Here is a 57671-nt window from a genome sequence, read left to right as displayed (position 1 = left end):
TCTACCGGCATAACTGAAACAGCGGCTTCTCTTTTTGATATGAATGTGAAAAGTATCACAATATCAGAAAATAACCGACCAGAATTCATGCCAACGTACGAAAATATTACGTTAAAAGTAGTATATGAAGAAGAAACGAGACGAATTGTAGGTGCACAGGTTATTTCTAAAATTGATGCTACTCAAGCAATTAATACATTGTCTGTATGCGTACAGCAGGAAATGACGATCGATGAGCTTGGCTTTATGGACTTTTTCTTTCAACCCCACTTTAATAAGCCTTGGCATTTCTTAAACCAAGCAGGGCTTCAAGCGCTTCAAGCATAAAAAAAGAGGCTGGGACAAAAGTAGTTGAGTCCAAGTAAAAAACGAACCATTCATCAACCTGTTCGATGAGTGGTTCGCTTTTTTTATGTGGATTTTATTATCTTTTTTATTTTAGCTGGTTTAAAACGGATCCACCCTATGATAAGAAGAATAAAAGGATATAAAGCTCCTAGCAAAAAACTATAGGGAATCCACGTTTCGGCTAACCATGTTTTTTGATAGGTAATGGTTGGGTACACAATAATGGAAAAAGTCGTAACAATTAATCCCATCGGTAACGTTAGAAATCGAGTTTCATTGATGTTAAAAATATGACAAAGTCCAGCGATGGAAGCATGAAAATAAAGAGAAACCTTAAAGAAAAGAGTAAGAAACCATATAATAGCAATAATTACCTCGATTCCTTGCAAAAAATTTCCCACCTCAATTCGCTTAGCCATTTCATATACAGGAAACATGGTAGTTGAAGAATGATACGAACCAATAACGATTATACAAGAAAAAATAACAATTACCATAATAAATCCACCTAGCAGGCTGCCGCTCATTAAAGCTTTAGCTCCTTTTTCAGGTTTTCTTAAATGAAGGGGGAAAATCATCATCAAAGGAGCAAAAGTAAAATAAGTAATGCTAAGAAAGATAAGAACCGAATGAGTCAGCGGCTTTAAGTGAATGTCCATTAAAGGCATAAGATTTTCAAGTTTCATTTGAGGAGTTAGTGAAAAAATAAAAATCCCGAGAAGGCCAACAAACCACGGGAAAAAGATTTCACAGCAGCGTGCAATTGTTTCTAGCCCGAGTCTTGCCCCGAAAACAACCACAAGCATAAAAATAATGTGAATAGCAAGCAGCGGCGTTTCCATCATAATATGGGTATTTAAAAAACTCCCGACGTAGTATACAATACGGCTGCACGTTATGACAGTAGATATGACAAATAAACAAGATACACCTTTTCCTAGATATTTTCCAAATACTACATCATTGATTTCTACCAGATTTTTATCTTCAAATAAAAGTCCGAGAGCAATATATACTTTCACTAATACAAATCCGCATGCTACTCCGAGGATAGAGGGAATCCAAGCAGTTTGCTTAGAATCAATAGTCATAGACGCTGGAGCAATAACAATTGTGCTTCCAATTGTATAAAGCATGACGAGCATGCGAAATTGAATCGTTGAAATTTTAACTACAGGTTTCACGGTGTTCACTTCCTCGTCTTACGTATTAAGATAATAAATGAAGTAAAAATATGCTGATTGGCCTGAAGATAGCAGCTGATAAATCAGAAGGATTTGGAACATATAAACCCAGTGCTTTACAGATGCTTACGGACATTCCAATTACAAGAACTGTGTAGAATAGCCATAATTCTTTCTTCGCTTTTTTTTGCCGTAAGTTAGGTACTTCAAACCAAATGACGAGCGTGCAAACAATAAGTAACCCCAATACCCCTAGCATAGACTAGCTCCTATACGTGAATAATTAATGTTATATTTTCCAGAAAAATAACTACTTATACTGAAGGTGCATTCTCTATTAAAGGTTTTTGATTTTTTAGTCGCTGTTAGAAGAATGCTGCTTTTTGTTTTGAATAAATCCTGCAATTAAAAGGAAAAGCGGATATAAGATGCCTACAACTAAGCTGTAGGGAATCCACGTTTTTGTATCCCAATCTTTTTGATAAGAAACGCTTGGATACACAATAAGGGAAAGTGTAATCATGATGAGTGCGACTGGAAAAGAAAATAGCTTGTAGTCCTTTATATGAAATACATTGGCAAACCCCAAAAGAGTAGCGTAAAAGTAAATGCAAAGCTTAAAAAAGAGAGTAATAAACCACAAAATAGCAATGACTACTTCAATTCCTTGAAGAAAGTTTCCTACATCAATTCTTCTTCCTAATTCATAGCTTGGAAACATGGTGATTTGGGAGTAATAAGGACTAAGTACTAAAATTCCGAGTAAGATTAACGTCACCATCACTAGCCCACCGGCTATATTCCCTATATAAAAAGATTGAGTGGACTTTTTTGTGTCTGGTGTATGAGAAGGAAAAATCATAAGAAGAATGGTATAAGTCAAAGAACTCATGCTTAAAAACGTTAAAACAGCACGAATAAAAGCTTTTGGATGTATTTCAAGCACAGGCTGAATATGCTCTATTTTAATTTGCGGAATCATAGACAAAATCAGAAGTCCGAATAATCCGACAAACCAAGGAAATAAAATCTCGGCACTTCGTGCAATAACTTCTATTCCTAGGCGTACTCCTACGATAACCACACCCATAAATGCAATGTGGATGGCTGTAAGCGGCGTGTAGGGAAGAATTTGTGTAGTGAGAAAATTCCCTACATAGTAAAGAACTTGACTGCTGATAAATAAATTGGATAATACAAAAACAGCAGAAACAATCTTTCCAAACAGTTTTCCTAAAATTTTTTCGTTCATTTCCATCAGCGTAAGCGTTGGAAACATTTTTCCTAGTGAGGTAAAAAGCAAAACTAAGCCAATTCCTGATGCTACACCGAAAAGTGCTGCAATCCAGGCGTCTTGATGAGCATCAGCTGTAATAGCGGCAGGCACAACAATAATTGTGCTCCCGATGCTATATAAAGTTACTAGCTTGCGAAATTGAGTAGCCGAAATATTGATTTCATTAAGCAAAATGAGCACATCCTTTTGCCATATACACGAATTAAGTGATCCAACGGAATAATAAGTGACTTAAAGGCTGAAACATTGCTTCTACCCAATCAGAAGGGTTCGGTAGAGGCAGTCGAAAGATTTTTGCAAGAGCGATCATCATACTGATTGTCATGAATAAAATAAAAATTTTCCGTTCCTTTTTATAAGAGGGTTGAGGTAATCTTTTTATTTCCATCCATATAATCCCTGCACAAATGATCAAAAAGGAAAGAAACAAGTGCATGCAGTCAACCCCAATATATTTTGACGTTCAAATAAGCTATTCGTATGATGTCCGCTAAAGAAAGTGATTATACATTTATGTAAAATATAGAAAGTATTTCAAGGGATAAAAGATATCATTGGATGCTCTTAAATAATAAAGGAATTCGTTATGCAAAATATTTACGCAGCTTCAAGCTATTGAAACGTCGTATGAATAAGTGGAAAAATGCCACACTATAGAGTGAACAAATAGAAAGGAGCACTATGATGAAAAAATTCCCATATAACAAAGATAAACAACAATCATTTCAAGCAGCACAGCAGGGGCATAAAGAAGCAGTAGATGCATATGAACAGGCAAATGAAGCTAAAAATGATGCATCGTATGGACATGAAGCGAAGCAAGCGATAGGTGAAGTGAACGAAGCCTCTCAGCAAATTGAGAATGCGCTTGAAAATGCTTCTGAAACACAGCGTCAGCGTTTAACTGAGTTTCAGCAAGACATAAAAGATATGGAAAACGACCTTAATCAATAAAAGAGTAGCTGTTTTACTTAGACTTACAGCAGGTTCATAATAGAGTATAAATTGCAAAAGCAGAAGATAATGAACTTCTGCTTTTTTTATTGGCAGAGTGAATGTAGGTTTCGTGTATATAATGGCTTCTAGCGGTTGTTTGGAGGGCAAGGCGAAGACTCCTATAGGGAAAACAGAATAGGTGAGACCCGGCAGGAGCGGAAGCGAAGGCTTGCACGGAAGTCAACAGTAGTGTAACAAATAATCCATCGTTCCATTCTTATTTTAAAAGGTATAGAAGTTAAAAAAGTAAGAATCCTAATAAAAACAGAACGATGAGAATGGAAAGGGATTGTGACAGGAAACATGCTAATAAATATACTAATAATGATTGTCGTATTGTACTTCATATATGTATTCGTAACTGCAGTGGTACTGTTTTATGTCCCTTTGCACAAGGGAAAAGACTTAAAAGTAATGAATACTGAGAATTTTTACGGAAAGAAAGAATCCACAGACCGCGTTATGCTTTTGGAAAACGGTTATTTTTCAGGGCTTGTTCGGATGCAGATGATTCAAGAAGCGAGGCATACAATCGATATTGCGTACTTTTCCATCGGCAAAGGTCGTTCGTCGGATTTACTTATGGGTGCTTTATTCGAAGCTGCGGACCGAGGTATACGTATTCGAGTGCTGTTAGACGGGATCTCTCATGGGCTAAAAGGCAAGAGAAAAAATGTTCTTTATGCTCTAGCTTTCCACAATAATATTGAATTAAAGTACTATGAGCCCTTTACTATTCTTAAACCTTGGACATGGCATAACCGTCTTCACGACAAAATAATAGTAGTCGATGGCCAATTAGGTATTAGTGGAGGACGAAATATTGGAGATAAATACTTGGCCAGTCAACCGGATAAAAATTTTGTCTATGACCGTGATGTGCTGATTTATAATACAAAGCAAGAAAGTAATAGTGTCATTCTTTCAATGGAGAAGTATGTAGAGAAATTATGGAACCACCCGTATACGGGCAAAGCTTTTCCAAAGCTCAAGAAAACTAAACAATTTCGTGGCCTTTCAGGAAAGAAATTGTTAATAGATCAATACGAAGAGGCCAAAAAAGCAAACGAACCCTTTGTCCATCCTTATATTGTATGGAGAGAATCAACGATGCCTACAAGAAAGGTTTCTTTTATTACAAACCCTATTCAAAGAATGAATAAAAGCCCTTTTATATGGAAAACGTTTATTAAGCTTTCCGAGCAAGCTGAAAAATCCATTGTCGTTCAAAGTCCTTATATTGTACCAACAAAAGAGATGGAACAGTATATAGATAAGTCAGTAAAATCTAAAGTGCGAAGAATTATTTTAACGAATTCTATTACGTCCACTCCGAATGCTATGGCTTTTTCTGCATACTTAGGAGTGAAAAATCGCGTCATGAAAGCGGCTTCAAAGCTTTATGAATATCAACAGCCTTATTCCATTCACGGGAAATCCGTTGTTTACGACCAGCGTTTGAGTGCAGTTGGTTCTTTTAACTTAGATTCACGTTCTGTATTTTTAAATACTGAATCGATGGTTATGATAGATAGTGAAGAATTTGCAGCCGAGCTAACAGGGGCTATTGAAACTAAAATTTCTCACAGTACGCTTGTGGGAAATGAGGGGGAACCTGTGGATTTTAATACGGATTCTCAAAAAAACGTGCCTCCTGTAAAATCTGCACTCCTCCATATTCTTTCAGTCTTCACGCGATTTTGGAGACATTTTGTATAGTTCTGCACTTTGCCTAAAAAAGGGCTTTTACAGAAAGCTTCTAAAAATAAATGGTAGAGGGTAAAAGGTGCTGCAACTGGCGGTGGAAAGTGTGAAAAGCTGTGATATGCCTCACAGTTTTTTTTGAAGTCGCCAGTACTAGTCATGATTCATAAAAAGGCCTATTGACGAAATTCCATATATGTTTTATTATAATATAGCGTCGTCAATAAACGAGGTTCTTTTGAAGAAGTCATTTCTAGGGGCATAGTTTAAAGGTAGAACTACGGTCTCCAAAACCGTCAGTGTGGGTTCGATTCCTACTGCCCCTGCCATTTTGGAGTTATTTTTCGATTCACACGCGGGTGTGGCGGAATTGGCAGACGCGCTAGACTTAGGATCTAGTGTCTTATGACGTGGGGGTTCAAGTCCCTTCACCCGCATCTTTACTTTTATATATTGCGCGGAAGTAGTTCAGTGGTAGAACACCACCTTGCCAAGGTGGGGGTCGCGAGTTCGAACCTCGTCTTCCGCTTCTTTTCAAAAGCAGTTTGCATGTGCAAACTGCTTTTTTTGTTGTAGAAATAAAGATTTTTACTATGCTGTTTTTAATTAGAAATAGTTTATTCAATCAGTGCTGCTTATACGTATCGTTTTCGTGAATATACACATATTATTGGGGTTACATTAAAAGCTAATGAACGATACGTGAAGACGTCTAATATGGTTTTTAAGATAGGGGAGAGTCCTATGGAATCTAGTTGGTTTTCAATTATACCGTTTTTAATTGTTATTCCAATAGCTATTTTCACCAAACAAGTGCTGCCAGGTTTGTTTTTAGGCTTATTAGTAGGCGCTTATTTGATTGATCATTCGATTGTCGGAGGTGTTGAAAAGTTACTTCACTACGTTGTACAAGCTCTTAGAAATAAAAGTAATATAGAAATCGTTGTCTTTTTATACGCGTTTTCAGGGCTTATCGGAATGATTAAGATGGCTGGAGGAGTTAAAGGTTTTGTGGAAACAGCTGCAGAAAGAATTGATACAAGAAAAAAAGCTCTTATTTTAACCTATGTTTCAACCATTGGAACATTCAGTGCTCCCACCTTTCGTTTTGTGACGATCGCGCCCATTATGAGAGCGCTGCTGAAAAAAGTGAAAATGACGACAGCAGAGCTAGGGTTTGTTATTGAAACAACTGCTACTCCCGTTATCGTCTTAATTCCCGTGGCAACGGCATTTGTAGGATATATGGTCTCAATCATTCAAATGGCAATTGATCATCAAGGCATAAAACAAGACGCTTATTCTTTGTTTATTCAAAGCATTCCTTATAATTTCTTTTCGATTGTGATTATTTTAGTAGGGATTTATTTCAGCTTTTTTCATCATTCAACGTCTACAGCTCCTATGAAGCTCGAGGAAGAAGACGAAAAAGATTGGCATGATTGTCATCCTTGCGTCTCGAAGGATTTGCCTTCTAAGCCTTGGAATTTGTTAGTACCTTTACTTGTTGTGATTTCACTTACCTTACTTTTAACATGGTGGAGTGGACATCGTAAGAGTCACACCTTTTTTGAAGCATTTATTAAAGCAGACGTGTTAGAAGCGATGGTAGTAGCTTTAATTATGACTACGTTAATTACGCTCATTTTTTTCTTGTTTCAGCGCTTTACATTACAGAATTTGCTTAATGGTTTTATCACAGGAGGCAATGACTTGATGTCCGTTATTTTGTTGTTATCGGTAGTATGGGGATTATCCGCTGTTACAGAAGACTTAGGTTTTTCAAATTTCGTGACGGCACATTCTAAGTGGATTCCTCAAATGTTTGTCACTCCGTTCATGTTTATCTTTGGAGCCGCTATTTCTTACTTTATCGGATCTGCTTGGGGCACGTGGGGGATTTTAATGCCGCTTGGCGTATCGCTTGCAAGTTCTGCAGATCTTTCTTTGCCGTTAATTATCGGTGCGGTGTTTGCGAGCGGTTCCTTTGGAGCGTTTTCTTCACCTTTAAGCGACGATACGAATACCATCGCCAAAATATTAGATTTATCTGTTATTGAATATGCCAAGTATAAATTAAAGCCAGCTTTAATTGCAGCGGGAATAACAGTTGCTTTCTATCTTGTTGTATCTTTCTTATTTTGAATGAGAAAAATAGCCGTCTAGTATCAATTTTTCATTTTTTTTAATTTAAAGTATGCATACAGTCCTAATGACAGGCACACTAGCATGATACAAGTAAGCGGAAATAAGATGGTATTAACAAAATGATCATAAAACCATATATACACGCACATCACCTCAATAATTTTAACGTCATTTTTTCTATTTAGTAGAGATACACTATCTGTGCTGCTTCTTCCTATTCTTCAAAAAGGCGATAATCAGAAGCAGTAGGGGTATGATAGAAAATAGCGGCATATGCAAAAGAAATCTCGCTACGTGTAATCCTTCATAAAGGTGTTCTTGAAAATTACTAGCGATTGTAATCGACAAAAACAACACAATGATGCCTAAAGGATACGCTAGACGTGAAGGAGATTTAATTTTAAATAAAGTAGCTGTACCTATTATAGAAGCATAAAACAAGATGCTAACTTTGAAATAAATCCCAATCACCATAGCGAACATAAAAAATACATCTAGACGCTCTAAAAAATCAGCTACTTGGATCGTTTGGACAGTACTAAGAAGAGGAAACTGTGACCTTGTCGTCAGATCAACTCCAAGCACGCTAATGTTAATAATCATCGTAATAATTAGATTAATTCCGCTTAATCCCGTTGCGCATAGCATGGTCACACTTGCTTTTTTGGGGTTGCTTAAGTAAGGAAGAAGCATAGTAAATACAATAGCTTCTGTGAAAGGAAAATATAGCGTTTCGGTCAAAGCAACTTTGGCAACAGGAAGTATTCCTTCTTTTAATACCGGCTGCAAGTTCTTAAAATCAACTAATCCTGAGCTAATAATTAAGATGAAGCCTGCAATAGCTAGAAAATACATAAAAATAAACAGAAGCTCTCCTGATCTCGCTATCGCTTCAATTCCTTTTCGGGTTATATAGATAATGACCAGCATCAATAAGGCATTGGCAATAAATAAAGGCGTATCCGGATAAGCAAAAGTAAGAAGCATTTCTCCGAAATCTCTTAGAACTCGTGATGCATCGTATAAAAAATAGACAATATATACGAATGCAAGAAGTGTTCCCAGTGCCTTACCTAAAATTTTCTGCATGTATTCTGTAGGGAGGAGGTCCGGATAGTAGGAATAGAGCTTATGATAGACTAAGAAGAAAAAAAAACTGCACAGCATTCCAATTAAAATAGCTAGCCATGCATCTTGCTTCGCTCTCATTGCAAGAGGAACTAATAAAGCGCTTCCCAGTTCGAATAATACCATGAGAATGAATAATTGAGTGGCGCTGATTTTTGCTTTTTCCATATAGCCAGAACCTCCTTACCTCATTGTTGTTTTTCTTTTACGCTAGAGAGAAACGATTTATTGCGCAGACCCGTTCGGCGAATGTAAGCTTCTACTGTAACGTCTACATCTAATTTTGGAAAATAAACGTCATCCCATTCTGATTTGAATTTTTCCCACTGATTGGGGCGCGTGCGTTCCAGTGCTTCTCCAAACCCAAAGATGTCAACTTTGTCTGTCTGAGCTTGTTTAATAGCTGTTTGTAATTCTTTTTTTATTTCTTTACCTGCAGCTTTTTCCATTTTTTTGATTACGGCAGGTTGACGTGTATCAACAGGGACCTCCACTTCTCCAAGATCGCCTTCTACGCGAGTGTGAACGGACACGTAAGGTTTTCCTTTTTTCATTTTTACAGATACATCCGTTTTTTGACGAACTGTTTGATAGGCAAGCGCTTCTTTTTTTCCTTTCCAATCTATATTAATATCCGTTCCTTGTATTTTATCAAGAATCCAAACGCTGCCTCTGGCTGGACTATTGTACAACCAGTCGATTAACTTTCCATTTTTAAAAACAGCAATGCCAGAAGCACGAAGGGTAGCTTCTGGTGCGCTTTGCTGGAGGTTATCTAATTTTTCTGCTTGTTGAGGATTTCCAACTAAACGAAAACCCGAGACTAGTGCTTCTCCTCCGGGAGATTCGAGAGACCTCATCACTTCTTGAAAGGAAACCTTTAGATTTTCTCCCCATTTTCTTTGAGTGAACTCCAGCGTTTTCATAATTTTGTTTGCTGGAATTTTATCGACAGGCGTTAGTGCTTTTACCAAATCAGCAGCACTTGACTGGTTTGCGATGACTAGGGAAGTCGTAATTCGAAACTCAGGATCGCGATCAATAGAATCAATAAGAATGTTAATTCCTTCTTCACGCGCTAGTTTTTCTCCGATCACGACTAAGTTGGTATGGGCATAATAAAGTCTTCGGGAAATTCTAGCTGAAGCGCGTCTGCTTGCTTCAACTAAATTATCGCCAGAAGCAGAATAGATCGTAACAGGCGGACTTTGGGTACCGCCGCCCCCTTGTAAGCCAGCTACGTTTCCCGGGTTAATAATTTGAAAGGTAAGCTCATACCGTCCGTTTTTCGTTTTATCAATGCCCATTGCCGATACAAATGCAAGGTCTGTTAATTCTTTTTTACTCCAGCAGCCAGTAAGCAATACCATCATTATGGTCATTACCAGTAAAAATAAACTTTTACGTTTCATTTTGATCACCTTTTTCAAGTTCCTGGTTAATCATACCTCTTGAAGAAGGAGGCTCAGGCTTTTGATGTTTGCTTTGACGAACTTTGTTATCACTAATTAATTTAGGTCTTCTTCTCATCGTCCACCAAGGTAACCGCAGCAATGTATCTTCATTGCTTGCAGGAATAAAGGGTGCTAATGGCGTCATGTAAGGAACACCAAACGAACGTAAGCTGCACAGGTGTCCAACTCCCATTAAAAGAATGAGGATAATGCCATAGAAACCGAATGTAGCCGCTCCTAGTATAAATAAAAAACGAATTAAACGCGCTGAAATAGCCATATCGAAAGACGGTGTAGCAAAGCTAGCAATGGCTGTAATCGATACAATAATAACCATAGCTGGTGAGACGATCCCCGCTTGAACCGCTGCTTGCCCAATAACAAGAGCCCCGACGATTGATACAGCAGATCCGATAGCTTTTGGTAAACGAATCCCCGCTTCACGCAAAATTTCAAAGGTGACTTCCATAAAAAAAGCTTCCACAAACGCGGGAAATGGAACGGATTCTCGCTGTGCTGCAAGAGCTACGATAAGCGTTGTAGGTACCATTTCTTGATGAAATGTCGTAACCGCCACGTACGTAGCAGGAGCGATAAGTGAAATCATAAACATAAACACCCGCAAAAGACGAATGGATGTGGCAATGTCAAAGCGTGCGTAGTAATCTTCGGCCGATTGGAAAAATTGAATGAACAACGCGGGAGCAATAAGGACAAAAGGAGTTCCGTCCACAAAAATAGCAATTCTTCCTTCCAAAAGGTTACCTGCCACCACGTCGGGTCTTTCTGTGTTATAAATAGTGGGAAAAGGAGTGATTGTTTGATCTTCAATCAGCTGCTCAACATAACCTGATTCCAAAATACTATCAATATCAATGTTTTTTAATCGCTTTCGAATTTCTTTTACAACTTTATCGTTTGCGATGCCATGAATATACATAACAGTGACATCCGTTTTAGTTACCCGGCCAATCTTCATCGACTCTAGCCATAAGTCAGGTGTTTTAATAATTCGGCGCACCATAGCTAAGTTTGTGCCAATAGACTCAGTAAAGGCGCCTTTTGGTCCCCGAACTACCATTTCTGTAGTAGATTCTGCAATGGCACGCTTTTCACCGCCTTGTGTACTCACGCTGAGTACGCGGTTTATGCCATCGACAATAAGAAGGCTGTCTCCTGACATCAAAGAAGACAGTAAATCATCCCAGTTGTCTGCAAACGATACATTGCCGATTGTGACAATGTCTTCGGAGATTAACTCTAATGCATTTTGATCGTTTAGGTCATTTTTTTGATTATCTTTCATCAGAGACTGCAGTAAGTAATCTTGAATAGCCTGATTATCTACAATCCCTTCTATATAGACGATAGCAGCAGCCAAGCTGTTATTGACACCTAGTTTAAAATGACGAATCACAATATCTGAGCTGTTTCCAGTTTTCTCTTTAATGAGGGTAAGGTTCTCAGACAGCAAATTCTTAAGAGAAGAAGCTGCTTGTTCGCTGCTTGTTTGATTTGCCTGAGGTTGAAGCTTATTTTTAGATTTTTGATTTTTAAAGAACGAAGGCATAAATGAAAGCACCCTTACTGTAGTTTTTATTAATTTGACCAAAAACCGTATAATTATGTAATTTTTAACAAAATATCTTTTGCATGATGGTAAATGAAAATGACTAACCTATGAGGTAAGTAATGATTAGGTGAGGAGTAGACATATGAAAATTATTGGAGTTAGCCTGCTGCTATTTGGATCTGTGGTCGCTCTTTCTATAGGAATTGATCTTTTTCAAGGAACGAACATACTGCAGGCACTATACAATGCGTTAAGCCCGTTCCGTGTAATGGAAGTAGCCGAATTATTTGTCCTTTTTTCTCTTTTATTTTTCTTTTTTGCAGAGTCGCTTTATCTTTTTTTAAAGAAGCGGCAACAAAAACAACAGTAATTTGTTGCAAAGAGGTTTTTATCTCTTCGCTATCGAAACAAGCGTATAGAAGGTAGCTTTGAGATAGGGGAGATATGGATATTGAGACTAACAGATTACTAATACGCAAATTTAACTATGAAGATTGGCAAGATGTCTACGCATATACATCTGATGCTGATGTCATGAAATACATACCAGAAGGTGTTTTTAGTAAGGATGATGCGAAGAAATTTGTAAATGAAAATATGGAAGAAAACGTTAAAAATTTTCCAGTTTTATTAAAAAACGAAAAAACCCTAATTGGTCATATCGTCTTTTTCAACTATTTTGGATACCATACTTATGAAATTGGCTGGGTATTTAATTCTTTCTATCATCAGAAAGGATATGCGTCAGAAGCGGCAAAAGCAATCGTGGACTACGCCTTTAATACAATGAACCTGCATCGGATTATTGCTACTTGTCAACCTGAGAATACGTCTTCTTATCGTGTTATGGAGAAAATCGGGATGAGAAGAGAAGGGTATTTCAAAAAATGTATTCCAACTGAAAAAGGATGGTGGGATGAATATTATTACGCGATTTTAAAGGAAGAGTGGAAATGAGCTTTACTCTTACGGAATTACATTTTCCGAGTTATAAAGACGAAAACAAGCCCAATTTTTAAAAAATGAGCAGAACAGCAAACCAAAACGTCTAGGCAGACATACAATAAGCTATCCATGAGAAACACCCCATGTTTGAACCTTCTTTGTTTTAGCAACAGAAAATCACATTGAAAGGGAGTGCTTGTATGTCTAATGCTGGATGTGGATTTGGTTCTGGTTTCGCTTTATTAGTTGTATTATTTATCCTATTAGTAATTATCGGATGTAGTTGTTATAGCGGTGGTTACGGTGGCTACTACGGCTGCTAAGTAGATCACTGAATAGCCTAAAGGATACCCTTTAGGCTTTTTTATGCTCATTATAAAATGCTGGAAAAGATGATTAATCGGTAGGCCCAGTATCAACATGTGATTCAGCTTTTTTTTCTTTCAACAATAGGTTATTAGAAGCCCAAGGCACGCGGCGAGGCTTATATTCAATCGCATCGGTAGAATAAACGGCTACGCTTACGACTCCGCCTTGAACCTGTGCTCGAATCAACAAAGGATCACTATACGTATTTTTAAAATGAAAGTCAGGTCCATACCAGCTGACGGTAGCGTCTCGCCCAGGAGGTACGTAGGAAACACTGCGGCTGTGTGAGTAGCGCTGCGTAATCGTGACGCCAGCGTTATCGACGGCGTTAAATAAAGTAGAAGAAACTTGGCAAATTCCTCCTCCAACTCCTTCAGAATACTCTCCTTTTACAATGATTGGGGCACGCATATACCCTTTTGCTGCCGTTCTTTTTCCAACGGTTTGATTAAAAGAGAAAACTTCCCCAGGAAATATGACGCTGCTGTCTAGTGATTCAGCTGCAAGAGAAATATTGTGAGAACGATTTTTATTATGGGGGTTAAATACCGTATGATAATGACCGATTTGCTTAATACGAATCGTTGCAAGCAGCTCCTTATCCACGCGAGGCGGAACAGGAAGCGTCGGGATTTCTAAGATTGACGTACCGCCGTTAAAAAAATAAGTATAAAATTTCTCGGCAAAATCTTTATGATATAGTTTGACACCCGCTTGCTCAGGAACAATTTGTCCGTTTTTATCAATGCGGGCATTTATGGGCTCTCTATATGTTTTTTTATCCAATTCTTTTAGAAGAAGATTGTATCGATCATGATCCACCATGGGTACAGGAAGAAGAGGTACTGCCACTTTGTCCCGTTCAATCCGTTCAATTGGTTTACCGTCATGAGTAATAGATAGGTGGTCTTGTGTAGAAAGAGGTTGAATAAGCATTAAAAGTCCAATCATCCAAGTGAAATTCATATCATATACCTCGCTTTCACCTGTTAGTATGAATAAAATGAACCGTTTAATGTATAGGATTCACAAGCTCTTTTTTGTATTATTTTCCATGAGACGAGCGTGTAAAAATTTCTATTTATAATTGTATGTGTACTTTCGCATATTACATAGAGAAACTACAAGGTAATGAGGGTAGACAATGATAAAATTAATGATTTTAGTCTTTATGCTTATTAGTTTTTTTGTGCATCCCCAAAAGATGAAAGCAGAAGAAAACCTTACGTACTTTCCGGTAAGCGACACAGGAAAAGTATTAAAGTGGAAACGTGTAGAAACCTTACTGCCAAAGGGAAAAAAATTTAAAGTAATCGATGTAGAAACCGGTTTTTACTTTTATGTGCAGCGAAGAGCAGGCTCACACCACGCAGATGTTCAGCCGCTTACACGTCAAGATACGAAAGTAATGAAGCACTTATATAATGGAAAATGGAGCTGGAACCGAAGAGCTGTTCTTATTCCATTTAAAGGCCAAATGCTTGCAGCTTCCATGAATGGAATGCCTCATGGAGCCGGTGCGCTTGACAATGGGTTCCCCGGTCATTTTTGCATTCATTTTGCAGGAAGTACGACTCACAAGTCTCAAAATGTAGATCCAGGTCATCAGTTAATGGTATTAAAAGCAGGAGGAAAGCTTGATGAATATGCATTAAAAGCTGAGCCGGCAGAAGTCGTCAATATGTTTTTAACCGGATTAAAGCAAGATGACGATGCCTTAATGCAGCCGGTTTTGCGCGTAAAGCAAGAGCATAAGCTATGGGCAAAGCTGCATAGTATCTCCACCATTTATTATAAAACGGACTTATTTCATGCAAAAAAGTATAAAACAAAAGAGAAAATCTCCGTAGATTGCCTTATTTATTACGAAAATAAAGGGGCTCACAAGACAACGATGGTTTTTACTTTAAAAAGAAATCCGTTAACAAACGGGTGGGAAATTTCTTCTCTTACACTGTAATGAACCATTATTTTTAAAAAACACATCTGACAGAAAACAGATGTGTTTTTAATCATTTGTTTAGCTCTTTAGCCGTTTGCAATGTTATAGTGAAAACATACTTACATACGATAGAAAAGAATTAAAAAGGGTATAAGTAATAATATTACTCTTTCTACAAAGAACTTTACAGCACGAAAGGAGAGGGTGTTTATTTTTTCATATTGGTTTAGCCGCTTAGTCGCTGCAGATCCTGGACGAAAAAGGCTCAAAACAGCTTCTAAAGCTACAATCAGTGTCATTACAGCGGTCGTTATTATGCTGATTGTATTAAAAGCAGCGGGAAGCTCTCAAATTACCGCTGCTATTTTATCCGGCGTAATCGGCCTGATGGGTATATTGGTTGTAAATGATGAAACAACAAAAGCAAAAAAAGTGACAACCGTCTTAGTAGCACTTTCTAGCGCCGTTTCTCTTGGAATTGGCTCGTTTTTATCACGATATGGACAAGCAGAAAATGTTTTTCTCGTTCTATTGGTGTTTTTGTCTTTTTATTTACAGAAATTTGGTATTCGCTACTTCTCTCTGTCGATGGTAGCATTTATGTCGTTTTATTTTGCTTCTATTTTACACGTTACATTTTCTCAGCTGCCGTGGCTGTTAGCTGGCGTTATAGTAGGAGCCTGCTGTGCATTTATCTATAATTTTGTTATTTTTAAAGACCGGCCTTCCAACGTGCTAAGGTCTTCAATGAAATCCTTTCATATTCAAGTAAATTTGGTGCTTGATTTAATTATTGAGTTAATTCAAAAGAAACAAATTGAACCAGCTCAAATCAAACAGTATAACCGCAATATTAAAAAACTAGCGGAGTATGCCCGTGTAGCATCAGAAGAGCTTGGAAATACAGATCCTCACGACATATGGCCTGGCGTAACAGCTGAGCAAATGCGCCTTTATGTATTTGATACAGTGATGCTGCTGCAGACATATTCTCCGGCGATCCGAAAACTCAGTGAATTAAAGGCATTTAATCATTTTGATATTCAGCAGGTGCTGTTAAAGCTAGTGGAATCGATTCGCGAAGCAGAGGTATTAAATGAAAATCCTACTCATTCCTTAACGGATGCAGCTCAGCATTTGCAAGAGCTGCGCCAAAAATTAAGCGAACTCGAACCTCAAGACAAAAGGTATAAAGACTGGCTTTACTTAATACGCCGTATCGAAACGATATCAAATCACGTCATTGATGAAGCGTATGAGCTGCAGCAAGCAATTGTGAAACAAGAAAAGCAGCCTCAAAAAGAAGCGGAAGAACAAGAAGACGAAGAGGATAATGATGAAGAAAAAGGATTAAAACCGTCTACGAAAAAGTCTATTCAAGCGGTCATCACTGCTGTTGCGACATTAATATTTGGCTCGTTTTTATCTCCATCGCATCAATATTGGGCGCTCTTAGCAGGCTATTTAGTGCTTCTCGGTACAGAAACGATAGGAAGTACGTTTGTAAAAGCCGTGCAGCGAAGCGTAGGCACGCTTTTAGGAGCAGCTGTCGGCTTTGTTGTTGCAAGCTACGTTTCCCCTGGAATACTTGAAGTAACGCTGCTTTTTATCTGTGTGTTTATGGCTTTTTATTTCTTTCCCATTACGTATTCGTTTATGAGTTTTTGGATTACGATGATGCTGGCCTTTATGTATGACATGCTTCTTGGCGGAATTTCAGAGAGCTTATTACTGGCTCGCGTGTTAGATACGGTCGTAGGAGTTGGAATTGGTTTAGCCGTATCTGCTCTTGTGTTTCCTAAAAGAACAAGAGATAAAGTAACCGACACTTCAGTAGAATACGTAGCGGCTTTAAAAGAATTTGTTCACACCTATTTACATCGTTTTACGAAGCAGTACGCATTTGCCAATTTAGCTGATAAAGGAATGGAATTAGAAAAAAAGCTAAAACAGCTTCATGTCGATTCCGATCCTATTATCAAAGGTTTCGTTGGCCGTTCACGTCTTCAGCAATTTTTGACCGTTTTTACCGCCATTAATTATTACGCCAAGCATTTGGTGGCATCTTCTACTAGAAACGAAGCTTTTTATAAGGAAGCAGAATTTCATGGCGTAGTAAAGGAAGTGGAAGAGAAAGTGGCAAGCAACTTCACTCAGCTTGAAAAAGCATTACGAGGAGAAAGAGGAACGTATGTATACACGCTTGAAGATGTAAGACAAAAGATTGAACAATCTTTAGATTATTTTGATACGTCCGTTCAATCAAGAAACTTACAGCATCTGCAGCTGCTGCATAACATTTATTACGTATGGAAAATCAATCAATCGGTTGTTCACTTAGCCAAAGAGCTAGGAGCAGAAGAAATAAGTAATGAAGACTAAAAAACCAGCGAATACTTCGCTGGTTTTTTAGTCTGATGAATAAGGAGACGTATCTTTTCTAATCGTTCTCCACGTTGTTTTAAGACCTGCATAGCTTCCAATTGCGGCGTATCCATAAAAATATCCCATAAACAACCCGGCAATAATATGATGAGGGTGACTGATCAATACTGAAAAAAGCACGCCGACAGCTAAAGCGATAGTCGGAACAAATTGCTTTTTAGGATGAAAAAGCCATTTGATCAGCTGCGTCACGATTAATACGACAGGAACACCAATGACTGCGTCCCAAAAATTTGTATGAATTGTAGGGAAATCCATGTTCAAGCACCTCGTTAAATGTGTTGGATGTAAGATTATCTATGCTGTTTTACCTAAGAACACTTCAATTAGAGTTATGAGGGGCTCCAGGTGGATAATAATAAGGCGGAATTTTGAGCCATCCTTTTTGCTGCATTAGAATTTTTATTTTTGATCCTAATATGACCTTTTCAGTGTGGAATTTCAACCACATTAATCCAATATCGGTTCTAATAGATTGTCCCATATTCGTGCTGCACATGACGATATTAGAGGCAATTTTTATAGATATTAAGTTAGCGATTTCAGAATCCGTGGCTTTTGCTCCTAATGGAATACTGTTAGGGTCGGATTTCGGTTTGGTAGCCGGTATTTCAGGAAGGGGAATTCCTTCTTTAATCATTAATTTTTTTAGTGTATCAATCTGAGATTCAGCCAGGTTTTTTGAGTCTTGAGCAAGCTTAAGCAGTTCACTGTTGGTTGTTGTATTAAGACAAGTTTCTAAGGCAGGTATTTCTTCCGCTAAAGCAGTAAAATACAGCCAGCATCCCATAGTCTCACCGATATGTGGGCGAGGGGGCGGATCATCTGTAGAAGAGTTCTTTATATAATCAAGTAGTGTCTCAATGACGTTAATCATAACTTTTCACCCTTTATATAGTTTATGCATCTTCATTATTACCTTCAGCAGAAAAGGATAAACACAGCTAAGAAATGTTACATATAAAATTGATTATGATGAGTGGAAGAAAAAGCATCCCATTCAGCAATTTATAATAGTGATGGTACAAACATCTAAAGGTATAAAAATTGTTGAAATGCTTAATAAATAGGTTGGTGCTAGAAGATAAAGTCAATAGAAAAAAATCTCCTTGCTCATCAAGGAGATTTTTTATCTTGAGTATTATACAGTTTTTCTCCGATACTCTCTCCATAAAGAAGTTAGCTCTTCTGACCAATATTTATAATCAAATACCGTTATATTTTTACTGGGCATAAAAACGTTTAACAGCCAATTAACCCTTAATTTGTCTCTGACGCCTATCGTTTTATCATTTTTACAGCAGCCTTCATCACAAGGTTTATCGTGTATCTTGTAAGGAATATTTTTAACGACTAATCCATTTTTCACACGCTTTGTGTACTCAATTCCTATAATCAAATATATCACTCCTCACAGTAACTCTTATCTTCATAATAATATGTAGGGATGACTTCTTTAATGAAAGGGGAAAAAGGGTAGAAGACAAAAATAAAAAAGCCCTGCTGTAGGGCTTTTAGATTAAGCAACTTTTGATGCAACCACGATTACTTTGCCGTGATCTAATTCTTCTTCATAGCGTTCAGCTTCCGGCTGTGATAGGCCTAATGAACGCATTTTGGCACGAAGCTCGTCTCCTCGAGAACGAAATACATTCGCAATCGCATCAAAAACACCTTGTTCAGAAAGGCCGATATTGTTTGTATTTGTTGCAGCTGTTAAATCCTCGGAGCGATCTTGATGGTGTGCAAGTAAATAAACTTCGTCTTTTGTAAATCCTTCACGCAAAAATTGTTCGATTGTATCTTTTGCCTGTACGCCATTTTCAACTACTTTTACATTTACCATTTCAAAAAACCTCCTTGTATGATAGACAATTTTCTAGAATATGTTTAGTAATGAAGAGAAGTTTAAGTAACTTATCCTCTTGCTTTGTGTATACACGTTATTGGAAGAGATAAAACCTATTTCATAAAATTGAGTTAAAAAGTCTAACATAGGAGAAGAGGAAACAGCGCGGTTATCTTTGAGGAGAATCTGGCGGACAATAAGCAGAAGAAGGCTTTAGCCAGCCTTTTTCCTGCATCTTTTTTTTGACCTTTTAAGGTACAGTACAAACTGCAAAAAGCCTAGATCTTAAACAGCTAAGATCCAGGCTTTTTGCATACATAAAAATAGAGAAATTTAAGATGAAAGACGTTCTTTTTGTTTTTCATAAACAGAAGTAGACTCGTTCCATGTATATCGACCATCTTGTAATTGAATGGTTGCGCTGAATGGACAGTCTATTGACGTTTCTGCGTCATCTAAACTACTTTCAAGTAAACGTTTTTTAAATCGAAGCAAATCTTCTTTTGAAGCAACTCGAAAAACCATTTCTAACGTAAGATCATCGTCCATCGCATTGTGTAATTGACTAATACTTTTGCGGAATTCTTTATTATATTGAAGCATAATTTTAATATCTGCTACGCAAGCAACACCAAACACATCTTTCACAACAGACTCAACCGTTAACTGAGTTGTGGAAGCATATGTTGAGATATTACGCTGTGGATTTTCTAAATAATAAATCGTTTCTACAGGATGTCTCGTGATAAGCACCTCTTTCCTATTCTTAAGTATACAGGAAAAAAGAATGGAATGGGGAAAGATTTTTAGGAAAGGAGTCCTGACATACATAAAAAGATTGTTTGTGATAGGAAAGAGAGTTATAAATTGATGGCTTTTCGCTTATCATTTTTGCTATATCCTTAAATCAACGAATTCTGTGCAACTTCCTCTAAGATTTGATAAAATAAAATCCTACGTCTCAATTCCTTCTAATGAATCCCTCAACTACTATTTCTACTTATTTTAAAGGAGGACGAAATTTTGCAATTTGAACAAGCTTTAACACATTTACAGTCCTATTTTGGCTATGATTCATTTCGAAAAGGACAGGAAGAGTCGATTCGTTATGTTTTAGAAGGGCACAATACCGCTTGTATTATGCCAACAGGGGGAGGGAAATCACTTTGTTATCAGATTCCTTCCTTGCTATTAGAAGGAACGACACTGGTTATTTCTCCGTTGATTTCTTTGATGAAAGACCAAGTGGATACGCTGAACGCAGCGGGTATTCCGGCCACATATATTAACAGCTCGCTGACGCACACGGAAGTGCAGCAGCGCTTAGAAGAAGTAGCACTGGGAGAATATAAGTTGCTTTATGTAGCACCGGAGCGACTGGAGTCTCCGCAGTTTTTAGAACAGCTTCAAATGCTTCCTATTCCGCTTGTAGCGGTAGATGAAGCGCACTGTATTTCACAGTGGGGGCATGATTTCAGACCGAGTTACTTACGCATCAATGAACTAATCAGCAAGTTGTCTAACGCGCCGATTGTGATGGGGCTGACGGCTACTGCGACGCCTCAAGTGCGTGAAGATATTTGCCGAGCTCTTCATATTAACGAAGAGTATACAGTGATGACTGGTTTTGAACGTGAAAATTTATCGTTTGCGGTTGTGAAAGGTCAGGATCGAATCAGCTATATTGATCAGTATATCCGTAAAAATGATCAAGAAGCAGGTATCATTTATGCCGCTACGCGTAAAGATGTTGAAGAACTTCACGCTAGATTGCAAAAATCAGGAGTTAACGTATCAAAATACCATGCTGGTATGAACGCAAACAGCCGTGATGAAGAGCAAAATCGCTTTCTTCAAGATGATGTTCAGGTAATGATAGCCACTTCTGCGTTTGGGATGGGAATTGATAAATCGAATATTCGCTTTGTTCTTCACTATCAGCTTCCAAAAAATATGGAAAGCTATTATCAAGAAGCAGGACGTGCTGGTCGTGACGGACTGCCAAGTGAGTGTATCGTGCTTTATTCACCTCAAGATATTCGCGTGCAGCGCTTTTTGATTGAACAGTCAACGTCGAATCCTAAAAAGCAAATTCAAGAACTTGAAAAACTGCAAAGTATGGTGAACTACTGTCATACAGAAGGCTGTTTGCAGGCGTATATTCTTCATTATTTTGGAGAAAGTGAAGCGCATGAGTGCGGCCGCTGCAGCAACTGTACGGATGATCGTGTAGAAATAGACGTAACGGTCGATACGCAAAAAGTGTTATCTTGTATGATTCGTATGGGCGAACGTTTCGGTAAAATGATGATTGCTCAAGTGTTAACGGGTTCTCGAAATAAAAAAGTAGTTGATTTTGGTTTCGATAAACTGAAAACGTACGGCGTCATGAGCGACCGGTCGGCTAAAGAAGTGAGCGATTTTATCGAGTATTTGATTTCAGAGCAGTTTATTTTAGTAGGACAAGGGTCATTTCCTACTTTATCCGTAGCGGCCAAAGGAAAAGGTGTGCTTCTTGGTACGGAAAAAGTGATGAGAAAAGAACAAATGGAAGTGAAGCAAATTGTCCAAGACGACGAGCTGTTTGCTCATTTGCGCTCCGTTCGAAAGCAGCTAGCAGACGAAGCCGGCGTGCCTCCTTTTGTCATTTTCTCAGACGACACTCTTCATGATATGTGTACAAAACTTCCGGTAACGCTTGAACAGTTTGCCACTGTAAAAGGAGTCGGAGAGCAAAAACAAGAGCGATACGGAGAACGATTCACGACTGAAATCAAACAGTTTTGCGAAGACCATCCAGACCGAAAGCGAGAAGTGTCAGCTCCTGCTCCGAAAAAAGCAAGAGCATCATCAAAAGAAGGCTCTCACTTAATGACGTATGAGCTATTTCAGCAAGGAAAATCGTTAGATGAAATTGCTGAAGAACGTGAACTGAGCCGTATTACCATTGAAAACCATTTGTTTAAATGCGCGGAAGAAGAAAAAGAAATCGACTGGTCACCTTTTCTTTCGGATGAAGACGAACAGCTTATTTTACAAGCCGCTTCGTCAGTAGGCGATGAAAAGTTAAAGCCAATCAAAGAAGAATTACCTGAAAACATCACTTATTTTATGATTAAAGTAGCTCTATTTAAACAAAAAATGAAGCAGCTATCGTAAACAAAAAGCTCCTATTAAAGGAGCTTTTTGTGTTGAGTAAGCGAGTTTACTGATAAAATAATATGTGTAAATGTTAGAAAAATCAGATTACATAAAAAGGAGGACTGAATGGAGATGATTGAACGAGAGCTTGAAGCTATTTTGCATGCTTCTCACGACAATATCGTGATCACTGATGAAAAAGGGTGTATTTTACGAGCAAGTCAAAACTGCCGTGATATATACGGGTATGACGTGTCAGAGTTAGTGGGACGAACGGTATACGAATTGCAAGACCGTGGGATCTTTTCACCTTCCGTTACGATTGAAGTGTTAAAGAAAAAGAAAGAAGTACAGCTGATGCAACAAACAGAAACGGGAAAAGTTGTAATGGCAACCGGTATTCCCGTGTATGATGAACATCAGTGTATGAAAAGAGTCATTAGCTTTTCGCATGACTTAACAGAGCTTCAGCGCTTAAAAGAAGATTATCAGCAGCTCGAAGTGAAAATGAAAACATATCAGCTCGAAGTGGAAGAGCTTCGGGAACAACAGTCAAATGAGATGGTCATACGAAGTGGATCGATGAAAAAGGTATGGTCGATTATTAATCGCGTGGCAGACAGCGATGCAACGGTTGTGCTGCTAGGTGAATCGGGTGTTGGTAAAACGGCTTTTGCCCGTGCTTTACACTATGGAAGTGATCGAAAAGAAGAGCCGTTTATTGAAATTAACTGCGGAGCCATTCCAGCTAGTTTGTTCGAATCTGAAATGTTTGGATACGAAGCAGGCTCTTTTACAGGTGCCAGTACAAAAGGGAAAATAGGAAAGTTTGAATTAGCTCATAACGGCACGCTTTTTTTAGATGAAATAGGGGAACTTCCTCTTGATATGCAAGTGAAGCTGTTAAAAGTGCTGCAAGAAAAAACAGTCACCAAAATTGGAAGTGAACGAGCCAAACACGTAAACTTCAGGCTGATTGTAGCCACAAATCAGCCGCTTGAAGAAATGGTCAAAAAAGGAACGTTTCGTGAAGATTTGTTTTATCGTTTACACGTTATTCCGATTACCATTCCGCCGCTTCGCGAGCGAAAAGAAGACATCGCGGCACTACTTTATCACGTGTTACATAAACAAAATGAAAAATATAACATGAAGAAATTTTTTCATGCAGAAGCATTAAATCTGCTTCTTGAACATCCGTGGCCCGGAAATGTGCGCGAACTTGAAAATACAATTGAACGCCTCGTGTTAACAACGGATGAAAACAGCATCTCGCCTCAAGACCTCCCGTTTTATTCAGAAAATAGCAGCAGTGAAAAAGAAGAATGGGAGCCTCTTGACACGTTAACCTCTCAGGGAATGACGCTTCAGCAAGCACTTGCAGAAGTGGAGAAAAACTGGCTGATTCGCGCTTATCGTCAGTGTCAAACAACGTATGAAATGGCAAACACATTAGGAATCAGCCAGCCTACGGTCGTAAGACGTTTACGAAAGTACAATATAAAATAATGAGACTTTAATTCAAAATGAATTAGCTGATTCAATACTGAATCAGTTTTTTTGTTTTGATTCTATTATGAATTAAAAATCGTCCATAATTGCGCGGAATAAGATAATAAAAATTGGCATGCATTTTGCATTAATAAAAAGTATCTAAATAAAAAGCGTCAGTATTTAAAATAATGATGCGGCGCTAATGAATGAAACCCACTAGGAGGAATAAATTATGCCAAAATATCAGCCGAAAAATTCATTTGAATCTCCGCGTTTTTGCGGACCACGTACATTTATGAGACTTCCGTATGTAGAACAAGTAAATTCAGAAATGGATTTTATTGTCACAGGTATTCCATTTGATTCAGGTCAATCTTTTCGCACAGGAGCACGTTTTGGACCGGAAGCCATTCGAGATTTCTCCATTTTGCTCCGCCCGTATAACCCAGAACAAAAGATTAATATTTTTGACTACATTTCAGGCGTGGACTACGGTGATTTGTCAGTTGTTCCCGGATATATTTTAGAAACGTATAAAAAAATTGAAGAAGGGTTAACGCCGGTTGTGAATGAAGGAATTATTCCTATTTCACTAGGCGGTGATCATTCGATGACCCTTGGTGAACTTCGTGCGATTGCAAAAAAACACGGACCGGTAGCGCTTATACAGTTTGATGCTCATTCGGATACGTGGGATAGTTATTTTGAACAAAAATACAATCACGGTACGGTATTCAGACGAGCAATTGAAGAAGGGTTAATCGACGTATCACGTTCGATTCAAATTGGTATGCGAGGCGGTCTGTACGGCATTGAAGATTTAGAAGACGCAAAAAATTTAGGTTTAGCTCTGTATACGACAAATGAATATAAAAAGCTTGGCGTTGAAAGAATGTTAGACATTATTCATGAGCGTGTAGGGGAAGGACCCGTATTTTTATCGTTTGACGTTGACTTTTTAGATCCAGTTTACGCGCCGGGAACAGGAACGCCTGAAGTCTCAGGTGCAAGTATTGACGATGCGCTTCAATTCGTTCGAGGCTTAACAAATATTGATTTTGTCGGTTTTGATTTAGTAGAAGTACTGCCAGCTTATGATCATGGCCAAATTACAGCAGCGGCGGCCGCTAATATTGTCTATGAATTTATCACACTTATTGCGTTAAGAAAAAAAGCAAAAGAAGAAGAAGCGCTGTTAGTGAAAGCACGCGACTGAATATAAGCAAGACGGTAAAAGTGGGAAGGTACTATTATCTTCCCATTTTTATATAAGAGTTCTCTATGAGGGGTGTTTGACTATGAACGGGCAAGTAAATGTAAAAATAGATAAGAAACAAGCAAAACCATGTAAAAGAGAAATAATCAACCCAGCGACCAATAAGATTATAGCGGAAGTGTTTGATTCGTCGCTTCAACAAGTAGAGGAAGCGGTAGGTAAAGCAAAGCAGGCTTTTGAACAAAGTGAATGGAAGAAAAATAAATCACTGCGTGTAGAGGTGCTTACGAAACTAGCAGACTTATTAGAAAAACAAGCGAGTATATTCGCTGAAACAGAAACATTAAATACTGGCAAACCGATAAAAGAAGCGCAGTTAGATATCGAAGATACAATTAATTGTTTAAGATATTACGCAAATTTAATAGAAGAAAATCAGCCGTGGACAAAGAACATGTTCGACGACACAAGCAGTAAAATCATTCAAGAACCTATTGGCGTATGCGCGCTAATTGTTCCTTGGAATTTCCCTTTGCTGCTTGGTATGTGGAAGCTGGCTCCTGCCTTAGCAGCTGGAAATACGGTGGTGTTTAAGCCGTCAGAATTAACCCCGCTTTCTTTTTTAAAGTTAGCTTCACTATATAAAAAAGCTGGTATACCAGAAGGCGTGCTTAATTTACTTACAGGAGACGGTGAAGTGGGAAGTGCCCTTGTTGAACACAAAGACGTAGCCAAAGTCTCTTTTACAGGAGGATCAAAAACAGGCAAACGTATTTATCAGCAGTGCGCAAAAGAGATGAAAAGAGTTTCGCTTGAACTGGGAGGGAAATCTCCGCTTCTTATTTTTGAAGATAGCGAAATTGATATTGCAGTAGACTGGACAATGTTTGGCTCATTTTTTAACCAAGGACAAGTGTGTGTAGCTTCATCGCGTATACTCGTACACGAATCTATTTATAACTCGTTTCTTTCTGATCTTACGGAGGCTGTTGCTGCTATAAAAATTGGTAATCCGTTAAGAGAAGAAACGGAGATGGGTCCGGTTATTAGCAAGGAGCATCTGAATAAAATACAGAGTTTTATTAAGCTAGGTCAAGAAGAAGGTGCGAATTTATTAACAGGAGGAACGTTAATTGACTGCGAAGGTGGAAACTATATAACGCCAGCGGTGCTCGTTGACGTGGAGCAGCATATGAAAGTCGTCCAAGAAGAAATATTTGGTCCCGTCATTACCGTTCAATCTTTTTCAAGTGAAGAAGAAGCCATAGCACTTGCCAACGGCACGAGATTTGGTTTAGCTGCAGGGATTTTAACGAATGATGTAGAGAAAGCAGAGCGAGTTGCTGAACAGCTTCAAGCGGGAACGATTTGGATCAACGGCTACCATACGCCTCATATTGAAACGGCTTGGGGCGGTTTTAAAGAAAGCGGCATTGGCCGGGAGCTAGGTCCATCAGGATTAGCTGCTTTTACTGAAATAAAACATGTGAATACAAATTCCAAGTTAGCTCGAGCCAATTGGTATCAATAAAAGTGAAAGGTGGAAAAGGAATGACAACAAAAAGTGGTCTCGCCCATGATGATGTGCAGCCGATTGCAATGAATAAAAGAAGTATGGGCTTCTTCTCTACATTTTCCATGTGGATAGGAGCCAATGTGGTAGTAACGACCGTTTTTACCGGAATGCTGTTTGTACCCGATATGACCTTTTTAAAGGCATTATTTGTGATTGTGCTTGGCTCTTTAGTCGGTGCCATACCGCTCGTGCTGATGGGGAATATGGGAACTCGAACCGGTCTTCCAACCATGGTTTTGATGAGACCTGCTTTTGGACAAAGAGGGGCTATGCTTCCTGCTGCTGTTAATCTTATTACATTAATAGGATGGGCATGGATTCAAGCCTACATGGCAGGGCTAAGTTTAAATCATGCGGTCACCTTTTTGACCGGTTACAGCAATATCAATCTATTTACAATTCTTACTCAAGTACTAGTAGTAGCTATTTCTATATACGGACACAAAGGCATTGAAGCAACGGAAAAATTAGTAGCTACGCTTATGGTCATTTTAGCAACCGTTGTGTTTAGCTATTTGTTTATCGAATTTGATGCAGCAAAATTAATTCAAATGAAAGCAAGCGAAAATCCTGGTATTACAGGAATGTTAGCTTTTGATATTGTAGTAGCTACAGCTTTTACGTGGATTCCTATTGTTTGCGATTATAACCGAAACTGTAAATCTGAAAAAACGGGAATTGCGGGAACATATTTAGGGTATAACGTTGCGACTTTGATTGCGATGGGATTAGGCGCAACGGTTTCCGGCTTTTCAATTCTCGGAAATATGACGCAAACGTATGACCCGGTAAATTTAATTGGTGCATATAGCCCGCTGTTGGGATTAGTAGCAGCCATCGTCATTTTTTTATCGGTGTTGTCAACCAACGTAATGGTACTATATAGCGCAACAATGTCTTATTTGTCTATTTTCCCAAAGCAGCGCTTTTGGATACCAGCACTAACGATGGGAGTTGTCACAGTCCTAGGTTCTTTATTAAAAGAGTGGTTAATGACAAATTTTCAAAGCTTTTTGCTTATGATCGGCGTCTTATTTATTCCTATTATTGCGATTGTTCTTGTTGATTACTATATCATTCGCCGAAAACACTATGACATTTCAGCTATTTTAGATAAGGAAAATAAAATATATTGGTATACAAAAGGATTTAACCTTCATGTGTATCTATCATACGTAGTGGGGGCTGTATTTGCCTACTATTTTACGTACGTTCACCCGCTAGCCACAGGTGCAACAATCTTAGCTTTTTTATTTACAGGTGTTTTACACGTATCGTTCACCAAGCTTTCACAGCTCTCCATCCTTTACTCAAAGGGAATCGACAGAAATGCTTGATAGATATTTAAAAAAGACTGAATTATCTAAAATACATCAAAAGCTCCTGTTTAAAGGAGCTTTTTGTCTTGAAAATAGGTGAGAAATAAGCAAAAGCATGGGGAGGAGAAGTTCTTAATCTAGCTTCAAATAAAGTGGTAACAATGTATTTGATTCTATAAGGGGTCTTTTCTATAATAAATGTAGGAAAACTTTCCAAAGGAGAATTTTATGCTCGAATTAGAGGCTATTCAAGGCAGGGCCATTGAAAAAACTAAGCATACATTACTACAGGATATAAAAAGCGTATTAGGTGAACAAGACGAATGTCCGGATTTAGAGACGTATTTAACAGACAGGCACTCTTTTATTAAAAAAGCCTGGGGGACTGCGTGGAGAAAAATAGTTGTTTCTTCTGTATCTAAGAAAAACAGAAGATCGTATTTAACAGAAAGAGGCTTTGAGATAAAAGGATATAAACCTCAAGCTATCGATAAGTTATTTGCTAAAGAAACGAGAAAAGGTATAGAATTTGATGCTTTTTCTTGGTTAGAAAAGCAGTACGGAAAGGGTAATAAAGCAGAGTGGCTATCTCTATACGGAGAAGCAAGAGTTGAATTTGCCAAAAAAGAAGAAGAAAGAAAAGAGAAAGAAAGACAGCAAAGTATTAATGATCGAAAAGCTAGGTATCAATTACAGTTAAATTTAGAAGCAGCTCCTATTTTGGAAGTAAACAAAGAGCTGTATTACCTACATATAAGAGAACAGCTTTCACATCAGCTATCAAAAGACATTGAAACAAACTCAAAGTATATTGAAAACTATGCGCCGCATACTGAGCTTGAAGATGAATTAATAGAAAACGGTGATTTAACACGTCATGATTATGAAACGGTTCATGACTTTTTTCAAGAGCTCACCGGGAACGTAAGCTCAGAATTAGACAGGTATTCAACGATCATCTTGTTTGAAACGTATGAAGATGTATACGAGGTATTTATCACGGATAAAATTTATGAAATCATTCCAACTATGATTATGGATGACGTTCCTGCTTCATTTAAAGAAGAATATAAATCTTATACAAATGCTTCGGTAACACGAATGGATATTATAAAAGCACTCAGAAGTAATTTATCAGATTTGGTCTATGAATATAAAAAAATGCTCGTAGAAGAAAAGCTTTCTGATGTACTAGAAGTTTCAGATCACAACTTGACGATCGAAGAGCATAAAGAGCGATATGCACAGCAGCTGGAAGAAAGACGATTACAACAAGAACGTGAACGTGAAGAAAAGAAAAAGCTGATTGAAGAAGAACATCGACAGTTAAATTATATTTTTGGTGCAGAATACGAAATGGATCCAAGAAAAGAAACGGAATACATTCTTCATCTCGGTGATACAAACACAGGAAAAACGTATACGGCATTAAAGTCATTAAAAAAAGCTGCTTCGGGTAGTTACTTAGCGCCGCTTCGCCTGTTAGCTTTAGAAGTCTTTGAAAAGCTGAACAAAGACGGAGTTGCTTGTTCGTTAAAAACAGGTGAAGAAGAAAAGATTGTTGAAGACGCTCAGCATATGGCCGGTACCGTAGAAATGTTTAGCGAATTAGAACATGGCGATGTAACGGTAATTGATGAAGCACAGATGATTCAAGACCGAGATCGGGGGTTTTCATGGTATAAAGCCATCACCCGAGCTAATGCCAAACAAGTTCATGTGATCGGGAGTTTAAGCATTCGAAGTATGTTAGAAGAGATGTTAGACGGTGTAATCTCAGAAATTTATGAGTACGAAAGAGATATACCTTTAAAAGTAGATCTTCGAAATTTCAAAATTGAACAAGTGAAACCCGCAGATGCTTTAATTGTTTTCTCGCGTAAAAAGGTGCTCCAGACAGCAGCTAAGCTAGAAAAAGATGGTCACAAAGTGAGCGTGATTTATGGAAGTATGCCGCCTGAAACAAGAAGAAAACAAATTGAGCAGTTCATTAATAGAGAAACAACTGTCATTGTGTCTACAGATGCAATTGGAATGGGGTTAAACCTTCCAATTAGACGAATTGTGCTTTTAGAAAACATGAAATTTGATGGGCAAAAACGGAGGTTGTTGACTTCTCAAGAGTTAAAGCAAATTGCAGGTCGTGCTGGAAGAAAGGGTCTCTATAATGTGGGAGAAGTTGCATTCGCTAAAGATGCCAAGCAAATGAGAGAACTGTTATTTTCAGCAGACGAGCAAATCAGCAAATTTTCAATTGCGCCTACTTCAGATATGCTCAGAAGATTTAAAGAATATCATCATGACCTCGGAACGTTTTTTGACATGTGGGCTAAATTTAAAAATCCAAAAGGTACACAAAAATCAAACCTGGCACAAGAACGTGAGCTTTATGAGGAAGTGAAAGACACGCTGATTGAGGCGAAAATGCCCATTGTTGATTTATATGGTTACTTGCAGCTGCCGTTTTCAGCAAAAGAAAGCTCTTTGAAAAAGCAGTGGGTGGCTAGCATGAATGCAATTGTTAACAGAGAAGAATTACCTGAACCAAGGATAATAGAAGGTTCACTGGAAAAATTAGAGCTATCTTATAAGGCGATTGGCCTGCATCTTTTATTTTTATATCGAATGGATAGAAGACCGGAAGCTATTTACTGGGAGCGTGTCCGAGAAGAGCTTACAGATAAAATCCATAACGTATTAAGAAAAGATATGAAAAAATTTAAAAGAACGTGCAGTGCGTGTTCTAAAGACCTTCCTTGGAATCATGATCATGCGATATGCGATTCGTGTTTTCATAAAAGGTTCCGCAGAAGACATGGGGACGACGATTTTAATTACTAAGATGTAGTGATAAAAAAAGAGGCTTGTATGAACGTATGTTAGTTAAAGGAAGATCCGAACGAGTTCGATTCTCGATTGAGAATCCAATTCGTTTGGCTTTTTTTATTGTGAAGGTAGCTTTCATGTGTTTCGTTCCTTCTAGCAGTTGATTGGAGGGCAAGGCAAAGACTCCTGCGGGAAAAGCGGAACAGGTGAGACCCCGCAGGAGCGTAAGCGACGAGGAGACTCAGCGGCCGCCCGAGGAAAGCGAAGCCTTGCACGGAAATCAACAGCAGTATACTAAGCAGTCCAGTTCATGTAGACTATTTGTTCATCTTTAGATGGTATTGATGTAGTTATGTCTCAATCTCATTTTTCATAAAGGCTTTTAATCTTTTTTCTGCGAATTTCTGCGTCAAAGCAGATTTTTGCAGAAAAAAGGCGGAAATGTATAAGCGGTCATCTTGTAAAAAGAGCAATAAATTATTATGATATAAGATGGAACTTATATTTTAAAGGATTCCGTGATTTTTTTGTTGGGCGGACGTGTATTGTCTTAGAGTAAGTTTGCTATCATTCATTATGTTAAAAGCAGCACTTTTAAATAGAGATACGGTTCGTAATAGAAGGGAAGAGGATGATGACAAGTCATAACAAAGAAAACAAAGCTGCAGTCGAGCAGTACAGTAAAGGGAAAATTTTGTGGCAATTAACCCGTCCTCATACGTTAACGGCATCGTTTGTACCCGTTTTGATTGGAACAGTTCTAGCTATGTTTTATGGCCATGTGAACGTTTGGATGTTCCTAGCGATGCTTTTTTCATGTTTGTGGATTCAAATTGCGACGAACTTATTTAACGAGTACTATGATTTTAAACGCGGGTTAGACACAGAAGACTCCGTAGGAATTGGAGGAGCCATCGTCAGACACGGAATGAAGCCGAAAACGGTATTAAATTTAGCACTGATTTCTTATGGAATTGCTCTTATTTTAGGCGTATATATATGTGCAAACAGCAGCTGGTGGCTTGCTTTAGTTGGATTAGTAGGTATGGCGATTGGTTATTTGTATACAGGCGGACCACTTCCAATTGCATACACGCCGTTTGGAGAATTGTTTTCAGGTCTGTGCATGGGCGCGATGTTCGTGTTGATTTCATTTTTTATTCAAACGAATACCGTAACGTCTGAAAGCATCTTTGTATCACTTCCGATTGCGATTTTAGTAGGCGCGATTAATTTGTCTAACAACATTCGTGATATAGAAGAAGATACAAAAGGAGGACGACGTACGCTAGCTATTTTATTAGGTTCTAAAAATGCGATTAGATTTTTAGCTGCTTTGTTCGGCATTGCGTATATTTGGACCGTTGCATTAGTGGTATTTTTCGATATTAGCCCTTGGATTTTCTTAGTGTTTCTTAGTGCACCTAAGCCAATTCAAGCCGTACAAGCATTTGTACGCGGAGAGCTTATTGCAATGAAAGCAACTGCTCAAACAAATACGTTTTTTGGATTTACTTTATCAATTGGGTTATTAATTGGCTATTTAGTAAGCTGATTGTGTTGAAAAAGCCTGTCTTTTTAAAGACAGGCTTTTTGTTATGCTCCAGTTATTTTTTCTTTTACTGCGCTAAGAAATGCGTTCATATTTTCAGAAGATGAAAAGCTGGCTTGAACTTGTTTTGGTCCGCCGCCGCCTTTTCCATCGTAAAGCGGAAGCAGCTCTTTATAAAGTTCTCCGCATTTTACCTCACTGCCGCTGTGAGCCAGTAAGACTTTTTGATCACTTGAAAAAGCAAAAAGAAGCGTTGTATCAGGCGTTTGAAGAAGCTGCTTTGTCAAAGCTTGCACATCTTTTAATGTGCGGTTTTCAAAGTGATGGTACAGAAATGATCCTTCTTTTTTGGCTTCTAATTCATTTGCTAAATAAGCTGCATTTTCATTTTTAAATTCTTCTAGTTGTTTTTGCAGCTCTTTTTGTTCAGTCTCCAATTTTTTAATGCGTTCTATAACTAATTCACGGCTTGTACTGAATTTATTGCTAAGTTTTGCTACGATTTCTTGAGACTGCTGATAATCAGCTAATGCACGCATACCGCATTTAAAAAAGAGGCGTGTATTGCCGCGCTGCTTTTCTGTTTTCGTAAGTTTAATAAGGCCAAGCTCTCCAATTTGGTTCACATGAGTACCGCAGCAGGCAGAAACATCAATGCCTTCAATTTCTACGATGCGTACCACTTCGTCTTCTAGCTCGGGCACTTTGCGAAGCGCAAGAGTATGTAAGTCTTCCTTTTTCACTTCGTACGTTTTAATGGGGCGGTTGCTGTAAATAGCATTGTTTACAACTTTTTCAATGTGTAATAGCTGCTCATGAGATAACTGAGGTACATTTAAATCGATAGAGACTGCTTCGCTTCCTAAGTGAAAGCTAACGGTGTGAATATCATATGTATCGATTAATAGAGACGAAAGTAAGTGCTGTCCGCTATGCTGCTGCATATGATCAAAGCGGCGGTGCCAATCAATTTCACACGTGACGTTCGTTTGTGCAGGCAGTGTATCAACGAGATGATAGACTTCTCCATTTTCTTCGTAAACATCTTTTACGTCGATTCCGGCAATAGTACCGTAGTCAGAAGGCTGTCCGCCGCCTTCTGGATAAAAAGCGGTTTGTTTTAACGTTAATGCGTAGCCAGTTGAAAGAGCGCGCGTCTCTGTCACTTCTGTTTCCCACGTTTTTATGTAGGGATTGCTATAATAAAGTCTTTCTGTCATGTTCATCATCCTTTCTACTAAAACCATATCTAACTTTTTCTATAGTATCAGAAATATGTTTCTTCGAACATGGATAAGCTAACTTGTAATAATAAAACTGGGTGGGACATATGAAAAATACTGTTTATATTTATACGCGTGACTTAAAAAGGATTTTTACCAATTGGGCGATGATTATCATTGTGCTGACGCTTATGATTCTGCCGTCTTTTTACGCATGGTTTAATATAAAAGCATCTTGGGATCCATACGGGCGGACTGAAGGTATTGCCATTGCAGTAACGAGCGAAGACGAAGGTTCTACGATAAGAGGGCAGCACGTAAACGTGGGAAAAGATATTATTGCAACGTTAAAGAAAAATAAAACGCTTGGATGGACGTTTGTCTCCAAAGAAAAAGCTGATCACGGAGTAAAGCACGGAGACTATTATGCAAGTATTGTTATTCCAAAAGATTTTTCACAAAAGCTTGGTACCGTTCTTCAAGATCGTTTGGAAAAGCCGGTCATTCTTTACAAAGTAAACGAAAAAATAAATGCCGTAGCGCCTAAAATTACAAGCAAAGGGGCCAGCAGCTTAACACAACAGATTAGTGAAAAATTCGTCAAAACAGCGAATGGAGCCATTTTTTCTGTTTTTAACGAACTCGGTATTACCCTGCAGCGGGATTTACCGACCATTCAACAAGTTGAACAACGGATTTTTGAGCTTGAAAATCGTCTTCCTGAAATTAAAAAAGTAATTAATGAAGCGAATGACACCACTCAAAAAGCTGGAGCTATTGTATCGAAAGCTCAGGTCGCTCTTCCTGAAGTAGAGAGATTAACAGCTGATGGCGCACAGATGACTCAGCAGCTAAACACTTTTTTAACTAAAAGCGATGAAGTGTTAAAAAACGCTGAGCCAACGATCAGTGAAACGCTGCACCGTGTTCAACAACGAGCTCTCGGAGTTCAAGATTTGAAGAATCAGCTTATGGAAAAAGATATTGCGCCGGCTGAAGTCAGCACAGCAGCAGAACAGCTGAAATTGCAGTTAACAAAACAAGTTGCTGACACAGGAGAGATCCTTACCCTTCTTACGGATTTAAATGCGGTGTCTCAAGGGAACGTTCTTTCACCGGTTATTAATCAAATAAAAAGTGTACATACGCTTTTACAGCAGCAGCTGTCGGATGTAAACGACTTGCAGCAGCAAACAAAAAATGGAGATGCACCAGATCCAAGTGTGCTTGAGAAATTCAGTTCTCGCACCGACCAAGCTGTTTCTAAATTAAATACGTTAACGAATTCGTATTCTTCTACGATTGTGCCGACTATTGAACAAGCTATCAAAGAAGCGAAAGATAAAACAGCAAGCGCAAACGCACTGCTTGATGAAGCCAATAAAAGCATGCCGGATGTTTCGAACGTGCTGTCTAAAACAGCGAGTGGCATTTTGCTCGGACAGCAGGAGCTTGCGAAAATAACAAAAGACTTTCCGCGAATTGAACAAAACGTGCACAATATAGCGGATAAAATACGCGAATTTCAGCGAAAAGAAAACATTGAAGATATTATTAATTTGTTAAAAAACGATGTGCAAAAAGAAAGTGATTTTTTTGCTAAGCCGGTTCTTTTAAAAGAAGAAAGACTTTATCCTATTCCGAACTACGGGTCGGCTATGTCACCGTTTTATACAACGCTTTGCTTGTGGGTCGGGGCTTTGCTGTTAGTTTCAATTTTAAGCGTAGAAGTAGCTGATGAAGAGCGGTTCAAAAGCTATGAAGTCTATCTTGGAAGACTTTTAACGTTTTTGTCTATTGCTCTTGTGCAAGCTTTTATTGTGACGCTAGGCGATTTATTTTTAATCAAAACGTACGTCGTAGACAAAGTGCCTTTTATCTTTTTAGGCTTGCTGTGCAGCTTCGTGTTTATGACTATTGTCTATACGCTTGTTGCGATATTTGGCAATGCAGGAAAAGCGATGGCGATTGTTTTGCTTGTGCTTCAGCTTTCTGCTGCAGGCGGTACATTTCCGATTCAAGTCGTGCCTGCTTTTTTCCAAGCACTCAATCCGTTTTTACCATTTACGTATGCAATAAGCATGATGAGAGAAGTTGTAGGAGGCATGTTAGCGGATATTGTAAGAAAAGATGTTACCGTTCTTCTTTGCATTTGGCTTGGCGTGCTGCTCGTTGGCATTTTTCTTCACAAGCCTCTTAGTAAAACGAGTGCAAAATTAACAAAAAAAGCGCGTGAAAGTAAATTAATTCATTAAAAAAACGTTTTGGGTTTCCAGACAGAACAAAATGCGGTAGTGTAGATAGAAAGGAGTGATAAGCATGGGTATATTAGATGGACTATTAGGAAGTGCATCAGAAGCAGATATAAGAGGAACTGAAAAAGATTTACAAAACATTTTAATTGCCAACGAGCGAGTGGAACAAGCGTATAAAGTCATTCGCGATTTAATGGTGTTTACGACGAAACGTTTAATTATCGTTGATAAACAAGGAGTGACGGGAAAGAAAACAGATTATCATTCCATTCCTTATAAGACGATTACCCATTTTAGCGTAGAAACGGCTGGAACGTTCGATTTAGATGCCGAATTAAATATTTGGGTATCTGGTTCTAGCGCGCCAATTTCAAAAGAATTTCGTAAAGATAAAAGCATTTACGACGTGCAAAAAGTATTAGCATCTTATGTATTGAATTAAAAAGTTGAGCCATGAAAAATTGGCTCGACTTTTTTTGTGTGTAAAACAAGAAAGCATAGCAGTCTTGCATACAGTCGTTTGAAAATACTCAGGCTGTTGTCCATTCCTATTGTCATTTTACTCATTACCGAAATGCATGAAAACGATTTACATAATGAATTATACAGAATAAAAAAACCGTGATATGCTTTTTTTAGAGAAAAAAGGAAGTGACCAACTGTGAGTTATACCGTAATTGGAACATCGGCTTTTCGCAAAACAAATGTTGCGCTTTTTGCAGCAGGCTTCAACACATTTTCAATTTTATATTGTACACAGGCCATTTTACCTGAATTTTCTAGAGAATTTGGGATATCTCCGGCGTTTGCGAGTTTATCTCTTTCGTTAACGACCATCACGCTTGCGGTTAGTATGCTTTTTTTAGGTTCTTTATCGGAAGTGTGGGGACGAAAGAAACTGATGGGCCTATCGTTAATTTTTGCGTCATTGCTATGTATCATGACAGCATTTAGCTCTACCTTTGAAACGCTGTTAGTTTTTCGCGTTATTCAAGGAATCGTGTTAGCAGGGTTGCCTTCTGTGGCCATGGCTTACTTAGGAGAAGAAATTGAACCCGGAAGTTTAGGGAAAGCGATGGGGATTTATATAAGCGGAAACGCCTTTGGAGGCGTAGCGGGAAGACTTATGACAGGAGTGCTCACGGAGTATTTTAACTGGTCTGTAGCTCTTGATGTTGTAAGCGCAATCAGCTTATTGGCCACATTTGTTTTTTTTATGAACTTGCCTGATTCACAGAACTTTACTTCTCGGTCATTTGAACTTCGTCAGCTTACCGGCTCTCTTCGCAGTCATCTTCAAGATAAAGGGATGCTTTGTCTTTTTGCTATTGGTTTTGCACTGCTTGGAAGTAATGTAGCTTTATACAATTATATTGGATACGCTTTATCTGCTCCTCCGTATTCTTGGAATCATACACTTGTAAGTTTTATTTTTGTTATTTTCTTTGTTGGAGTATTCAGCTCAGTCTGGATGGGGACGCTGGCGGATCGATACGGCCGGAAAAAGGTGCTGTTATGTACGATTGCTGTTACGCTTATAGGTTCAATCGTTACGCTGCATCCCGTTTTATGGATAAAAATTACCGGGCTTTTGCTGCTGACGTTTGGCTTTTTCGGAAGTCACTCCATCGCAAGCAGCTGGGTAGGAAGAAGAGCAACGCATGACAAAGCGCAGGCTTCGTCTTTGTATTTGTTTTTTTATTATGCAGGATCGAGCATTGGAGGGACTGCGGCTGGCTTATGCTGGAGCGCGTACGGCTGGAAAGGTGTGATTGCTCTAATTGGTGTGTTTCTTACAACAGCCTTTTTCTTAGCTGTTCGTTTATCAAAAATGCCGGCTCAGCAGACGCACGTTCACTAAGAAAATGTAAAGACATATAGCTATTGATTTAAAAAAAGAGGCCGGTACAAAAGGATTTTAGCCCAAGTGAAAAACGAACCATTGATCAACATGTTTGATTAGTGGTTCGTTTTTTTTGTTATGGTGAACATAGTTTCATCTGTTTCGTTCCTTTTAGCAGCTGATTGGAGGGCAAGACGGAGACTCCTGCGGAAAAGCGGAACAGGTGAGACCCCGCAGGAGCGGAAGCGAAGTCTTGCACGGAAATCAACTGCGGTGTCGCAAGTAATTTATACTAGCTACTTTAGTCTTTAGATTGAAGTAATTTAGTTATGTCTTAATTTCATTACCTAGTTTAAAAGCTGGATAAAAAGCTCCGCTACTTTTTTATGAGCGCTGTTAGCAGGATAGATATAAGAAAAACGGCGCTTAAAAGGAGCGGTGTTAACATTGAGAATCGACAGGTGCTTTTGTTCTACATCCTCTTTAATAGCACAAAGCGAGAGTACAGACATTCCTAAATCGTGAACAATCGCTTCTTTAATTCCTTGATTGCTGCTGATCGTTAGCATGCTTTTCATTTTTAAACCGTTGGACATTAGAACGTGATCTAAATATTCTCTTGTTCCAGAGCCTTTTTCACGCGCTACCCACCGCTGATTTTGTAAATCATCAATTTCTACTTTTTTAAGCTGAGCCAAAGGGTGATCGACTGAAGCAACGATGGCAAGCTCATCGTCCATAAAGGATTGAATATGTAAGTCGGACTCTTCCGTGTGACCTTCAATAAGCCCTACATCCACTTTGAAATGACGAACAAGCTGAGCAATTTCCTTTGTATTGCCGATCGTCACTTCTACATCAATATCAGGATATTGTTCACGAAGCTTTGCTAAAAAAGAAGGAAGAATATATTCGCCAATTGTAAAGCTGGCGCCAATCGTTAGCATTCCTTTGACACGGTGATGGTGTTCATAAATATCTCGTTTCGTATGCTCATATATTTGAATCATTTGTTTAGCACGATCGTATAAAATTTCGCCGCTGGGTGTGATTTTTAACATTTTAGGTGAACGCAGGAACAGGGAAGTTTGAAATTCTTTTTCGAGATTTTTGATGTGTACGCTTACGCTTGGCTGTGAAATCATTAATTTTTCTGCAGCTTTTGTAAAGCTTTGCTCTTCTACAACAGAAACAAACGTCTTTAACGCATCATAGTACATAGAGTATGGCTCCTTTTATATTAAAAAAATTAATTATAAACATTATAAAACATTATTATGGTAATAACTAGAGGCACTTGGTTAAGAAAAGTAAAACAAGGTGTTGACTTAAAGGAGTATGTTAGCTTGCAACGAAGGCAGCCTGCGCAATTTGTTTACAGTTATTTTTGTTTCATCTATAAAGCTATTAAACACTTTTTTGTCATCTATTTGTAACAAAAGTAAAAAAAGTACTTGTTTTTTCCAGAAAACATACTATAATATTAACTGTAATGCGATAAGTAATACAGTTAATACACCTAGTACACACATCATGATTTTGGGTAGATGAAGGGAGGCAGACTATGTTCGATTTAGATATTCGTAGTCGTAAGCCGATATACGAGCAATTAGTAGATAAATTGAAAGAGCTTATTATTCATGAAGTCTTTAAGGCCGATCAAAAGCTTCCATCTGTTCGGCTGTTAGCAAAAGAATTAACGATTAATCCAAATACAATTCAAAAAGCGTATCGTGAACTAGAACATCAAAACTATATTTATTCAGTTCCAGGCAAAGGAAGTTTTGTAACGCCTCAAGTTGATACACTAAATAACGAGAAGGTGAAAAAGATGAAAGAAGAATTAGTAAAGCTGTTGGCAGAAGCTATGTATTTAGGAATGGACAAAGATGAAATTCTATCACTTATTTCACAGGCTGAAAAAGCAGTAAAAGGAGGAAGCGATAGTGATTGAACTGAAGGCGATAAAAAAAGAGTTTGAAGAAATGGAAGCTCTAAGAGACGTCACGCTTTCTATAAAAAAAGGATCTATTTACGGACTGCTTGGCTCCAACGGGGCAGGGAAAACAACGCTATTAAAAATCATTGCAGGTATTTACAAGCAGGATCACGGAAAGATTGCCATAGACGGCGAGGAAGTATTCGAAAACGTTGGTTTAAAAGAACGTATTATTTTTATGCCAGATTCTCTTTATTTTTTCCCTCAAACAACGATTAAGCAATTAGCGTCTTTTTATAGAAGCGTCTATCCGACTTGGAACGAAGAACGGTTCCAAAAATTAAAAGAAGCTTTCCCAATTCAATTACATAAAAAGGTACATAGAATGTCCAAGGGAATGCAGCGTCAAGTAGGATTTTGGTTAGCGCTGTCTGCTATGCCTGATGTACTTATCTTAGATGAGCCGCTCGACGGTTTAGATGCGGTAATGCGTCAAAAAATCAAAAACCTTCTTGTTCAAGACGTGGCAGAACGGGAAATGACGATTTTAATTTCGTCACATAACCTGCGAGAAGTGGAAGATCTGTGTGATCATGTAGGCATCTTGCATCACGGTCAATTATTAATTGAAAAAGAGCTGGATGATTTAAAGTCTGATGTGCACAAAATTCAAGTTGCATTCGAAGGAGATGTGCCGCTAGCGCTTTATGACACGCTAGACATTTTATATCAAGAAAAACGAGGAAGCGTCTTGCTTTGTATTGTTCGAGGAAAAGAAAATCACTTAGTCAACAAAGTCCGATCGTATAAGCCTTTAATTTTTGACATCTTGCCACTTACGCTGGAAGAAATCTTTATTTATGAAATGGGGGATGTGGGTTATGCAATCGAAAACATCATCGTTTAACCGCGGCATGTGGATTCAATCCATGAGAAACGTGGGATGGATTGGGCTTGTATACTTGCTAGTACTGCTGTTCGCTTTACCTTTACAACTGATTTTCACTTTCACAGGAAAGGTAGAGCCTTATATAGAAAAACCAGATACGCTATTTAACGTATTGGATGGGCTGGAATTTGTGTTTATGTTTGTTGTACCAGTGTTACTTGGTATTTTTCTATTTAGATATATCCAAACGAAGGTTGCGGCTGACTATATTCATAGTTTACCAATTAAGCGTTCTACGCTGTTTCATCAAAATATGCTTCTGGGCGCGTTGGTTTTAGTTGTTCCTATTTTAATTACGGGAGTCGTTACTTTTGCCGTTAAAGGAGTTTTAACCGTTGAGGATGTTTATACAACAAGAGATGTTCTAAGCTGGGTCGGTTACAGTATTTTAATTAACTTATTTGTGCTGACTGGAACTGTTTTAGCGGGAATGTTCACCGGAATGTCTGTCCTCCAAGGAATCTTTTTATATGTTCTATTTCTTCTACCTGGCGGAATCTCTTATTTAGCTATATCTAATGTAAAGTTTTACTGGTACGGTTATGCGTATGACTATTACGTGAACAAAAATGTTGACAGCCTTGTTCCGTTTTCACACGTAGCGCAAATGGTAGCTCATAAAAGCTTTTCTACTAGTGCATTTGTTTATATTGGACTCATTGTCTTATTTTACATCATTGCTTTAATCACCTACCAAAAAAGAAAAGTAGAAGCTGCTACGCAAACCATTTCAGTTAGCTGGTTAAAACCGGTATTCGTATACGGAGTAACCGCTTGTTCACTCATGTTAGGCGGATTTTACTTTATTAGCATGAAAGGTGAATTTTCATGGATGGTCGTGGGCTATATTATTGGTTCATTAATAGGTTATATAGTTGCTCAAATTATCTTAAATAAAACGTGGCGGATCTTTACGAAATGGAAAGGGTATCTAGGCTTTGTTATAGCCGCAGCTATTGTGGGCTTTATCATTCATTTAGATGTATTTGGCTACTCTACTAAAGTACCGGCAGCTTCAGAGATTGAAAGTGTATATTTCGATGAAGATATATATCCATTGACTGATAAACCTGAAAACTATGCAAATGGAATGAATGGCTATTATGAAGCTCCATATTACTATACAAGTAAAGAAACGATTCAGAGTGTTCGTCAGCTGCAAAAACAAATTACAGCATCTAAAGATAAGAAGCTGGATCCTGATAAACAAAGTGAAATAGAAAGCAGAAACGGTAAAATGGCTGTATTTGCTTATAAATTAAAAAATGGAAAACAAATGGTCCGAGAATACTTTATTCCATTTTCAGACTATAAAGCTTTTTATAAAGAAATTGCAGAAACAAAAGAATACAAAGAAAATTTCCATCCGCTTTTACGAACAAAAAACACGGATAAAATTAAAAGCGTGAGTTTTTCTGTTCAAGGAAAGTCAAATTCAATCAACATTACAAATCCAGATAAAGTACAAGAACTTATACACGTAGTCAAACAGTCGATGATGAACGAAACGTTTGATGAAATGTACAGCACAAAAGAAAGCTGGGCTTCAATTGAGTTTATGGATGGAAAAGGACAGTATGTACAAACTGCATCTTGGGATAAGTCTTATAGCGAAGTAGAAGCATGGCTGAAAAAAGAGGGTTTATATGAACGTGCTCGTCTCATGCCAAAGGACGTAGAAAAAACCGAAGTGTTTAAAAATTCTTCTCATCTTAAAAACGATTATCGTCTTCAAGAAGAGTTTACATCTCTAATGAAGGATGAGAAAGCAATTAAAGTAAAAAACAACCAGCAGGTAGAAACACTTCTTCAACATGCGAACTTACGAGACACGGGAGATTATCTTGTTGCTTTTTATTACAAAGACCAAGTAGATACTCCTCAGATTTATATGTTGAATGAAAATGAACTGCCAGCAGAACTAAAAGAAAAACTAAAATAACAAGGGAGAACTTATTATGTGCGGCGAGGAATTACAAGATTATTTAAATCAGGTGCTGGCTTATTTATTAAAAAATGGTGTGAATAGACAAGACGCCGAAGATATTACGCAAGAAGTAGCATTAAAATATTTAGAAAAACAAGAAATGGTCGATCCTGAAAAAATAAAAGCTTGGATGTTTCGCGTCGCATTAAATAAACGCTGTGATTTAGGAAGGCGTAAAATAGTGAAAGACCGCTATACGTCTTCTTACAAAGAAGAACCCGTTATGTATACGCCTATTCAGCAGGTCCTCAGAAATGAAGAAGCGGCTGAATGTCAGGCGATTTTAAATCAATTGAATCCTAAGTATCGCAATTTGCTTCTATTAAAATATGGATTAGGATTTAAATATGAAGAAATTGCCGAGTTATTAAATATGCAGATGACTACGTTAAAATCAGCTCTTTACCGCGCGCGCAAATACTTTGTGAAGGGATATAATGAAGTCATTTAATATAAATAAAACAGCAGCAGTTTGTGAAAAAGAACTTTTTTACACAAACTACTGCTGTTTTTTTCGTATTTTTCTTCTTTGAACGACATAGATAATCAAACTGATCGCACAAAAAGCTAAAGTGATCTCAATCACATCAGTATAAGAAGATGTCGTATTAAAAAAGGAACCGAAAATAAATAAAGCCAGCGTCCAAATGAAACCAAAAGAAAATGAGACTTTAATGTAATGACGATGCTTCATTCCGCTTGCCCCGAGAAAAAAAGGCATCACATGTCGCATTCCTGGTAAAAAGTAGCTTGCGATGATGGCGTGAGATCCATATTCTTGAATCGTTCGCTCAACTTTCATAACATTCTTTTCCCATCGCGGGCGTTTTAATAGCGCAAGCGCCTGAGCTGAAAAAAGACTGGCTATCAAAAACTTGAGGTATAAGCTAAGCATCATGCCGCTGTAGGTAAGTATAAAAGCTGGAATATACTGAACGGATGGAGACGTAGCCTGGCTGCCTGCAAGCATAATATACACTGGGTCAGGAATAGGAGTAAGGTTGGCTCCGACTAAAATGATAAAAAAGAAATATCCGTAGCCTAATTGGTTAATGGCTCCGATAAGCTGATCAATCACGTTTTCTTCCTCCTTTCTTCATTAGAATACGAGAGAGTGACACACAGTGTTCGCTCAAAATAAAAATAAAGTATAGGTACGCACAACTTAGGAAAAAAGAGTTATAATAAATAAGAATGTACGTTCTTCTTTCGGGGATTAATTATACAGAAAGAGGTGATAGTATGAAAATGATGTACCCTAAAAACGGCAAAGTTATTCTTCATATTGATGCTAATGCTTTTTATGCATCTGTTGAAACCGCACATGATCATACGCTCAAAGATAAGCCTCTTGCTATTGCTGGCAATCCAAAAGAACGAAGAGGAATTGTTGTAACCTGTAACTATATTGCTCGTAAACGCGGAGTGTATGCGCCTATGCCTCTTTGGGAAGCGAAAAGAAAATGCCCCGAGCTGGTTGTTATAAAGCCTAATTTTCCATTATATCGCCAAGTGTCCAAAAACATGTTTGATTATTTAGTAACCATTTCACCTCTTTTAGAGCCCGCTTCAATTGATGAAGGCTATTTGGATATTACAAACTGTGCTGAATTAGGCTCTCCTCTTGACATAGCAAAGTCCATTCAGCAGCATTTAATACAGACGCTGCAAATTCCTGTGTCAATTGGAATCGCACCGAATAAATTTTTAGCCAAAACGGCAAGTGATATGCAAAAACCTTTAGGAATTACCGTTCTTCGAAAAAGAGATGTCCAAACAGTTCTTTGGCCAAAAGCCGTAGAGGAAATGCACGGAATCGGTAAGAAGACAGCTGAAAAGCTAAATGCGATTAAGGTGGTGACGATCGGTGATCTAGCAAATGCCGCTCCCGGTCTTCTTAAACAAACTCTCGGAGTAAAAGGAGAAGTTATGAGAGACCGAGCGTGGGGCCAAGATGATCGACAGGTGAACCCTGATCGCCAATCACAGTTTAAATCAATTGGAAACTCTACGACGCTATCTCAAAATGCAGTAGATGAACATGAAGTTCTGCCTATTTTAAATAAACTATCGCACTCAGTGAGTTCTCGTATGAAAGCGAAAAAAGTTGTAAGCAAAACGATTCAGTTAACGATACGATATAGTGATTTTAAAACCATTACTCGAAGCCAAACTATTTCTAAAGCAATTAGCGAGCCAAACGATCTTTTTCATTACAGTGCGGTATTATTTCAAAAGCATTGGAACGGAGAACCGATTCGTTTATTGGGCGTAGCTGCTCTTCAAGTGAGTCACCAGCTTCAAGAAGAAGAACAGTTGGATTTGTTTACATACGGAGAACAAGCAAAAAAAGAGCCTTTATACAAAGCGGTCGAAAGTTTGCGTGAAAAATATGGAGATAACATTATTCAAAGCGGTTTAAAAAAAAAAAGAGGAAAAGAAGAGAGGTAACTCTCTTTTTTTGTATAAAATAATAGGTTTACACTCATTATAGAAGGGGAAGTACATTACTATCACGGTAATCAAAGTGATTACAAAATGAATTTGATTGCGACTTTTTTGATTGTCTGCAATGAAATTACATAAAATAATCTATGAGGTGATCTTATGTCAGACGCACTATTTACATCTAAAGCAACAGCGGTTGGAGGCCGAGATGGTCGAGTTAAATCAGATGATGGTATTATTGATTTAACCCTTGTAAATCCTTCTCCAAATAACAAAAAAGAAGGAACAAATCCCGAGCAGCTGTTTGCAGCAGGATATTCTGCTTGTTTTGACGGCGCTTTAAATTTAATCGCTAAGAAACAAAAAAAAGACATTGATTCGTCTATTACTGCAGAAGTAAGTCTACTAAAAGACCACACTGATGATGGATTCAAAATTGGCGTGGTGTTAAACGCTCATATTAAAGGCGTTTCACAAGAAGTAGCTGAGAAGCTAGTAGAAGATGCACATCAATTCTGCCCGTATTCTAAAGCAACGCGCGGAAATGTTAACGTAACGTTAAATACAACGGTTGAGTAAATAAAAAAACGCTTGGATTTTTCTGAAATCCAGGCGTTTTTTTTATGTGCAATTTTATATGGTCTATTTTTGATTGTACGTATGCAGTGATTGCAGTAACTCCTGCAGCGTTTCTTTCAGCTTTTCTAATTCTCCCTGTGACTTATTTGTCATGCTAAAAACTTCTTCTGGAATATGACAAGCTTTATCACGTAATTTTTTTCCTTTTTCGGTTAAACTAATAAAAACAACGCGTTCATCTTCATGAGAACGCTCACGAATCACTAATTCTTGATCCTGCATTCTTTTTAGCATAGGAGTAAGGGTGCCTGAATCCAAATACAGAAGTTCGCCCATTTTTTTCACGCTGAGTGTTTCATGTTCCCATAAAACAAGAAGGGCTAAATACTGCGGATAGGTTACTCCTAATTTATCGAGCAGCGGCTTGTACACCTTTGTAATTTCTCGAGACGTGGCGTAAATTGAGAAACAAAGCTGATTTTCTAGCTGCAGCTGCTTATAAAGTTGTTCCATTCATGTTGCCTCCAGTCTATTGCTTTTTATTTAATTATACACAATTAAATAGGGGTGTCCAATAACGCTGGATGAAAAAGTGATCAAGCTGTAAATAAAAAATGGGAATTTTACATATACTAAGAAAAAAAGGGAGCTGTGCACATGTATTTTGCAAAAAAAGCCGTAGAAGAAGAAGTAGATCAAATGATGGATACGACTGTATATGCGTGTCAATCTGAATCATGTAATGGGTGGATGAGAGAAGATTTTGTTACGGTTGATTATAACTGTCCGATGTGCGGAACAGGAATGTCGCAGGAAGTACGCGAGCTGCCGAAAATTAAGTACGACCACCAATTTTATAATAAATAAAAAAGAAGCAGCTGCTTCTTTTTTATTTTTCACTAAAATTTCATTAAGCTTAGCTAGACTAAGAACCAACATATGATGAAGGTGAGGAATATCAGAATGAATCAAGGGAACTTTTTGAAAGGTTTATTTTGGGGAACCTTATTTAGTATTCCTATTTGGATTTCATTGTTTGGCTGGTTCCGCATTTTATCACATCTTGCATAGTTTCGTTTTATAAATCGTCATATGCGCCCTTATCTTTCTATTTCCGCTATAATAAGGGTGATAGAAAAAATAAGGAGCTGTTCTCTATGATTCAATACAAAACGGAGCAAATGACGGTTTTTGAAAGCGCGCTATTTCAAACAACATCTGCAGTGATTGAAACAAAAGACTGTGTGATTGTTGTTGATCCAACATGGCTTCCTCACGAAATTAATGAAATTAAACAGCATGTTCAAGAGATCTTAAATCATCGCAAGCTGTATGTATTTTTTACTCACGGAGATTTTGATCATGTCATTGGGTATGGCGCTTTCTTAGAATTAAATGCCACCTTTATCGGCAGCAAATTTTTAAAAAATCATCCGGACAAAGAAGAAAAAGTTCAAATGATTAAGCAGTTTGATCATGACTATTATATAAAAAGATCTCATGATATTATATTCCCGGAGCTGGATATTGTGGTAACCGAAAATGAACAGCACATTACCTTAGGTGAAACATCTATTACCTGTTATTTTGCAAAAGGTCATACAAACGATGGACTATTTATGATTGTCGATAATTCAATATGGATCGCAGGGGATTATTTATCGGACTTTGAATATCCGTACATATATGAAAGTGTAAACGATTACCGCGACACGCTTGCTACTGCGCGACACATTTTAGCTAAGCACCAAAATCTAACGCTAGTTCCCGGACACGGAAAAACGACACATCACCGAGCTGAAATTCAAAGACGAGTGGAGATGGCCAGCTCTTATTTAGATGAACTGCAAGCTGCAGTGAAAGAAGACAGTAAAGAAGCGCTTGATAAGCTAAACGATAAATTGGCATTTCCATCTGATTTCACGGCACAATGTCATCAGAAAAACGTTGAAATTATGAAAAGAGAATTGCTGTTATAGAAATCGAGTGTACAGTCATCCCGTTGATATTAAAAGTAAGAAACCGCATCTTCTGTTGGAGATGCGGTTTCTTACTTTCCTTTATTTATCAATTTAATGAAACTTTTTCCTTTTATATCCGTTTATATAAATAGGAAGTTATTTTATTTGTAAAGGAGTATGACAATGGGGAAAAACGGTTGTGTAAAATGCGGACATACAGAAGCAAAAACAAAAGAAATTGCTACAACGGGAACGGGGCTGTCTAGATACTTAGACGTTCAGCACAATCAATTTACTGTGGTATATTGCACGAGCTGCGGGTATTCAGAGCTATATAATAAAGCATCTTCAAGAGGCAGCAATATTATTGACTTATTTTTCGGAGGATGAAAATGAGTATCGACCTTATTGAAATTGATAAAGACCGGCACGCTTCCTATCTAAACCTGCTATTAATAGGGGATGAAGACGAAAAAGTAGTGAAGTCGTATATAAATGAAGGTTCCTTATTTACCATTGTGTATGAAAAGAAGGAGATAGGAGTTGTGCAGTGCCTCACCGATGAAGAGGAATCGGTAGTAGAAGTAAAGAATATCGGTTTAAAAGAAGCATACAGAGGAAAAGGAATCGGCAGCAAAGTCATTAAAAAGTTAGAAGTACTGTATGAACGTAACCAATATTCTAAAATGATTGTAGGAACAGCGGACTCCAGTCTTGAAAACATAGCATTTTATAAAAAGGCAGGCTTTTATCAAAGCGGTGTCAAAAAGAATTTCTTTTTGCAGTACGCTCCACCAATTTACGAGAATGGCCTGCAAGCTATCGATATGATTATGTTTGAAAAGAAATTAAAAAGCAGAAGCGACTAACACGCTTCTGCTTTTAATGATTAATCTAAAATTTGAAGTTTTACCGTTTTGCGTCCCCAATTTAAAGCTGAGCTTTGAGATGCCATAAATAAATCAACGCGAGTACCTTTAATGGCACCGCCAGTATCTCCAGCAATTGCTTCTCCGTAACCTTCTACGTATACGCGAGAACCTAATGGAATCACGCGAGGATCAACTGCAATTACTTTTCGATTAGGATTTGACCTTAGGTCGATGCCTGTAGCAGTGATTCCGCTGCAGCCCGCACAGTAAGCAGTATAAGCTGTTGCTTCAACCGTAATCTCTTTCGAAACCGACTTACTTTCTTGCGCTGGAGCAGGTGCCGGCGTTGAAGTCGATGGTGCTGAAGTTGACGGTGTTGAAGGAGTAGCAGGTGATGGCGTTGATGGTTTCGCCTGAGCTGCAGCTTGTCCGCCTACTTGTAGCACTTGATTAATGTAAATCATATTAGACGATAAGTTATTCCACTGTTTTAATTGAGAAATTGAAATGCCGTGTCGCTGTGCTACGCTCCACATTGTATCTCCAGGCTGAACTTTATAACTTTTACTGTTGCTAGGAGCCGGGGATGCCTGCGTTTCGTTTGTTTTTTCTTGTACAGGTGCTGAAGGTGATGATGAAACTGTTCCTGTTCCGTTTATTTTTAATACTTGATTCACATAAATTAAATGATTAGATAAGTTATTCCACTCTTTTAGCTGCTGTACAGAAGTACCGTTGTTTTTAGCGATACGATAAAGCGTGTCACCTGATTTTACTGTATATGTATGATTTGAAGATGTTGTAGTTGGAGTTGAACTAGATGAAGAGTCAGTAGATGTAGATCCAATTTGTAATGTTTGGTTTGCATAAATTAGTGTGGAAGAAAGACCATTCCACTTTTTTAAGTCCTCAACTGTTACATTATGCTGCTGTGAGATGCTGAATAACGTTTCTCCAGCTTTTACTTTATGCGTGTCTGTGTCAGCCGATGCTGCGTCTGCAATTCCAATTGATACTAAAGCTGTGGCCCCTAATGTAAAAATGTGTTTTTTCATCTAATAATTCTCCTTTATTTCCAATAGTTGTCTCTTATTCTATCAGCAATATGTAACAAACTCATGACAAAATGGTAGGTTTTATATTACAAGTTTGTAACAATACGTCTAAAAATATAGAAAAAACGCAGTTTTTTTACGATTATGATGAAAAAAGTCTTAATTTGTCTGGAGAGATATACTAGTAAAAAAGGTATTCTGCTTTTATAAAAATGAAGAAGAAAGAAGCTATGCTATATTCAAATGACATGATAGAATAGACAAGTTAGAAATGAACGGATAAAAAGGGAGTTAGACATCTATGGAAAAACGCTCTATCTCTTCATATTTAAAAGCATGGGTGCGCGCACTTTCAATTGAGATTAATTATATGAAGAAACACGGCGGAGAAAAGTATACGGTAGGAAAAGGAGAGTACTTAGGGCAGCAGGGAGATGCGTATCTTTACCGGTTTGAACGCACAGCCGATTTATACCTTTTTGATGGAGCTCAGGTACGCCTTGTCCACCAGCATAAAGAAAGTAAAGGAGAAGTTATCGGAACGGAAGGATTTGATTTGTACCTTAAAATAGATGCGTTTATTGGACAAGAAGTAGACGAACTCGATATATATAACGAACCATGGGAATTATTGCAGGCGCTCATTGATAGACTGACGGAAGCAAAAGACTACAAGCAAAAAATAGTAAGAATCAAACGTCTTATGAGAGGCGATAGTCCTGTTCGTCATAAGGAGTATACGTCTAAGAACGCTCTTCATGAAGTGTTGCTGCGAGCGCGTTATAACCGTACTACTTATATTTGGGGGCCTCCTGGAACAGGGAAAACATATACGCTGTCCAAAATCGCGGCAAGCTATTACCGGAAATCAAAGCGTGTCCTTTTATTATCTCACAGTAATGCAGCGGTGGACGGTTTGCTGCAAGAAACTGCACGTCAGTTAAAAAAGAAAGAAGCTTGGAAAAAAGGAAAACTCATTCGATACGGCGCAACAAAAAGCAGCGGCTTAGAAAATATAAAAGTAGAAGAAGTCATTGGAGAAGATGATCCGGATTTAGCTCAGGAGATGCGTGATTTGCAAGAAGAACGAGTTTACTTAAGCAGGTATCCCAATAGAGCTCACCAGCTTCAGCAAGTTAATAAAAAGCTAAACGCCCTTCGTAACAAGTGGATTGAAGCGGAGAAAAATGTTTTTGATCAAGCGTATATTGTAGGCACTACTTTATCAAAAGCGGCTATTGACCGATTACTTTATCAAAGTGAATTTGATATGGTTGTGGTAGACGAAATTAGCATGGCATATGCACCGCAAATTGCTTTTGCAGCTACGTTAGGAAAACGAATTGTCGTATGCGGCGATTTTAAACAGCTTCCCCCGGTATCTCAATCTTCTCATGCTGAAGTGAAGAAGTGGCTGCAGCGAGATTTATTTGAGCAGACGGGTCTTGTAGAGCAAGTAGAAAGCGGTGAGATCCATCCGCATCTTTTTATGTTGAAAAAGCAAAGAAGAATGCATAAAGATATCTCAGCTTTTACAAATCGCTATATTTACAGCAATCGAGTAGGGGATCATCCATCTGTCACAACAAGTCGAGAAGTAGTAGCAAGCAGCCGGCCGTTTGCTCATGAAGCAGCGCTTATGCTTAACATTGGTCAGTTGCATTCTTCCGCTATGCGAGATGTCGCTTCCGGTTCACGCTATAATGTGATAACAGCTGTTTTGGCGGTAAGTTTGATACTGCGGGCACGCAAAGCTTCTTCGGCTACTATTGGCTATGTGACTCCTTATAAGTCTCAAGCTAAATTGATTAATGCATTTCTTCAAGATATTGAACCAGCCAGCGATATAATCGCAGCAACCGTACACAAATTTCAAGGCGCGGAACGAGATATCATGATTTTTGATACGGTCGATACAAAGCCGCAGTCAAAACCAGGTTTACTTTTAACAAATGAAAATAGCGACCGATTGGTAAATGTAGCGGTGACGCGTTCAAAAGGAAAATTTATGATGCTTTCAGACGAGTCGTTTGTCCAGCAGCGTGTACCAAAGGAGCGAGCGTTCTGGAAGTTGGTCAACCACTTTAACGAAAATCAAAAAGTATACCAACCTCAGCAATTTTTAAAAGAAGTCATTCAGCATCGGAAATTGATTTGGTACCATCCATCGAACAGCAGTCAGTTAAAAAAAGATTTATATCAAGCTCGGCAGCAGATTTTATTGTGTATTCCTTATGCTTCGCTTGTTCCTCAAGAAATACGGGAGATGTTACATTCATTTAAAGGTGAAGTGACCGTTCTTACTCGTGAACCAAAAGAAGTTCGAATTGACGGTGCTCATGTCATTTCATCTGCTGTTCCGATGTCACTGCTTATCATCGATGAATCCACTATATGGATTAATATGCCTTACGGCGGAAAAAATGAAGCGTTTATGGCAGCTAGAATTGAGTCAAAGCTAGGCGCTAAACAGCTTATTCGGTCAATTGATTTTACAGAAGATAAAACAAGAAATCAAGAAACAAAAATGTATATAGAAACAAATAAACCACAATATTCTTTGAGTAATTACCTTCGTAGCTGGGATCGCTGTGAATCCTGTCAGCATATGCGAGAAGTAGAGATAACAAAAAAAGGAAAAGTAAGGTTTATTTGCTATTATTGCGGGAAAACAAGTGGGGCAACACGTTTATTAGTGGAAAAATATTTAAACTACGTACATGCTGTATGTAGAGCATGCAAGCAGCCGATGAACGTAGAGTATGATGAAAATAAAGGCGTCTACGCATGTTGTCCATCTTGCAAAAAAGAAGTTTTGCCTAGAGATCTATTGTAACTTTAGGAAAAGGGCGTGATCTTATCGTTTACTCTCGTAGTGTAGCGGCTTTAGCTGATTGTTTGCTAGAAGGAGACGTTCAAAAAAGCTGGCTGCTCATTGCTATATATATAGAAGAAGGCCATTCTTCAACTGACGTATATACGTTTCTGACAGAAGCGATGTATGAGATAGGGAAAAGGTGGCAAGAAAATAAAATTTCAGTCGCGGACGAGCATTTGGCTACTGCAACCTGTGACTATGTGTTAACTCGCTTTCAGCTATCACAGCATCAATTGCTTCAGCGTAATCGAGCACTTCTTTTTTGTATTGAAGGAGAAGAGCATTACTTAGGCATTAAAATGATTGCAGGACTTATGAGCGAACACGGATGGGAAGTTAAAAACTTAGGAGCAAACTTGCCGCTGCCGTTCGCTCTAAAAAGCATTGAAAGATGGGATCCTGATGTAGTATGTTTGTCCGTCTCACAAGTGCATTTGCTGCCTGATTTACAAAAATACATTGCTGAGATTGAAAGCATGTCGCAAAGTCCTCTTGTATTAGTGGGCAGCAGGCTTCTCAGCACGCATGATTTATCGGCTTCAGGATCTTCAAAAACTATATTCATTAATCATATTCAAGCTTTTAAAGACTGGCTTCTAATCAACAATAAAGAAAGTTCGACGCAAGATAAAATGTTAGTAATGGGGGAAGAAATATGATCAGTTTGCCGATTCAACACATTCCGGTTCCAATGTTTTTACTCAATAAAGACAACGAAATAATTGAATTTACACCAAGCGTCACGAAAAATTTCCCGCCTGTTCAGAACTTTTTAGATCTAGTTGATGAAGACAGCCAAGAAAAAGTAAAAAGAGCACTCCAGGGAAAGGAAGAAGTGCAAATCGAAGTAAATATGCGCACGTTTTCCAACCCGGTTGCTCTTTTTGATTTTTATTTTAAGCCTGAAGCGTACCATTCGCTGCATGCTGTTTTCTGCTATCCTATTCATGAGCATATGATGAGTGTTCAATCAACCCTTCAACAGTTTCGCTCTATACTTATGCAAGACTCACCACAAGTGAACCAAGGTTTTTCGGTCAGAGAAACAGATGTAGAAACGGCGAAAAAAATGCAGCTAGTTGATCTTCAGCGTCATTTTCGAGAAATGAAAACAAATGTGCTAACCATTCAAGACCTCCTAAGTATTATCCGCTCCGACGTAATTGAAGCAGGAAAAGGAGAGTATATTGAATTGGTCTCTACACATTTGTTTGACATTCAAGATTTAATTAATCAGGAGCTTGACTGCTTAAGACAGAAGAACAAAGTACATTAAGAAAGCGGCAATCGGATTTCTACCGTTGTTCCTTTGCCTTCTTCACTATCATACGAAATGCTTCCTTTATGATTACTAATGATTTTATGACTCACCATCAATCCTAATCCTGTTCCTTTTTCTTTTGTTGTATAGAAAGGCTCGCCAATTCGTGTTAATCGATCTTTCGGCATGCCTTTTCCTTCATCTATCACTTGGACGACTACTTGATTTGTATCTGGATCAAATTTAGATACCACTAGAATAGACCCGGGGTCATCCATCGCTTCAATAGAATTTTTCACCATGTTGATAAATACTTGTTTCATATCTTTTTCAATACAATGAACAACAGGTAATTTTTCTTCAAAATCTGTTGAAATAGTAATGTTTTTAAGAATGGCCTGTGTATGCAGCAGTGTACATACGTCTTGAAGAATTAAATTTATCTGCTTATTTTCATATTTTACGACTTCGGGTTTGGCTAGAATGAGCAGTTCGCTAATAATCAGCTCTAAGCGGTTAAACTCGGACATCATGACGTCCATATATTCTTTTTTATACGTTTCTTCTTGCATCATAAGCTGTAAAAAGCCCTTTAATGATGTAAGAGGATTTCGTATTTCATGAGCAATGCCGGCAGCCAGCTGTCCAAGTGCTGACAGCATCTCTGAATTTTTGAGCATCATTTCCGACTGTTTGCGCTGGGAAATGTCTTCACTTAAACCAATGTAATGGATGATTTCATCCTGATCATTTTTAACAGGCATTAAGGCTAACTGTTCCCAAACGGTTTCCCCGTCTTCTTGAACGTAGGAAATTTCTCCGTTCCATTTTTCTCCTCTGTATACTTCATTCCAAATTTTAGGGAATCTTTTAACGCCTAGCTTTTTTGTATACAAGTCGTAGAGGTGCAGCCCAAATACTTCTTGCGGCGCATGCTTTTGCTCCATGAATTTTTGATTAATGTACTTAATTTTACCTTGATGATCGGTAATAAAAATGCCCGTAGGACTGTGAGCTACTGCAAATGATGTAATAGCCAATTCTTCATTTGAACGTTTAATTTCTGTAATATTAATAAACGTAATAACTACACCGTTAATTAAATTTTCGTTCGTACGATAAGGCATCATTTTCATGCTATACCATTGGTTATCGTAGCTTTGAATTTCTTTTTGAAGGGTGTTATTTGTTCTTAAAACGTGCATTGCGTCCTCGATTAGATGGTCATATCTAAAGTTATGCGAAATATGAAAGAAAGGTCTTCCGATATCTTGATGAAGAACGTTGATCACTGTTTTCGTTTCCGGCGTAAATAATTTAATATTCAGCTGCTCGTCTAAAAAGATGGTAGCAATAGTTGTACTGATTAATAAATTATCAATATCGTTGTTTAAGTCCGTTAATTCTTCAATCTTTCGCTCGTACTGGTTGTTAACACTAATTAACTCTTCATTAACAGACTGCAATTCCTCATTTGTGGACTGCAGCTCTTCGTTGGAAGCAATCAGTTCTTCGTTCGTGGACTTTAGCTCCTCATTTGCTGTTTCTAGCTCTTCAATCGTCGTTTGCAAATGCTGCTGTGTGTAATGAAGCTCTTGCTCTAAATCTACTACAAGCTCACTAATAGAGCTTGTTTGATTAAGAAACATGGGCTCTTCCTTATCAATAATGGCACTATCTGTCTGTTCATCAAACATAAGTAAGTAAAGAGAGTGATTTGTTGGAAGGGCAGATATAGTAATATTAAAACGGCGCTGCACGTTGTTTATGACAAATTCAATGTGCTGACAGCATACGCTCATACCTTGCTCTTTTACGCGTTTAATAGCTGCTCCAATGGCTAAAGAGACGTGAACGGGAACCATTTTGAAAATGGTATAATTAATCTTCCCCACAGGAACGTTAATAAGCTGAGTCGCTTCTTTTGAACAAAATATCACTTCGTTGTATTCATTTAATACAAGACAAGGGCTCATAAAATGATCAATCATTGACTGATACATCTCATCCAATTTAAGCGAAGGAAGAGGCTTATAAAGTTGACTTGGCAGCGGTACGCTAGAAAAATCACCTTCATGCAAGCTGGATTTTGAAAGATTAAAAGCTCCTGTAATTTGTCGGCTGGGCTGCCCCGAACGTTTAAATATTTTCCACTTACTGTTGATAGGGCGGAACAAATCAGACAAATTTCCCGTTGTTTCACTAGGGCCTAAAAAAAGTACGCCTTCTTCTGTCAAAGAAAAATGAAAAAGAGACAGAATGCGCTGCTGCAGTTCAGCTTGGAAGTAAATCATCATATTTCGACAGCTGATTAAATCAACGTTTACAAAAGGCGAGTCTTTTCCTATATTATGCGGGGCAAAAACAATCATTTTACGGATTGTTTTTTTAACTTGATAACCACCGTGTTTTGTTTGCTCAAAATATTCATTAATTTGAGCTGCTGAGAAGGAATGAACTTCCGCTTCTTCATAAATGCCTTGACTCGCTCTTTTGATTGCATGACGATCGATGTCCGTAGCAAAGATTCGGACATCGAAATAACGGTTGATTGTTGATAAATAGTCATGAAGCAAAATAGCTAATGTATATGCTTCTTGACCAGTAGAACAACCTGCTACCCAGATGCGGATTTCATCTTCTTGGCTATGAATCTTTCTTTCAACTAATTGAGGGATGACTTGTTCTTCAATAATAGAGAATGCTTCTTTATCTCTAAGAAATTGCGTCACTCCAATCAGCAGGTCTCGCTGCAGTTCGACGATTTCTTCGGCTTCCTTACATAAATAGTCCCGGTACTCTTCCATCGTTTGAGAGGGCGGATCGAGTAAAGCCATTCTTTTTTCAAGTCGTCGCAGCACCGTGTTTTTTTTGTACATAGAGAAGTCGATGCCTGTTTTCTTCTTTATTAATGAATAAATGTATTGCAGCGTTTCTTCATTATATGTAAATTCAGTTTGGCTGACATGCGTTTGCACAAGGTCAGGCATATCAGCAGGAGAAAGAATATAATCAGCAAGGTGTGCATCAATAGCGCTTAGGGGCATATCTCTGTACTTTGCTGTGCTTTCATCTTGTACAAGTACAGTTCCGCCATACTCTCTTATCGTTTTTGCTCCTCCTGTTCCATCATTTCCTTTTCCCGATAAAATAATGGCTGTGCACCGGTGTTTTTTTGCAGCGGCCAGAGAATGAAAAAAGGCGTCAATCGGATACTTTACCTGATCATTTTCTTCATAAGGACGAAGGCGAAGAGTATGATCCACAACGGTCACATAATGATGGGGAGGATTTAAATAAATTGTGTCTTCTTGTAAAGTCATCCCGTCTTGTGTCAGTTTGATATTCATTCCTGTTTTTTTTGCTAAAAGTTCTGGCATAAAACTTTTATATTTAGAGGAAAGGTGCTGTACAATAATAAACGCCATTCCATTTGGTGAAGGCATATTAGCGAAAAACTGCTCAATAGCTTCTAACCCTCCGGCAGAAGCGCCAATTCCCACAACGTGTAAATCCTGTTTTTCTATTCCTTCTGAAGACGATGGAACTGTAGAAAACGAGTTGTTCTTCATAATAGAACCTCCAATAATGTTTCGACACTTCCTAGATTGTATGTCGTTTTGTTTATTTTAATGTCGACAGCACAGCGTGGTTTACATCAAAAGTAAATTTTTCAAAAAAAACCAAGATGCTGGTACATAGGTTCATTTTAGCAAACCTATTATATTGTTCAAATAACGTTTTCAAAATTCCTCTATTTTTCGCAAAAAAATTTTAAAGTCCAAACTATATAGTATGCCCCGATTTTCCTTATATAAACGTATTTTTATAAAAAAAATCGTTTTTTTTTGCAGAAAAAAATATTTGAAAAAGTTTTGTTTACGCTTACATACGCATAAGGTTATACGCTCAAGG

General features: G+C 38.1%; 53 protein-coding genes and 3 tRNA genes (1 of these 56 only partly in view). 37 read left to right on the top strand and 19 right to left on the bottom strand.

Annotated elements, in window-relative coordinates:
* Nucleotides 1-327, top strand: the 3' end of a protein-coding gene (locus WKH56_RS17490; RefSeq protein WP_063248047.1) for an FAD-dependent oxidoreductase. It extends 1008 nt beyond the left edge of the window; the window shows 327 of its 1335 coding nt (coding positions 1009-1335); the start codon falls outside the window, past its left edge; it ends in the stop codon at nt 325-327.
* 83 nt (nt 328-410) lie between these two features.
* On the opposite strand, the gene WKH56_RS17485 is transcribed toward WKH56_RS17490, so the two are convergent.
* The 4 genes from WKH56_RS17485 to WKH56_RS17470 form a co-directional block, all read right to left on the bottom strand.
* Nucleotides 411-1532 carry a GerAB/ArcD/ProY family transporter gene (locus WKH56_RS17485; RefSeq protein ID WP_310884427.1) on the bottom strand — a complete coding sequence of 374 codons (1122 nt, stop codon included), beginning with the start codon at nt 1530-1532 and terminating at the stop codon, nt 411-413.
* A 25-nt stretch (nt 1533-1557) separates the two neighbouring features.
* A complete protein-coding gene (locus WKH56_RS17480) occupies nt 1558-1791 on the bottom strand; it encodes a hypothetical protein (RefSeq protein WP_310884428.1) in 234 nt (77 codons plus the stop codon).
* 96 nt (nt 1792-1887) lie between these two features.
* Complete coding sequence (locus tag WKH56_RS17475) at nt 1888-3009, bottom strand: GerAB/ArcD/ProY family transporter (RefSeq protein WP_230683510.1); 1122 nt, start codon at nt 3007-3009, stop codon at nt 1888-1890.
* Nucleotides 3010-3031: 22 nt separating this feature from the next.
* Nucleotides 3032-3154, bottom strand: a complete 123-nt coding sequence (locus tag WKH56_RS17470) for a hypothetical protein (RefSeq protein ID WP_258873802.1) — start codon at nt 3152-3154, stop codon at nt 3032-3034.
* A 359-nt stretch (nt 3155-3513) separates the two neighbouring features.
* Here WKH56_RS17470 and WKH56_RS17465 point away from each other — a divergent pair, with 359 nt between their 5' ends.
* The 6 genes from WKH56_RS17465 (at nt 3514) to WKH56_RS17440 (ending at nt 7674) form a co-directional block, all read left to right on the top strand.
* Nucleotides 3514-3783, top strand: coding sequence for a hypothetical protein (locus WKH56_RS17465; protein ID WP_014460213.1), 270 nt, complete (start codon nt 3514-3516; stop codon nt 3781-3783).
* A gap of 366 nt (nt 3784-4149) precedes the next feature.
* A complete protein-coding gene (locus WKH56_RS17460) occupies nt 4150-5544 on the top strand; it encodes a phospholipase D-like domain-containing protein (RefSeq protein ID WP_342836109.1) in 1395 nt (464 codons plus the stop codon).
* A 240-nt stretch (nt 5545-5784) separates the two neighbouring features.
* Nucleotides 5785-5858: transfer RNA gene (locus WKH56_RS17455), tRNA-Trp, on the top strand.
* Between the two features lie 26 nt (nt 5859-5884).
* Nucleotides 5885-5966, top strand: a tRNA-Leu gene (locus WKH56_RS17450).
* Nucleotides 5967-5986: 20 nt separating this feature from the next.
* Nucleotides 5987-6058, top strand: a tRNA-Gly gene (locus tag WKH56_RS17445).
* Between the two features lie 215 nt (nt 6059-6273).
* On the top strand, nt 6274-7674 hold the full coding sequence (locus WKH56_RS17440; protein WP_028413444.1) for a Na+/H+ antiporter NhaC family protein: 1401 nt from the start codon (nt 6274-6276) through the stop codon (nt 7672-7674).
* A gap of 198 nt (nt 7675-7872) precedes the next feature.
* Here WKH56_RS17440 and WKH56_RS17435 read toward each other — a convergent pair whose 3' ends face one another.
* The 3 genes from WKH56_RS17435 to WKH56_RS17425 are packed head-to-tail and all read right to left on the bottom strand — an operon-like array spanning nt 7873 to nt 11829.
* Nucleotides 7873-8973, bottom strand: a complete 1101-nt coding sequence (locus WKH56_RS17435) for a GerAB/ArcD/ProY family transporter (RefSeq protein ID WP_155008136.1) — start codon at nt 8971-8973, stop codon at nt 7873-7875.
* 20 nt (nt 8974-8993) lie between these two features.
* Nucleotides 8994-10217 carry a Ger(x)C family spore germination protein gene (locus tag WKH56_RS17430; RefSeq protein WP_168760735.1) on the bottom strand — a complete coding sequence of 408 codons (1224 nt, stop codon included), beginning with the start codon at nt 10215-10217 and terminating at the stop codon, nt 8994-8996.
* Nucleotides 10207-11829, bottom strand: coding sequence for a spore germination protein (locus tag WKH56_RS17425; protein WP_221833367.1), 1623 nt, complete (start codon nt 11827-11829; stop codon nt 10207-10209). Before WKH56_RS17425 ends, WKH56_RS17430 begins: the two co-directional genes overlap by 11 nt.
* A gap of 145 nt (nt 11830-11974) precedes the next feature.
* Here WKH56_RS17425 and WKH56_RS17420 point away from each other — a divergent pair, with 145 nt between their 5' ends.
* From WKH56_RS17420 to WKH56_RS17410, 3 genes are all read left to right on the top strand, one after another.
* Nucleotides 11975-12202: a YczF family membrane protein gene (locus WKH56_RS17420; protein ID WP_048021012.1), complete on the top strand. Its 228-nt coding sequence runs from the start codon at nt 11975-11977 to the stop codon at nt 12200-12202.
* A 74-nt stretch (nt 12203-12276) separates the two neighbouring features.
* A complete protein-coding gene (locus tag WKH56_RS17415) occupies nt 12277-12789 on the top strand; it encodes a GNAT family N-acetyltransferase (RefSeq protein ID WP_310884430.1) in 513 nt (170 codons plus the stop codon).
* 188 nt (nt 12790-12977) lie between these two features.
* Nucleotides 12978-13100 (top strand): YjcZ family sporulation protein, encoded by a 123-nt coding sequence (locus WKH56_RS17410; RefSeq protein WP_013083059.1) that lies wholly within the window; start codon nt 12978-12980, stop codon nt 13098-13100.
* Between the two features lie 73 nt (nt 13101-13173).
* Here the strand turns inward: WKH56_RS17410 and WKH56_RS17405 are convergent, their stop codons facing one another.
* Nucleotides 13174-14112 (bottom strand): VanW family protein, encoded by a 939-nt coding sequence (locus WKH56_RS17405; protein WP_048021008.1) that lies wholly within the window; start codon nt 14110-14112, stop codon nt 13174-13176.
* 178 nt (nt 14113-14290) lie between these two features.
* On the opposite strand from WKH56_RS17405, the gene WKH56_RS17400 reads away from it, so the two are divergent.
* Entirely contained in the window at nt 14291-15106 is an 816-nt protein-coding gene (locus tag WKH56_RS17400; protein WP_034265927.1) for a hypothetical protein, read from the top strand.
* 186 nt (nt 15107-15292) lie between these two features.
* Nucleotides 15293-17470: an FUSC family protein gene (locus WKH56_RS17395; protein ID WP_310884431.1), complete on the top strand. Its 2178-nt coding sequence runs from the start codon at nt 15293-15295 to the stop codon at nt 17468-17470.
* Nucleotides 17471-17497: 27 nt separating this feature from the next.
* Here WKH56_RS17395 and WKH56_RS17390 read toward each other — a convergent pair whose 3' ends face one another.
* The 5 genes from WKH56_RS17390 to WKH56_RS17370 all read right to left on the bottom strand — a co-directional run bounded on the left by WKH56_RS17390 (nt 17498) and on the right by WKH56_RS17370 (nt 20135).
* Nucleotides 17498-17791 (bottom strand): hypothetical protein, encoded by a 294-nt coding sequence (locus WKH56_RS17390; RefSeq protein ID WP_028413425.1) that lies wholly within the window; start codon nt 17789-17791, stop codon nt 17498-17500.
* Between the two features lie 64 nt (nt 17792-17855).
* Nucleotides 17856-18410, bottom strand: coding sequence for a DUF3231 family protein (locus tag WKH56_RS17385; RefSeq protein ID WP_033578924.1), 555 nt, complete (start codon nt 18408-18410; stop codon nt 17856-17858).
* A gap of 264 nt (nt 18411-18674) precedes the next feature.
* Nucleotides 18675-18941 (bottom strand): hypothetical protein, encoded by a 267-nt coding sequence (locus WKH56_RS17380; RefSeq protein ID WP_230683508.1) that lies wholly within the window; start codon nt 18939-18941, stop codon nt 18675-18677.
* Nucleotides 18942-19052: 111 nt separating this feature from the next.
* Nucleotides 19053-19379, bottom strand: coding sequence for a YflT domain-containing protein (locus tag WKH56_RS17375; protein WP_013056955.1), 327 nt, complete (start codon nt 19377-19379; stop codon nt 19053-19055).
* A 336-nt stretch (nt 19380-19715) separates the two neighbouring features.
* Nucleotides 19716-20135 (bottom strand): hypothetical protein, encoded by a 420-nt coding sequence (locus WKH56_RS17370; RefSeq protein WP_033578925.1) that lies wholly within the window; start codon nt 20133-20135, stop codon nt 19716-19718.
* A 270-nt stretch (nt 20136-20405) separates the two neighbouring features.
* Here WKH56_RS17370 and recQ point away from each other — a divergent pair, with 270 nt between their 5' ends.
* The 8 genes from recQ to WKH56_RS17330 all read left to right on the top strand — a co-directional run bounded on the left by recQ (nt 20406) and on the right by WKH56_RS17330 (nt 32509).
* Nucleotides 20406-22541 carry a DNA helicase RecQ gene (recQ, locus tag WKH56_RS17365; RefSeq protein ID WP_275211141.1) on the top strand — a complete coding sequence of 712 codons (2136 nt, stop codon included), beginning with the start codon at nt 20406-20408 and terminating at the stop codon, nt 22539-22541.
* A 108-nt stretch (nt 22542-22649) separates the two neighbouring features.
* On the top strand, nt 22650-24032 hold the full coding sequence (locus WKH56_RS17360; RefSeq protein ID WP_063248038.1) for a sigma-54 interaction domain-containing protein: 1383 nt from the start codon (nt 22650-22652) through the stop codon (nt 24030-24032).
* A 217-nt stretch (nt 24033-24249) separates the two neighbouring features.
* Nucleotides 24250-25233 (top strand): agmatinase, encoded by a 984-nt coding sequence (gene speB / locus WKH56_RS17355; protein ID WP_310884432.1) that lies wholly within the window; start codon nt 24250-24252, stop codon nt 25231-25233.
* An 82-nt stretch (nt 25234-25315) separates the two neighbouring features.
* Entirely contained in the window at nt 25316-26764 is a 1449-nt protein-coding gene (locus tag WKH56_RS17350) for an aldehyde dehydrogenase family protein (RefSeq protein ID WP_310884433.1), read from the top strand.
* A 20-nt stretch (nt 26765-26784) separates the two neighbouring features.
* Nucleotides 26785-28146, top strand: coding sequence for a purine-cytosine permease family protein (locus WKH56_RS17345; RefSeq protein ID WP_310884434.1), 1362 nt, complete (start codon nt 26785-26787; stop codon nt 28144-28146).
* Between the two features lie 210 nt (nt 28147-28356).
* Entirely contained in the window at nt 28357-30969 is a 2613-nt protein-coding gene (locus WKH56_RS17340; RefSeq protein ID WP_310884435.1) for a helicase-related protein, read from the top strand.
* A 145-nt stretch (nt 30970-31114) separates the two neighbouring features.
* The gene (locus WKH56_RS17335; RefSeq protein WP_310884538.1) at nt 31115-31252 is read left to right on the top strand and encodes a hypothetical protein; all 138 of its coding nucleotides are present in this window, start codon (nt 31115-31117) and stop codon (nt 31250-31252) included.
* Nucleotides 31253-31588: 336 nt separating this feature from the next.
* Entirely contained in the window at nt 31589-32509 is a 921-nt protein-coding gene (locus WKH56_RS17330) for a 1,4-dihydroxy-2-naphthoate polyprenyltransferase (protein WP_025752322.1), read from the top strand.
* 41 nt (nt 32510-32550) lie between these two features.
* Here WKH56_RS17330 and WKH56_RS17325 read toward each other — a convergent pair whose 3' ends face one another.
* Nucleotides 32551-33726 carry an alanyl-tRNA editing protein gene (locus WKH56_RS17325; RefSeq protein WP_310884436.1) on the bottom strand — a complete coding sequence of 392 codons (1176 nt, stop codon included), beginning with the start codon at nt 33724-33726 and terminating at the stop codon, nt 32551-32553.
* A gap of 110 nt (nt 33727-33836) precedes the next feature.
* Between WKH56_RS17325 and WKH56_RS17320 the strand changes: the two genes are divergently transcribed.
* The 4 genes from WKH56_RS17320 to WKH56_RS17305 all read left to right on the top strand — a co-directional run bounded on the left by WKH56_RS17320 (nt 33837) and on the right by WKH56_RS17305 (nt 38139).
* Nucleotides 33837-35984 carry a YhgE/Pip domain-containing protein gene (locus WKH56_RS17320; RefSeq protein WP_310884437.1) on the top strand — a complete coding sequence of 716 codons (2148 nt, stop codon included), beginning with the start codon at nt 33837-33839 and terminating at the stop codon, nt 35982-35984.
* 64 nt (nt 35985-36048) lie between these two features.
* Entirely contained in the window at nt 36049-36426 is a 378-nt protein-coding gene (locus WKH56_RS17315; protein WP_310884438.1) for a PH domain-containing protein, read from the top strand.
* Nucleotides 36427-36645: 219 nt separating this feature from the next.
* Complete coding sequence (locus WKH56_RS17310; protein WP_047751009.1) at nt 36646-37845, top strand: MFS transporter; 1200 nt, start codon at nt 36646-36648, stop codon at nt 37843-37845.
* Nucleotides 37846-37965: 120 nt separating this feature from the next.
* Complete coding sequence (locus WKH56_RS17305) at nt 37966-38139, top strand: hypothetical protein (RefSeq protein WP_342836142.1); 174 nt, start codon at nt 37966-37968, stop codon at nt 38137-38139.
* Between the two features lie 35 nt (nt 38140-38174).
* Here WKH56_RS17305 and WKH56_RS17300 read toward each other — a convergent pair whose 3' ends face one another.
* Nucleotides 38175-39047 carry a selenium metabolism-associated LysR family transcriptional regulator gene (locus WKH56_RS17300; protein ID WP_013083080.1) on the bottom strand — a complete coding sequence of 291 codons (873 nt, stop codon included), beginning with the start codon at nt 39045-39047 and terminating at the stop codon, nt 38175-38177.
* Between the two features lie 344 nt (nt 39048-39391).
* Between WKH56_RS17300 and WKH56_RS17295 the strand changes: the two genes are divergently transcribed.
* The 4 genes from WKH56_RS17295 to WKH56_RS17280 are packed head-to-tail and all read left to right on the top strand — an operon-like array spanning nt 39392 to nt 43153.
* Nucleotides 39392-39781, top strand: coding sequence for a GntR family transcriptional regulator (locus WKH56_RS17295; RefSeq protein ID WP_013083081.1), 390 nt, complete (start codon nt 39392-39394; stop codon nt 39779-39781).
* Nucleotides 39774-40673: an ABC transporter ATP-binding protein gene (locus WKH56_RS17290; RefSeq protein ID WP_028413411.1), complete on the top strand. Its 900-nt coding sequence runs from the start codon at nt 39774-39776 to the stop codon at nt 40671-40673. The genes WKH56_RS17295 and WKH56_RS17290 overlap by 8 nt, the downstream gene beginning before the upstream one ends.
* Complete coding sequence (locus WKH56_RS17285; RefSeq protein ID WP_275211137.1) at nt 40648-42657, top strand: DUF6449 domain-containing protein; 2010 nt, start codon at nt 40648-40650, stop codon at nt 42655-42657. The genes WKH56_RS17290 and WKH56_RS17285 overlap by 26 nt, the downstream gene beginning before the upstream one ends.
* Nucleotides 42658-42673: 16 nt before the next feature.
* A complete protein-coding gene (locus WKH56_RS17280; protein WP_028413409.1) occupies nt 42674-43153 on the top strand; it encodes an RNA polymerase sigma factor in 480 nt (159 codons plus the stop codon).
* A 48-nt stretch (nt 43154-43201) separates the two neighbouring features.
* On the opposite strand, the gene WKH56_RS17275 is transcribed toward WKH56_RS17280, so the two are convergent.
* Complete coding sequence (locus tag WKH56_RS17275) at nt 43202-43780, bottom strand: DedA family protein (RefSeq protein ID WP_048020980.1); 579 nt, start codon at nt 43778-43780, stop codon at nt 43202-43204.
* Between the two features lie 164 nt (nt 43781-43944).
* On the opposite strand from WKH56_RS17275, the gene WKH56_RS17270 reads away from it, so the two are divergent.
* Both WKH56_RS17270 and WKH56_RS17265 read left to right on the top strand, forming a co-directional pair.
* A complete protein-coding gene (locus WKH56_RS17270; protein ID WP_310884439.1) occupies nt 43945-45153 on the top strand; it encodes a DNA polymerase IV in 1209 nt (402 codons plus the stop codon).
* A gap of 156 nt (nt 45154-45309) precedes the next feature.
* The gene (locus WKH56_RS17265; RefSeq protein ID WP_016764045.1) at nt 45310-45729 is read left to right on the top strand and encodes an organic hydroperoxide resistance protein; all 420 of its coding nucleotides are present in this window, start codon (nt 45310-45312) and stop codon (nt 45727-45729) included.
* Between the two features lie 63 nt (nt 45730-45792).
* Here WKH56_RS17265 and WKH56_RS17260 read toward each other — a convergent pair whose 3' ends face one another.
* Nucleotides 45793-46242 carry a MarR family winged helix-turn-helix transcriptional regulator gene (locus tag WKH56_RS17260; RefSeq protein WP_014460175.1) on the bottom strand — a complete coding sequence of 150 codons (450 nt, stop codon included), beginning with the start codon at nt 46240-46242 and terminating at the stop codon, nt 45793-45795.
* A gap of 144 nt (nt 46243-46386) precedes the next feature.
* Between WKH56_RS17260 and WKH56_RS17255 the strand changes: the two genes are divergently transcribed.
* The 4 genes from WKH56_RS17255 to WKH56_RS17240 all read left to right on the top strand — a co-directional run bounded on the left by WKH56_RS17255 (nt 46387) and on the right by WKH56_RS17240 (nt 48559).
* A complete protein-coding gene (locus WKH56_RS17255; RefSeq protein ID WP_014460174.1) occupies nt 46387-46596 on the top strand; it encodes a cold-inducible protein YdjO-related protein in 210 nt (69 codons plus the stop codon).
* Between the two features lie 290 nt (nt 46597-46886).
* Nucleotides 46887-47708 carry an MBL fold metallo-hydrolase gene (locus tag WKH56_RS17250; RefSeq protein WP_028413406.1) on the top strand — a complete coding sequence of 274 codons (822 nt, stop codon included), beginning with the start codon at nt 46887-46889 and terminating at the stop codon, nt 47706-47708.
* A gap of 165 nt (nt 47709-47873) precedes the next feature.
* The gene (locus WKH56_RS17245) at nt 47874-48080 is read left to right on the top strand and encodes a zinc ribbon domain-containing protein (protein WP_047751005.1); all 207 of its coding nucleotides are present in this window, start codon (nt 47874-47876) and stop codon (nt 48078-48080) included.
* Nucleotides 48081-48082: 2 nt separating this feature from the next.
* Entirely contained in the window at nt 48083-48559 is a 477-nt protein-coding gene (locus tag WKH56_RS17240) for a GNAT family N-acetyltransferase (protein ID WP_098112586.1), read from the top strand.
* A gap of 20 nt (nt 48560-48579) precedes the next feature.
* Here WKH56_RS17240 and WKH56_RS17235 read toward each other — a convergent pair whose 3' ends face one another.
* Nucleotides 48580-49617 (bottom strand): LysM peptidoglycan-binding and 3D domain-containing protein, encoded by a 1038-nt coding sequence (locus tag WKH56_RS17235; RefSeq protein WP_255900826.1) that lies wholly within the window; start codon nt 49615-49617, stop codon nt 48580-48582.
* A gap of 301 nt (nt 49618-49918) precedes the next feature.
* On the opposite strand from WKH56_RS17235, the gene WKH56_RS17230 reads away from it, so the two are divergent.
* The 3 genes from WKH56_RS17230 to WKH56_RS17220 are packed head-to-tail and all read left to right on the top strand — an operon-like array spanning nt 49919 to nt 53771.
* The gene (locus WKH56_RS17230; protein ID WP_033578940.1) at nt 49919-52453 is read left to right on the top strand and encodes an AAA domain-containing protein; all 2535 of its coding nucleotides are present in this window, start codon (nt 49919-49921) and stop codon (nt 52451-52453) included.
* Nucleotides 52447-53154: a cobalamin B12-binding domain-containing protein gene (locus WKH56_RS17225; RefSeq protein ID WP_308012831.1), complete on the top strand. Its 708-nt coding sequence runs from the start codon at nt 52447-52449 to the stop codon at nt 53152-53154. Before WKH56_RS17230 ends, WKH56_RS17225 begins: the two co-directional genes overlap by 7 nt.
* Complete coding sequence (locus tag WKH56_RS17220) at nt 53151-53771, top strand: hypothetical protein (protein WP_255900830.1); 621 nt, start codon at nt 53151-53153, stop codon at nt 53769-53771. The genes WKH56_RS17225 and WKH56_RS17220 overlap by 4 nt, the downstream gene beginning before the upstream one ends.
* On the opposite strand, the gene WKH56_RS17215 is transcribed toward WKH56_RS17220, so the two are convergent.
* Nucleotides 53768-57328, bottom strand: coding sequence for a CheR family methyltransferase (locus WKH56_RS17215; RefSeq protein ID WP_028413400.1), 3561 nt, complete (start codon nt 57326-57328; stop codon nt 53768-53770). The genes WKH56_RS17220 and WKH56_RS17215 overlap by 4 nt on opposite strands.
* Nucleotides 57329-57671 lie beyond the last annotated feature (343 nt).

The organism is Priestia sp. SB1 (assembly GCF_038898415.1).
The sequence above is the reverse complement of the archived record's forward strand: the minus strand, read 5'-3'. Positions and strand labels throughout refer to the sequence as shown.

Coding starts and splice junctions, on each gene's coding strand:
- WKH56_RS17270 (WP_310884439.1), top strand. CDS start 43,945: ATGAAAATGATGTACCCTAAAAACGGCAAAGTTATTCTTCATATTGAT.
- WKH56_RS17240 (WP_098112586.1), top strand. CDS start 48,083: ATGAGTATCGACCTTATTGAAATTGATAAAGACCGGCACGCTTCCTAT.
- WKH56_RS17480 (WP_310884428.1), bottom strand. CDS start 1,791: ATGCTAGGGGTATTGGGGTTACTTATTGTTTGCACGCTCGTCATTTGG.
- WKH56_RS17430 (WP_168760735.1), bottom strand. CDS start 10,217: ATGAAACGTAAAAGTTTATTTTTACTGGTAATGACCATAATGATGGTA.
- WKH56_RS17385 (WP_033578924.1), bottom strand. CDS start 18,410: ATGATTAACGTCATTGAGACACTACTTGATTATATAAAGAACTCTTCT.
- WKH56_RS17305 (WP_342836142.1), top strand. CDS start 37,966: ATGGTGAACATAGTTTCATCTGTTTCGTTCCTTTTAGCAGCTGATTGG.
- WKH56_RS17265 (WP_016764045.1), top strand. CDS start 45,310: ATGTCAGACGCACTATTTACATCTAAAGCAACAGCGGTTGGAGGCCGA.
- WKH56_RS17250 (WP_028413406.1), top strand. CDS start 46,887: ATGATTCAATACAAAACGGAGCAAATGACGGTTTTTGAAAGCGCGCTA.
- WKH56_RS17215 (WP_028413400.1), bottom strand. CDS start 57,328: ATGAAGAACAACTCGTTTTCTACAGTTCCATCGTCTTCAGAAGGAATA.
- WKH56_RS17295 (WP_013083081.1), top strand. CDS start 39,392: ATGTTCGATTTAGATATTCGTAGTCGTAAGCCGATATACGAGCAATTA.
- WKH56_RS17230 (WP_033578940.1), top strand. CDS start 49,919: ATGGAAAAACGCTCTATCTCTTCATATTTAAAAGCATGGGTGCGCGCA.
- WKH56_RS17220 (WP_255900830.1), top strand. CDS start 53,151: ATGATCAGTTTGCCGATTCAACACATTCCGGTTCCAATGTTTTTACTC.
- WKH56_RS17410 (WP_013083059.1), top strand. CDS start 12,978: ATGTCTAATGCTGGATGTGGATTTGGTTCTGGTTTCGCTTTATTAGTT.
- WKH56_RS17350 (WP_310884433.1), top strand. CDS start 25,316: ATGAACGGGCAAGTAAATGTAAAAATAGATAAGAAACAAGCAAAACCA.
- WKH56_RS17330 (WP_025752322.1), top strand. CDS start 31,589: ATGACAAGTCATAACAAAGAAAACAAAGCTGCAGTCGAGCAGTACAGT.
- WKH56_RS17425 (WP_221833367.1), bottom strand. CDS start 11,829: ATGCCTTCGTTCTTTAAAAATCAAAAATCTAAAAATAAGCTTCAACCT.
- WKH56_RS17255 (WP_014460174.1), top strand. CDS start 46,387: ATGTATTTTGCAAAAAAAGCCGTAGAAGAAGAAGTAGATCAAATGATG.
- WKH56_RS17415 (WP_310884430.1), top strand. CDS start 12,277: ATGGATATTGAGACTAACAGATTACTAATACGCAAATTTAACTATGAA.
- WKH56_RS17340 (WP_310884435.1), top strand. CDS start 28,357: ATGCTCGAATTAGAGGCTATTCAAGGCAGGGCCATTGAAAAAACTAAG.
- WKH56_RS17235 (WP_255900826.1), bottom strand. CDS start 49,617: ATGAAAAAACACATTTTTACATTAGGGGCCACAGCTTTAGTATCAATT.
- WKH56_RS17470 (WP_258873802.1), bottom strand. CDS start 3,154: ATGACAATCAGTATGATGATCGCTCTTGCAAAAATCTTTCGACTGCCT.
- WKH56_RS17345 (WP_310884434.1), top strand. CDS start 26,785: ATGACAACAAAAAGTGGTCTCGCCCATGATGATGTGCAGCCGATTGCA.
- WKH56_RS17260 (WP_014460175.1), bottom strand. CDS start 46,242: ATGGAACAACTTTATAAGCAGCTGCAGCTAGAAAATCAGCTTTGTTTC.
- WKH56_RS17390 (WP_028413425.1), bottom strand. CDS start 17,791: ATGGATTTCCCTACAATTCATACAAATTTTTGGGACGCAGTCATTGGT.
- speB (WP_310884432.1), top strand. CDS start 24,250: ATGCCAAAATATCAGCCGAAAAATTCATTTGAATCTCCGCGTTTTTGC.
- WKH56_RS17435 (WP_155008136.1), bottom strand. CDS start 8,973: ATGGAAAAAGCAAAAATCAGCGCCACTCAATTATTCATTCTCATGGTA.
- WKH56_RS17400 (WP_034265927.1), top strand. CDS start 14,291: ATGATAAAATTAATGATTTTAGTCTTTATGCTTATTAGTTTTTTTGTG.
- WKH56_RS17375 (WP_013056955.1), bottom strand. CDS start 19,379: ATGGTAAATGTAAAAGTAGTTGAAAATGGCGTACAGGCAAAAGATACA.
- WKH56_RS17405 (WP_048021008.1), bottom strand. CDS start 14,112: ATGAATTTCACTTGGATGATTGGACTTTTAATGCTTATTCAACCTCTT.
- WKH56_RS17245 (WP_047751005.1), top strand. CDS start 47,874: ATGGGGAAAAACGGTTGTGTAAAATGCGGACATACAGAAGCAAAAACA.
- WKH56_RS17280 (WP_028413409.1), top strand. CDS start 42,674: ATGTGCGGCGAGGAATTACAAGATTATTTAAATCAGGTGCTGGCTTAT.
- WKH56_RS17325 (WP_310884436.1), bottom strand. CDS start 33,726: ATGACAGAAAGACTTTATTATAGCAATCCCTACATAAAAACGTGGGAA.
- WKH56_RS17440 (WP_028413444.1), top strand. CDS start 6,274: ATGGAATCTAGTTGGTTTTCAATTATACCGTTTTTAATTGTTATTCCA.
- WKH56_RS17360 (WP_063248038.1), top strand. CDS start 22,650: ATGGAGATGATTGAACGAGAGCTTGAAGCTATTTTGCATGCTTCTCAC.
- WKH56_RS17300 (WP_013083080.1), bottom strand. CDS start 39,047: ATGTACTATGATGCGTTAAAGACGTTTGTTTCTGTTGTAGAAGAGCAA.
- WKH56_RS17315 (WP_310884438.1), top strand. CDS start 36,049: ATGGGTATATTAGATGGACTATTAGGAAGTGCATCAGAAGCAGATATA.
- WKH56_RS17420 (WP_048021012.1), top strand. CDS start 11,975: ATGAAAATTATTGGAGTTAGCCTGCTGCTATTTGGATCTGTGGTCGCT.
- WKH56_RS17465 (WP_014460213.1), top strand. CDS start 3,514: ATGAAAAAATTCCCATATAACAAAGATAAACAACAATCATTTCAAGCA.
- WKH56_RS17460 (WP_342836109.1), top strand. CDS start 4,150: ATGATTGTCGTATTGTACTTCATATATGTATTCGTAACTGCAGTGGTA.
- WKH56_RS17320 (WP_310884437.1), top strand. CDS start 33,837: ATGAAAAATACTGTTTATATTTATACGCGTGACTTAAAAAGGATTTTT.
- WKH56_RS17285 (WP_275211137.1), top strand. CDS start 40,648: ATGCAATCGAAAACATCATCGTTTAACCGCGGCATGTGGATTCAATCC.